Raw genomic sequence first — 57,671 nt, 5'->3', positions numbered from 1 at the left:
TCGGATCTAGTTATCGCTTGGAATTTTGATGTAGCCTAAATAGGCTTTGGGCATTATTATGCCCTTTGTTCTGTGCCATTGAACGTTGATAGGTAAGAAACGAAGGATTTGAGTGAAAAATACTGAAAACGCGCTTAACTTGGAGAAGTTTTGTGCTTTCGCGCTTTATATTTTCCATATATAAACAATATCATACATCTAGCCAATTTACTTGTGCTCGCTAATTTATTTGCAAAGGGTATTTGTGGTTACAATTCATCAGAAGCTAAAGGGTTCGGGAGCTAATAATTGGATTTTTTCTGATGTTTAGCAGTATCACTTTTAATTGGTAGATGACGGGGTCAAAAGAATTGGACATTGAGTCATCTGACTGCACAACGAATCACCATTACCACCGAAAAAGTCGCTCTTTTGAAGATAACATCTTGGCTCATTTCTTTTTACTCTCCTTATACTTTCTTACTGCTTCCAACTCATCATCAAAATGTTGTTTGAGGACATATAGCGGTTTTCAGTTGGGTGCAATATAGTAGTAACAGTGTGTGAACCACCAAAGAATGTCTTTATTTATAGATGCGTCGAAAGCATTTACGAGCTTCTACCTCTGCAATGAAGTATTGACAGAGGTAGAAGCACTTTCAATTACCGATTCCACTTCAATTAAGGTTATATTCCTTATTGTTATTGGTTCTAATTGGTAGCGATCGCCTGTGTAATGGCAAAGCTTTAATCCAAACCTGACGCTGTAAATTGCTACACACTATACTTCATAAGCTTTTGAGACCCTTTTGTCGCCCCGTCAGGGGGCATAAGAAAATTCAGCATACGGTTCGGTACACGGAAGTTGTCGCCGGACTGTTTCAGCGACTTTTGGGAGCATCGAATTCCTTAACGACCAAAATTTTCCGTTGCTAAAACTAAGCCAAGTGGCGTAAATCTAACGGGGTTAGAACGAGCCTCATAGAAGAGTAAATGTTGCACCGCGGACTTCACGCACCCGCAATGAGTGCGGGTGATCTTGAAGCAACTAGGACAGATGAAGCATCAACGAAGAAGAAGTCAGATAAGACTTACATATCTGCTTTTATCTTGTACTTAACAAAGCTTCATATATAGAGCGTGTCATTTTAACATTTATTATCATAAATTCAGTTTTGTTGCCTGTTACACTACTGTAGAATACAAGCAAATTATGGGTAACGTGTAAAAATTTTTACATCAGGAAATTAAGGCAAATAATCAAGATTTTAACGTTATTTTGACTATCTATTAAGTAAATTTAGAGAGTGTTAAGAAACCGCATTAACTTAGTGTGTAACCCTTGATAAGGTGTTAAACAATATGAATATTTCATTTTGAAGAATCCTGGAAAAACAGGAGAGTTATGATGGTTAGAGATTTACAATTGCAAGGTATAAATTTGACTAACTTGAAAGAACCACAAATTCATATTTCTAGTCAAATTCAGCCTCACGGAGTCCTTTTCGTTCTGAAAGAACCTGAGTTAACAATATTACAAGTTAGCAGCAATGTATCTTCTGCTGTCGGCTTATCTGCTGAGAATCTGCTCCAAAAAAAACTGGAAGATTTACTCGACTCTTTTCAAATAGAGAGAATCAAAGCAGGACTTTTAGAGGATAGTCTCGACTTTATCAATCCCACTAAAATTTGGATCAGAAAAAAAGGTGATGATTACGTAATATTTGATGGAGTGTTCCATCGCAATCCAGAAGGATTTCTGATTCTGGAATTAGAGCCTGCGATTTCTCAAGAAAATATCCCATTTTTAAGCTTTTATCATCTCGCTAGAGCTTCTATCAACAAACTAGAAGAAACAGCAAATCTTCGGGATTATTGTCAAATCATTGTCCAAGAAGTCCGGAAGGTCACAGGATTTGACAGGGTGATGCTTTATAAGTTTGATGACGATGGGCACGGTTCAGTTATTGCTGAAGAAAAACTAGAAAGCCAAGAACCTTATTTAGGTTTGCACTATCCAGAGTCAGATATTCCCAAACCAGCAAGAAAATTATTTACTTCCAATTGGATCAGATTAATACCGGATACCCATTCCAGTCCTGTGGAAATTGTCCCAATCAATAATCCAGTCACTCAACGTCCGCTTGATTTGACCAACTCCATTCTCAGAAGTGTCTTTCCTTGTCATATAGAGTACCTGCACAATATGGATGTGGGTGCTTCTTTGACCATTTCTTTGATTAAAGAAGGAAAACTTTGGGGACTTATTGCTTGTCATCATCAAACACCCAAGTATGTTTCTTATGAATTGCGAAAAGCCTGCGAATTCTTAGGTCGAGTGATATTTTCAGAAATTTCCGCAAGAGAAGAAACTGAAGATTACGACTATCGTATGCAACTGACATATATCCAATCAGCATTGATTGAATATATGTCCCAAGAAGAAAACTTTATCGATGGGTTAGTCAAACACCAGCCAAATCTCCTCAATTTAACAAACGCTCAAGGCGCAGCTATCTGTTTTGGCGGTAATTATACATTAATTGGTGAGACACCTAAAGAAGAGGATTTAAATTTTTTAGTTCAATGGTTAAAGAATAACGTCAAAGACGAAGTTTTCTATACAGATTCTCTGCCGCGCATTTATCCAGATGCTGAAAGGTTCAAAAACGTTGCTAGTGGAATGCTCGCAATTCCCATTTCCAAGCGAAATTATGTTTTGTGGTTTCGCCCAGAAGTGATTCAAACTGTCAATTGGGGAGGTGATCCCAATAAGGCGTTTGAGTTAAATCAGTCAGAGGGAAATTTACGTCTGCGTCCACGTAAATCATTTGAACTGTGGAAAGAAACAGTTCGTCTCACCTCTTTACCCTGGCAATTTGTAGAAATCAAAGCAGCACTGGAACTACGTAAAGCAATTGTCAATATTGTGCTGCGTCAGGCAGATGAACTGGCACAGCTTGCACACGACCTAGAACGTTCCAACGCGGAACTCAAAAAGTTTGCATACGTCGCCTCCCACGACTTGCAAGAACCACTCAATCAAGTGGCTAACTACGTGCAGTTGTTGGAGATGCGCTATCAAAACCAACTCGATGAAGATGCTAATGAGTTTATTACCTACGCCGTCGAGGGAGTTAGCCTCATGCAGACGTTGATTGACGATGTGCTGGCGTACTCCAAGGTAGATATGCAGGCAATTGAATTTCAACTGACTGGGGTAGAGACAGCTTTAGAACGCGCCCTGACCAATTTGCGTAAACGCATTTCTGAAACTAAAGCTGTCATCACCTACGATGAATTACCAACTGTGATGGCTGATAGTACTCAACTGATGCAGTTGTTCCAGAACCTCATTGGTAATGCTATCAAGTTCCGCAGTGACAAACCACCAGAAATTCATGTGGGAGCGATTCGGACTGAGGATGAGTGGCTATTTTCAGTACGGGATAACGGTATTGGCATTGAACCGCAGTTTAGCGATCGCATTTTTGTGATCTTTCAGCGTCTGCACACGCGGGACGAGTACCCCGGTACAGGTATGGGTTTAGCTATCTGCAAGAAAATTGTAGAGTGCCACCGTGGGCGAATTTGGGTAGAGTCACAAATAGGTGAGGGAGCAACTTTCTACTTTACGATTCCAGTCGGAGGACGCGATCGTGAGCGCAGAAACGGACGAAAAGCACAAAACAATCTTTTTGGTAGAAGACAATAAAGCCGATATTCGTCTCATCCAAGAAGCATTGAAAAATAGTTCAGTGCCACATCAAGTTGTGACGGTGCGAGATGGCATGGATGCTATGGCGTATTTACGCCAGGAAGGGGAGTATGCTGATGCACCACGCCCTGATCTCATCCTGCTAGATTTAAACTTGCCCAAGAAGGATGGTAGAGAAGTTCTGGCGGAAATAAAAGCTGACCCCAACCTAAAACGCATCCCTGTAGTCGTGTTGACAACATCACATAACGAAGATGACATTTTCCACAGCTACGACTTGCATGTGAACTGCTACATTACCAAATCTCGTAACCTTAGCCAGCTATTCAAAATAGTCAAAGGGATTGAAGAGTTTTGGTTGGAAACTGCCACTTTGCCATCGGAGTAATGAGGACATGGGGACGCGGAGATGTCTTTGGCTAACTTCTTCGCCTCTTCCCAAATCAGGACTCAGCACTTTCATGCATAGAGGAATGGGGGTGAAACGACAAGACTATGGCTGCAAGCGATTCAGTAAAAATCTTGTTAATTGAGGACAGTCTGGCAGAAGCTAGGTTGTTACAAGAGTTTCTGAAGCAAGCCAAGTCCCATGAATTTAGTTTGCTTCATGTGAAGCGATTGGGGGAAGCCCTCCAAGAACTCCGTAGGGGCACCTACGATGTCATCTTGTTGGATCTGACGCTACCAGATAGCCAAGGATTGGCATCCCTCGCGCCTTTAATGAGTCATGCCCCTAGCGTGCCAATTGTCGTACTCACGAATACTAACGATGATGAACTTGCCTTAGAAGCAGTGCGGCGGGGAGCGCAAGATTATCTTGTCAAGCGACAGGTAAATTCAAACTTACTCATTCGCTCCCTAAGCTATGCAATTGAGCGTAAACAAGTTTTAGAAACATTACGCGCGGTCAATGAGACGTTAGAAATTCGGGTTCAAGAACGAACAGCTGAACTGGTCAAAGTTCAAGAAATCAGCCAGTTTAAATCGGAATTTGTCTCAATGCTATCTCATGACATTCGCAGTCCTCTCAATACAATCCAACTGATTGCTGGATTGCTACAAAATAGCGGCGACAAATTGCCAAAGGAGAAAAAAGTTTCCCATTTCCAACTCATTCGTTCAGCCATCAAAAACATGGCTCAACTATTAGATGAAGTCTCATTCATAGGGAGAGCCGATTCAGGTAAACTTTATTGTGAATTTCATCCACTGGATTTGGAAAATTTTTGTCGCCAACTTGTTGAAGAAGCTCAACTGAGTACGCAGCAGAAGCACCTAACTCTAATTTTTACCAGTGTTGGCGAATTGGGTAACGCGTTGTGGGATGAAAGCCTGTTGCGTCATATTTTGAGTAACTTGCTCAACAATGCTATGAAATATTCACCATCAGGCGGTACAGTACGGTTTCAACTTATTGGTCAGGAAAAAACTGTCGTTTTCCAGATCCAAGACGAGGGAATTGGTATTCCCAAAGAAGACCAACAACGGTTATTTAAGCCTTTCTATCGTGCTTCCAATGTGAGTAAAATTCCCGGCACTGGCTTAGGACTAGCAATTGTCAAAAAGTGTGTAGAGACTCTTGGGGGTGAGGTTTCAGTTCATAGTGAAATTGGCGTGGGTACGACGTTTGCTGTTACGTTGCCTTTAATCAAAGCTTAATCTTTAGAGAGGCATCATCTGCTTGATCTCTCAACAAAAATTCTTAAGTAGAAAATTCCCCGAAATATTACGTGATACCTTATTAGAAAAGGTAGAAAGGCGATGAATTTGCTCATCGCCCTTGATCCTTTCCGCAGCAGAGTCACGCTGTTTTTGTGGAACTAGTCGCAATACGGTTCAGATAAGATCAAAACCCGGATCAAAACCACAATTGTAGAGACGCGCCATGGCGCGTCTCTACAATAAACGGGAATGCAACTAAAATCCTTAACTGAACCGTATTGGAACTGGTCGAACAAATCTTGAAGCGGGTGCATAACATAAAAGCCATTCCCAACAACTGGCAAAACAAATTCTTTGTTTTTGCAAACCTGCAAACTACAAGATACGACTTTGAGAAAATTGATGAATACTAACGAATCTAACACTAAGGGAAGCATTATCTGTGGCAGGTGTACCTATGATGCAAATCCTCGCGGGGCTACACATTGTCACAAGTGCGGCAAGCCCCTTGTAGTTACTTCTGTACCTACCAGCGACATGATTGCTAGGTCTGATTCTGTACTAGTCGTGGGTGGAGTTAGTCTACTAGCTATGGTGTTGCTGCTTTTTGGTGTGGGAGGCTATTTTTTCTGGCGGCAAATCCAATCCCCAACGATTTCCAGTACTCAAAACATTTCCTCCGAAAACAGTCCCCCTGATATCGCATTTTACGATTCTATGAAAAAAGTGCCTAATGTCCCAGAAGGTAGGTTCCCTTACGGTGGTGCTACAACCTTCGCATCTTTAACAGCTCATGGCACACATAAGGCTATCAACCAAGCGTACCCAAATTTTCATCTGCGCTACACCGAACCTAACAACAACAAACCTGGTAGCACTGAAGGTATCGCCATGTTGCTCGATGGTGAACTGAGCTTCGCTCAGTCCACTCAACCTCTTAAGGATGCTGAGTACAGCAAGGCACGTGAACGCGGTTTTACTCTAGAGCAGGTGCCAATTGGCATCGATGCGGTTGGCTGCTATGTCCATCCAGATATTTCCATCCCTGGACTTTCTGTAAACCAACTCCAGGATATTTACAAGGGCAAAATTACCAACTGGAAAAATGTGGGAGGACCGGATCTACCAATCCTACCTTTCAAGAGAAACGCCCAATCTAGTGGCTTAATCAAAACGCTTCTTGGTTCAGAAGCTGGAAGCGTCAGCCCCAATGTGCAATCCAGCCGCGATTACACTGAACTTTTCCGTAAAGTTGCCTCTACCCCAGGCGCAATCGGCATCGGCACGGCGACACTCATTGGCACTCAGCAAAGGATCCGTCCCGTTGCCCTTGCTCCCGACAACAGCAAGAATTATGTACCACTCGTAATTGAAGGCAATCGGCTCAACAGAGCAGCCTTCTTGGATGGCACCTACCCCTTGACCAGGCGTATATTTGTGATCATTCGCCGAAACAACACACCCGATGAACAAGCTGGAGTTGCCTATAGCAACCTATTGCTGTCTAAAGAAGGGCAGGAGTTCGTTGAGAAGGCAGGCTTCATTCCGATACGATGAGAAAAATTTAGTCTCTCGATAAAGAACTCACTCTTTCAAATAAAGCACGATAAACAGGTTCGCCCTTCTTGATTGTCCCTATCTCCCGTTCTGTGGGGACTGGGAGCGGGTTTTGCGCTAGCCATTCTCCTGTACCAACTCTTTGAAAAGCAGGATGTTCAGCAAAGCGATCGCACATTTGGACTGCTACAAATTCAATATCTGATTGTAAAAATACAATACCCCCAGGCACAAGAAATTCTGCCAGTTCTGCAACTAATTCTGGTTGCACAATTCGCCGTTTCGCGTGGCGGTTTTTAAACCAAGGGTCGGGAAATTGAATTGTAACACGCTTTAAACTTCCCTTGGGTAGGAAAGATAGGAGCGATCGCAATGAGTTATTGACATTGCAAAACAAATAATGGAGATTTGTCAGTCCCAACTCATCGCGCCACTTATTCGCATCTATTACCAACGGTTCCCGAATTTCCAAACCCAGAAAATTCCAGCTGGGTTCTATTTTTGCCATGCTCAACAAAAACCGTCCCCGTGCGGCTCCAATATCTAGGTGTAGAGGTTGGTTTGTCTTGGCATAAACTTTTTCCCAGTTAATAGGATTTGCAGGTGTTTGATACTTTTGTGAAAGTGGGTTAACGTGTTGACGGACTCGAACGACTGCCAAAATAGTCTCTCCAATCATTAAATATGACATTTGTCAACCGAGGATTTCATCAAATTTTGCTTGTTAAGTATCCCCTGAGACAGACTGATCAAGCAAAGGCTATACTAAGCGCGAAAATGGTTTCCCTTCTGCGATGACAAACAGATTATCACCAATATATTTTTATATATTTTTACTTGCAATGTGCTGTAAGTAGATATAGCGGCTTGCAATTGGGTAAGGTACATAAAGAAATAATGAATCACAGATAAATCTGTACTTTATTCAGATAAGTTGTCCTATGAGTAGAAATAAACAGAACTACGTTAAGAAATGTAAAAACACCTGAAACTCTTACCAATGACTCATGATTAATGGCTAATCTTAGCCTGAACGAGTTAACTTTATTTGTGGCAACCTATTTCATTCACTCACAAATTTTGTGTACAAATATTAAGCGATATTGCAGCTACGCAGCATGAAGAGGTAAGGGTTATACTCTTTCTAAAAAGAGTTTTTTACACCCTACTTTTAAGATTGTTATTACATCAATGACTTCAAATTTTCGCTTTGCTGTCATCAGCGACTTGCACATAGCGCTTCCCCATACAATCTGGAATCATCCCAGTCGTTTTCATTTGGTGGAAGTCAGCATCCCTGCCTTTGAAAGGGTACTGGAACATTTAACACAACTTAATCTAGATTTTCTGTTGCTACCAGGAGACTTAACTCAGCACGGTGAACCAGATAACCATGCGTGGTTGCAAGAACGCTTGGCAAAACTCCCTTTTCCTGCCTACGTTGTTCCTGGCAATCATGATGTTCCCGTTGTCATGGCAGATGAGCAATCAATTGCCGTCTCCGACTTTCCCTACTATTACCATAAGTTTGGCTATAGCAATACCGACCATCTGTACTACACTTGTCAGTTATTGCCGGGTGTTAGGCTCATCGGTCTGAATTCTAACTCTTTTGACGACCAAGGGCAGCAGATAGGATGTTTGGATACCCAACAGCTACGGTGGTTAGAAGAGGTGCTGGCAGCAGTTAGTGATGAATTTGTGTTAGTCATGGTGCATCACAATGTAGTCGAACATCTGCCCAATCAGTCACGCCACCCAATAGCAAATCGCTATATGTTAGAAAATGCACCAGAACTCTTGCAGGTGCTACGGCAACACAGCGTTAGGCTAGTGTTCACGGGACACTTACACGTTCAAGATGTTGCTTATTCAGAAGGAGTCTACGATATAACAACAGGTTCTCTAGTGAGCTATCCTCACCCTTACCGGGTGTTAGAGTTTCATCAAGATAACCTTGGTAGGGACTGGTTACAAATTTTGTCCTATCGCGTGGAATCAGTACCTGATTTTCCTAACTTGCAACAAACTTCACGGCAATGGATGGGCGATCGCAGTTTTCCTTTCCTAGTCAAGTTGCTGACTTTACCTCCCTTAAACCTACCATTATCACAGGCAAAAGAACTAGCACCTAGTCTGCGCGAGTTCTGGGCAAATATTGCCGATGGAGATGCTTTTTTTGATTATCCCCACTTTCCACCAGAAGTGCGTCGCTACTTTGAGAACTATGGCGCGATCGCCCTTTGGGCGGCTCCCTTTGGGAGCATCGCTCCTAGCGGTACTCCATCGCTTGTTGATAATAATACTACGTTGTTGCTTTAAGGAAGATGGGGGATGAGAGGCAGATAAAGAGATTGATGTGTCTTCCCGTACTCCCCCTACTTCCCCTACTCCCTATTTCCCAGTGTGCGGCAAATTCCAAATACGGAGGTGTAATTGTGTAGCAAAGTACTGCCACCTACAGGACCGATTTCGCCGCCACAGAAGAAGCCTGCTAAGGGGATATCTTGGAGGTAGCGCCTAAATAGCTGAGAATCAAAGTCGGCTTTTCCGTAGAGTCCTTCACCTCGCCCCAAACAGGAAAACATCAGCGCACCGACAGCAGAGGGTTCTGAGGCTCGTTGTTTTTGATAACTCTCCAGAAGGAATTCCAAGTCTTCAGCAGAGGCTTGAGCATCGCGCAGGTGGAATTGCAGACGTTGTCCAGGTCGAACATAGTCTGCAATGGCAATTGCCCCGGCTGTCGGGTCTACTCCAAGGATGCTACGAACTAAAAAGTCTCCCTGGAGCAAATCTTGCTTGAATTCATCCATTGCCAACCCAACAAACAGGGAGTGCTGTGCCAGCATCCGGTCTTCATCACTAAGATTGGCAATCAAATCTCGCAAGACAATCAGCGGTATTTGCTCATCCAGTTCTAAAATGATGTTGCGATCGCCTTTTGTCACTTGGTAGGTCTTACCAATCGGCCGGCATCCTTGTGCCACAATGGTTTCTAAGACAATATTGCCACTCAAAGCTACGCCAACGGTTCCTTCCCTATACAGTTGGTCATTATGAAATATGGTGATACGCCCTCCCATACCGTCGCCGCTTGCCTGTCCTCCCACTGTTACCGACCCTGGATAAGCAAAATCTATTCCTTGTAATAAATCGTTGATTCCAGAGGAAAATGAACTGGACAGCAAGATGAATTGGGGAGTAGGTGACGGTGGCACACCTATCAAATCAATCCAAGCATCGGGCGAACTATCCAAGTCGGGTAATTCTTCCGGAACAATATGAAAGGCTTTAACATTCACTTGTGGTAGGTGCGTCAAAGTCAGACTTAGGGCGGGTTGTGCTTCCAACTCTTGGGTGTTTCCCCACTGAGTTGTGCCAATGACACCGCCACCGCTACAGCCAATGAGCACAGGCACTGAAAGTTGCTCAGCAAGCAGGGGCAAGAGTCGAGAATACTCACTTGTAAAAGCAGACGAAATGAATACCAGCCCTAAATCAACAGGTGCTGTTAACGACGAGAGGGTTCGTTGTACTACATCTGCAACAGCTGCTTCCAAAGAAGGACGGGTTGATAGGGCATTTGCCCACTGCATTTGGTCTGCCATGAGTTTTACACTCTTTCTCTTTTTGGACTAATCGTTTTCTAATTTCTACCGTATGGAATACCATTTGCATCCTATACGAGTTGATGTAAGCCCTTTGTCTCTCCATTTAGTGACCTGTCCATCCCAGGAAGATACGGCTCTCATACCCTACTACTTGCGCCTAAAAAATATTGTATGATTTATATTCGCCTGATACAGTGTGAAATCTTAAAAGATAAAGATCAATAGAGTACTGATGGTACGGTTTACTGTATTAGTTATGGAGTACATCCCCAACTACTGAAGAGACTAATTCTAGGGAAACAAAAGTAAAATGGGGAGTGATGGTGGAAAAAAACTGTCATTTTTGAAATTTTTCTATACTTGTATTGAAAACACACAACAAGATGATGGAAATGAACAAAGTTAACATTCAAGACCAAATCGAACAAGAAGTTGAACAAGCTCGTGCTGTCTGCGATACTTCAGGTGGCACCTCCGCTGAGTGTGCTGCAGCCTGGGATGCAGTCGAAGAACTGCAAGCTGAAGCCTCCCATCAGAAGCAATCTAAGCGCAAGACCTCTCTTGAGCAATACTGTGATGCCAACCCAGAAGCAGATGAGTGTAGGGTTTACGAAGATTAGAAATTAACTCAACCACTTGTGTTTCCGGCTGTGCAAGTTATCAGAATCTGTATGACTGAACATCTTGCACCTTAAAGATGCTATTGTCTAAAATCTCACTCCAACCTTTTTCCATCCTGTGTAAAAAACGGGAAAGACAGGTAGCGAGTGAGATTTTCTTGTTATCCTGCCAAATGAAGGGCTATTTCTTTCTCTAGACATTATTAAATACAGAGGAGAGAAGATAGTCTTAGAATGAATAGTCAATAACACACACCTATTGACTATTCACTATAGTTCTTGATTTATCATCTTAAAAAAAACTATGAATAATGAAATCTGGTTTCGTCCCTTTGTCTGGATGGACTACCGATTAGCAGTGTTATTCACGGTGATTATTCCCATAATTCTACTAGTTTGGGCATTTGTACAAAAAGCCGAAGCGATACAACGCTTGCTCATGATTTACTGGCGAGTATCGAGTTTGCTAGCAATTACCCTATACTTGATAATTGGGGGCTTTGGAGTTAGTTTTATCTCAGGGCTGATGGCTCGGATCTTGATCCCGATTTCACTGTGGTTCTGGGTGGATCTCAACGATGAAATTGAGTATCAGCCAAATGGACCTCTAAAGTTGCTTTTCACCTCCTGGCGCTGGGCTACAAGCGTGTATTGTATTTTGGGAGCAATTGGCTTTATACCTTTTTTGGTTTGTGCTTTTTCTGAAACAGCGATCGCCACTCCCTATTGTCGCGTTTGGTTCGAGGCACCGTTACTTTTTAAAGAGTATTTCCATGCCAACAGCAAAGCAGGATTTCTCGGCTTTCTTGGCATTGTTGGCTTAATCATTTATGTACTTTACTTAAGCTACTTCGTCGTCGTCAAACTAGGAAAGCAGGGACGTTCAGCTTCACCGCAATAGCCAAAAGCTGATAGCTTTTAGCAAAATAGTCCTGAGTACTGAGTAATGAGTGCTGAGTGGAGTTTTAGGCAAACTTACAAATCTATCATTACTTAGTATGGGCGCAAGGCATTACGCCCGTATCCAATCAGCACTTTGTTTGTGCTGAGTGTTATTTAACTGAAGTTGTCAAGTTTGATTTAATGAACAATAATCTTAGCAAGCGCTTGGAGCAATACACCGCCAAGCGCCCTCAAGAAGTTCTGCTTGTAACAGTGGAAATTGGGGATGAGCAAGACCAAATTGCTATCTTTAGAGGCTTTTCCAGTTCTTTGATGCGCTCAACTGCATTCGATCCCGATGTACCTGTGCTACCAGATGAGGCAAAAATTCTCACAATTGACCTCGTAGCAAGTCCTTATAATCCTGAAGCACCCCGTTACATCCAACAAGGGCTTTCGTGGGACGATATGCAAGTCTTATTGTCAGAAGTGGGAGTCTAAAAAATATCATTCTCGCTTATGCGAGTCTATTAAAAATCCTATTACAGTAAAAAGCAAAACCGCTTGTACGTTAATGGCAAAATTATGTTAACTTATTATGAATAATCTTAAGAACCGAGAATCAAGTTATAATTTTTTACCACTTTAAGGTAAGTTTTCCTTCTTAATACCATTGACAGATATTATGGGCTAGGCAGACGCGTTTAAGGTCGCGTTTGGGGAGGGTTTGTATTACCATCCCAGCCTGACAACGCAGAGAAATGGTATTGTTCCAGACCTGATGAGCAACAATTTTTCATTACACTCACACCTTCCCTGTCATGAATACTGCGGTGACTCTACTAACAGAACAAGCGCCTCAAGAAGTTGAATCTTTGGGGCTAATTAATCGTCAAATTATTGTGATTCTCGATTTCGGTTCTCAGTATTCTGAACTGATTGCCCGCCGAATTCGTGAGACTCAAGTATATTCTGAAGTCCTTTCCTATCGCACCACAGCTCAACAATTACGTCAACTTAATCCCAAAGGGATTATCTTTTCTGGAGGTCCCAATTCAGTTTATGACAGTAGCGCTCCCTACTGTGACCCTGAAATCTGGAATATGGGAATTCCGATTCTAGGTGTGTGCTACGGTATGCAACTGATGGTGCAACAGCTGGGCGGGGAAGTCGCAAAGGCTGACCGAGGTGAGTATGGCAAAGCGTCACTCTATATAGATGATCCCACAGACTTGCTCACCAACGTTGAAGATGGCACGACAATGTGGATGAGTCACGGAGACTCAGTCACTCTGCTGCCTGAAGGGTTTGAATTGCTAGCACATACAGAAAATACTCCCTGTGCAGCTATTGCTGAGCACAACAAGAAACTCTACGGTGTCCAGTTCCATCCAGAGGTGGTGCATTCTCTTGGTGGTCTAGCTTTAATACGTAACTTTGTATACCATATCTGCGAGTGCGAACCTACCTGGACCACAGCTGCTTTTGTTGAACAATCAATTCGAGAAATTCGCGCTAGAGTCGGCGATAAACGGGTGCTGTTGGCGCTTTCTGGAGGAGTGGATTCTTCTACCTTGGCATTCTTGCTGCATAAAGCAATTGGCGACCAGTTGACTTGTGTATTTATCGACCAAGGCTTTATGCGAAAGTATGAGCCAGAGCGATTGCTCAAACTGTTCCAAGAACAGTTTCACATTCCGGTAGAGTATGTCAACGCTAGGGAACGATTCATTTCTGCGCTCTCTGGCATCACTGACCCTGAAGAAAAGCGCCGTATCATTGGACACGAATTTATCAGTACTTTTGAGGAAACTTCTAAACGCCTTGGGCCTTTTGATTATCTAGCTCAAGGTACACTTTATCCAGACGTTATTGAATCCGCTGATACCAACGTTGACCCGCAGACTGGGGAACGGGTCGCAGTGAAAATTAAAAGCCATCACAATGTTGGTGGATTGCCCAAAGACTTACGATTCAAACTGGTGGAACCGTTGCGGAAACTGTTCAAAGATGAAGTCCGCAAAGTAGGGCGTTCTATTGGCTTGCCAGAAGAAATTGTGCAACGCCATCCTTTCCCCGGACCTGGTTTAGCAATTCGCATTATAGGTGAAATCACTGCCGAACGGTTAGAAATTTTACGCGATGCCGATTTGATTGTGCGTCAAGAAATTAACCAACGCGGTTTATACCACGACTACTGGCAAGCATTTGCCGTGTTGTTGCCAATTCGCAGTGTCGGTGTCATGGGTGACCAACGGACTTATGCTTACCCCATCGTCTTACGGATTGTGACTAGTGAAGATGGGATGACCGCTGATTGGGCGCGTGTGCCTTACGATGTCCTAGAAGTCATTTCCAATCGAATTGTGAATGAGGTCAAAGGCGTTAACCGAGTGGTATTCGATATCACCTCTAAGCCGCCTGGAACCATTGAATGGGAGTAATTAGATTTTGAACCGCCGATGTAGAAACCTGAAAGACATCTACATCAGCGGTTTAAAAGCCTCAGGCCCTGCTAATGGCAGATATGGGTGCTCCATAATTCCATTGCCCTCTGTGTCTTCATAGCACTTTACCACCCAAGGTTCATTAAGCTTCCAGAAGTCCTTTAGACCACACACGAAATCGTGCTAGCAGAGTGCTTCAGCCATAGCTGCTACCCATCCAGGGGCAACCTCGTCGTCAGCATCGCAAAATGCCAATATCTCACCCTTTGCAACAGTTGGTGAAAGTATACTGAATTTGGTTGAATTTATGACCAGCCTTTCAAAAGGAAATTTGGTTGGACTGGTAAGCGGGTGGTTCAACGTGAATCAAAATTCGGACTGGGTTGAAGCGTTCTTCTAGTCGTCTTTCGACTTCCTCAGTGATGCGGTGAGCACTTTCTACGTCAGGTGCATCTACTATTAAATGCATTTCGATGAAGACTTGGCGACCGAGAACACCGCGAGAGGCAATATCGTGACAGTTGACGACACCAGGAACAGAAAGGACAATATCATAAATTGCTTCTGGTGCGATCGCCATTTGGTCAACCAGCCAAGGTAAATTTTCTTTCAAAACTGTCCAGCCACTCCAAAATACCAACAAAGCCACTGGAAAAGCCAAAACCAAATCCAGCCACTGAAAACCCAGCCACACACCAATCAAACCAGCAATAACAGAGATTGTCACCCAAATATCGCTCATTGTATGTTTGGCGTCAGCAATCAAAATAGGGCTTCTAACCCGTTGTCCTACACCGCGTTCGTAAAACGCCACGAAAATATTAACGCCCAACACAATCAGTAACAACCATAACTCTGGTGGTGATATTTTGACTTCTTTACCACCACTGATGATTCGTTCAATGGCTCCTTGGAGAATTTCAAAGCAGGCTATACCCAAAAAAGCAGAAATTCCCAACGCTCCCACTGCTTCAAATTTTAGGTGTCCGTAGGGATGCTCGCGATCAGGTCTTGGGGAAGAAAACCAACTGGCAATCAATCCTAATATGTTGTTGGCGCTATCAGTGACACTGTGCAAAGCATCAGCTAGCAAGCTGAGAGAACCTGTCAACGTCCCTAAGACTGCTTTTAATACCATGACAAATATGTTCAGCAGTAGGGTGATAATTAAAACCTTGCGGACTGCGGCGCGGTTATCTAGAGCCATAGAGTATTTTTTTATATCAAGTTATATAAATTTAAGTGTAAAACTTAAAGTGTAAAAAATCTTTCTAATCCTTAGGTAGGAAGGATTCTATCTCTCTGTTAGATGAACAAATAACAGAGGTTTGTTGAGAATATTTTTAACTTATATCGAATAGATGCCTCGGGAAATTAGCTATAGATTTCCCTCTGGAAATATATCTTTTCGCATTAAAAGTAGAGATATTTTCATCACTTTCAGCCCCCAGATTTATCAAGGGAAAAATGATTTTGAATTTAGATTACTTCGAGAAGCGAAGGACGCTTCTCGATTTTGAATCTTGAATTTCCCAAAGGGTGTGACCACCCATTCCGGTAACATGAGTTAACTAGAAGTTTTGATAAATAGCTCATGCCCGGAAATCATCTAACACTGAACCTAGTAGAAGGTTCTGTCTCTTTTAGTTTTTCACCCGAAGCAGCACGGGAATTCAAAGCAGCGCTGGATGAATTGATGCAAAGCCTTAAAGCTGTCGCCACTAAAACCTCTGGTGGCGGTAAACCTAGTCCCCAACGTCCGATGGAATATCGTTACACAGGAGAGGTGTTTTTAGAAATTTTTTGTAATCCCAATATCTGGCCCACTCCCTTTGCTGCGAAACTCCTGTTGACCGTCCGCGATGCTACCATTCGCCTGACAACAGAAGTTGAACTGACCCGCGTCATTGAAGATATCAACCAGTACCTGGAGCAAGTAGGGTAACTTAATCCATACATTGTAAAACATAAAAAATTACCGGAGCAGTTTCTTACATTAAACTGCTCCGGAATTAACACGCCTAAATATGGTATCTACACCCTAAAGTCATTACACCCGACGTGCAACCACACTTCCAACACTGACTTCACGAATGGCTGCAAAGCAGATGTATCCTAGAAATTTCAAGAAAACACTTTTGTATTGATCGCTAGATGGGATATTTGACATTTTGGACTGGGAAAGGTTTATAAAAAGCAGAGATGATCCTTCAAATAGAGCGTTAAATCTCTTGTTGTCTAATACTCCAAAATAGATTCCCATTCCAAAATCAAAAACTGACTAGTCGTTTTCCCATTCTTCCCGACCAATCAGATCGGCAATGCGATCGCGCAGCAAGAAATCACACTTTTCCAGTTCGCATTCAATGCATACCCACTCTCTAGCCGGGATATATTGGCACAAGGTATAAATTGGTTGCTGTCTGCTCACCAATCCCTTTTGCACCAGTCGGCGTGCTTCATCTTGTATCACGTCTAAAGAGTAGTAACTGATAGAAGGCACCGTATTCACACTCATGGTTTTTGCTCACAATTTAACACGTAAGTAGTATTCCCAAAATTGATTAGGATCAAACATTGCTAGAAATAGAAACTAGCTGTTTGGATTTTGTAGTTTTATATACGGAACTATTTTCATTTTGACGCTACATATCCTCAAATTATATGAAGAAATATTAAGAAAATCAACAAACTCTGACATTGGCTAACATTGTATTGCATATAAATAAATTAGGGTAGTTGATTTATCCTGCTTATGTTGTTGAGAGATTTGTTTGGTTAGTCTCTGATTAGCACTCACCATATTTAGCCACTGCTTTGCAAGACGAGAAGTCTTCACTTGACAGATTAGTTACATACCAAACAAAGTACGTAAAGCGCTGTCTTGTGCTGCAGGCATTTGTCCATAGGAAAAGATGCCTGGAATCTCCGCCCCAAGCAAGGGTATAAACTGCTGCATTACATAAGGGCTACCGTACAATACAAAAGCTTGTAAGTCCTTACTTGTTAATAATTTCTTAAATAAGTCTTCTGCTGCCTTAGTAAGTCCTGCACTTGAGCGAAAGGGATTTCCTCGGATAAACATCTGTAGCAAGGTAGGATGATGTGCCTCTAAGTTGCTAATAGCTAGAGTCTGGCAATCAATGATTTGAGTCTTATATCCCATCTGATTTGGCAGTGTTATTGCTGGTGCGAGTTTGTTCAAAAAATCACATAAAAAGATGTCGTCCACCACAATTAGGTTGCGAAAATCCGCTGGAGAATCATGATTGAGTTTTCTTGCGGTTATAACTTTCTCTAATACTAAAGGTAGAGAGCCATGAATAATTTGGCTTTGTTGCAAAATCTCAGCAGTGGTGTTGAGAGCGTCATTTTGTGCTGTACGTTCCACAAAGTTTGTGGGACTCACTGGTTCGAGGGAAACTTTGCTCTTTGCTTGCCAAATACGCTCCACAGACTCACGAATGCGCGCTCGCGAAATCCGACCACTTTCAACCGCCGCACACACAGCATTGATTGCCCCTTCGGGATCAACAGGCATTAGCAAAATATCAGCACCTGCTTCCACAGCCATCACAGGAGCTTCGTTAGCCCCATAGCCGTTGGCAATAGCACCCATAACCAAGGCATCTGTGGTGATCAAGCCTTCAAACCCCAGTTTTTGGCGTAACTGCCCTGTTAATATCTTCTGTGACAAGGTTGCTGGGAGTTCTTCATCCCAACTCGGTATCAGTAGGTGAGCGCTCATAACTGTATCCACACCCGAGGCGATTGCAGCAGCAAAAGGTGGCAATTCCACTTCTACGAGTCGGTTTGTGGAGTGTGGGATGACAGGCAAATGTAGATGAGAATCAACAGCAGTGTCGCCGTGTCCAGGAAAATGCTTTGCCGTTGTGAGGACAGGATGAGTTTTTGCACCACGAATAAAAGCGCAAGCCAACTGACTCACCTCATCAGGAGTTTCGCCAAAGGCGCGAACGTTAATCACAGGGTTATCAGGATTATTGTTCACATCCACCACGGGAGCTAATACCCAGTTAATGCCGATGGCTAAGGCTTCTTTTGCAGTGATGGCTCCCATTTTTTCGGCATAATGTAAACCTAACTTTTGGTCTTTGCGGAAAATAGCGGCCAGTGCCATTGGTGGTGGAAACCAAGTTGCCCCTTCAAAGCGCTGTCCGACACCTTCTTCGATATCAGCGGATATGAGTAAAGGAATTTTCGCCCAATTCTGCAATTGTTGTATTCTGATAGCTAATTCCCCAGCACTAGCCCCCAGTAAAATCACTCCACCAACGCCCAAATCTTGCACCCAGTGTTGGAGTGTTGCTGCTTGTGGTTCCCAGACAGGATACTGAATTTGGTGGTCAAATAAAAAACCAGAGGCACGAACAAGCACCATCTGGGCGACTTGTTCGGCTAGGGAGAGTTTATCTATATCGGGCAGCATAGGCAGTTTAAAATTCACTCATTCAAAAAGGCAAAACCCAACACAACCAGTATGAGTAGGGACAGCATCTAGAGTTAGCTACGCAAAAATTGACGCTTAAGGGCAGGGTGTAGAGGCGAAAGGTATTTTGCCTATATTAGGTGTAGGGAAAGGAATTTGTACTATACCCCACACCCCACACCCTACACCCTGTCAACTCTTAAGAAGAACCCAGAACACAGAACACAGAACGCAGAATACAGAATACATCCCCATAAATAAATTCAGGGGATTTGATAAGGACGCTCCGAACGCGAGTGCGTGCGCTTTGCGCTCAGTTTGCCCGGAGGGTTTCCCTCGTTGCAACTTCTCTGTTGTTTCGTCGCACTACGTGTCTCGAAACAAATCTTTTTTCTTCTTTCCATAACGGAGTTGGGGGCTTGTACCATGCTTGTTATTCTGACTACTGAGTTCTGCGTTCTGAGTACTTTCTTTGGTCAAAATTGAGTTTTGTAAACCCCAAGCATTTTGGAGTAGACACAAAAGGACAAGTAAATTAAAGAGTATATTTTAACTGCCCTATCCCTGCGCTATGTATTAGGCATATTTAAACAGACGCGAAACAATCGCGTCTGTAAAAGGTTTGGCTGACGCACGTTAACTAATTGTTGTTTATGTTACTTAATCTTTCGCCGAATATTCCTCATCTTCATTGAAGTTGTCCTGATTTTCCTCAGCGATAAAATCTGGCTGACGTTCTTGCTGGAGTTGGTTTAAGAGCGACAGTACCCGATTACCGCGTTCTATAGAACGGTCTTCGATAAATACCACCTCTGGTGTCCGACGCAGACGCACCCGCGCACCGAGTTCGCTGCGGACGTAAGGAGTCGCCGACTTTAAACCTGCCATTGTTTCTGCCTTGGCTTCCTCTGTGCCATAAATACTGACGTAGATTTTTGCGTGTTGCAAATCTCCAGACACATCAACATCAGTAACGCTTACCATTCCTGTCCCCACACGGTCATCCTTGATGCCGTTGAGTAACAATTGGCTAACTTCCCGTTTTATTAATTCAGCAACGCGGGAAACGCGGCGATTTGTAGCCATAAAAATTCGTCTCCTCACAGAGGATCTACTACACACTACAATAAATACGACTTTGTTAGGGGAGTACACCTCCCACTACAGTCATAGTCTAAATTGTACTCAAGCCAAGCATTGCACGCAGCGTGAGACTGATGAAGACCAAAGTACCTGCAAAAAAGCCTAAGATAGCTATCAAGGTGACTGGGCGTTGAAAAAGCGGTATCAAGGGCGCAAAAGCATTTAAGAACACGCCTAAGAGCGTCGTAATGAAATAGCGGAAGTAGCGAAGAACGTTATTCCAAAATCCGTCAAACATCTAGATTTAGACTACCTTGTTATAAACTATACGTTTGTTTTGATAACTTTGTTTATTTTAAATTGTAATCTATACATTAGCAAATTACTGATTTAATATAATATATAATTCGTTAATTATATATGGCTATAACTAGTCAATTAAGTTTCAGTTAGATGTTAAGTGAAATCTCCAAGCAAAACTTACCACGTCCATTTTTAAAATGGGCTGGAGGTAAAAGCAGATTAATTCAGCAATACATCCCCTATTTCCCTAGTTATTTCAAAAATTACTATGAGCCATTTCTAGGTGGAGGCGCTGTTTTTTTCTATCTGCATGAGCGCCAACAAACCAAAGCTATTTTGACTGATATTAATGCAGAATTAATTAACACTTATTTGTGTGTAAAGAACAATGTTGATGAATTAATCAGCCTTCTCAAAGAGCATGAATATCAACATAGTAAAGATTATTACTACAGGATGAGAACGACAACTGAGAGGAGTGAACTTAAAAAAGCTGCTCGCTTAATATATTTAAATAAAACTTGTTTTAATGGTCTTTACAGAGAAAATTCTAAAGGTGAATTTAATGTGCCGATGGGCAGATATAAAAAACCTCATATTTGTGATGTCTCTAGCTTATCTTTAGCATCAGTTGCTTTGCAATCAGCAGAGATAGAAGTAAGAAGCTTTGAAGAAGTGCTAAATTATGCTACCGCTCAAGATTTTGTCTACTTTGATCCACCTTATTATCCAGTAAGTACTACCAGCAATTTTACATCATATAGTCGTTATAACTTTAATCAAAATGAGCAAATTCGACTAAGAGATGTGTTCGTAGAACTCGCAGAGCGTGGTGTAAAAGTGATGCTATCTAATTCAGATACTTCGTTTATTCGCAACATTTATAAAGAGTTTAATATACACACTATATCAGCAGTAAGGGCAATTAATTCCAATGCTAAAAAACGGGGAAAAATTACCGAAGTATTAGTAACTTCGTATTCTCTTAAAGATGATTGTTAGTCCAAGCAATAAAAGTACTTAAGTTATGAACTGCTAATAAATTTTGATTGTGAGCTACTTGAGTTCTTAACCAAGTAATTGCTTTCGGTTTCATTCCTCCGCCGTCAATTAAAACAATAGCTGGTGCTGGATAGCAGTTCTGAATATTCAAGTTAACATAAGGGAGTTTTTCATCAACAGAGCCACCACTTTGTTGCCATTTACATTCAATGATTAAACCAGAAGGAATTGCTGCTGAACCAATGATATAAAAGTCTACATAAATATCAGTCCCATAAATTCCAGGTCCTATGTAAACCTGTCGTGCATATCGTTTTGAAAGGCTGGTGCAGTTTATAAGATATCCCAAACGCTGCTTTTTTGGTAAATTATCGCTGACTAGGTTATATCCATGCCCTGACAAGGTTCCTTCTACAGTTCTTTCCAGAACGTTGCCAGACTGATTTGCTCTGCCACCTGGAGTCATGATCTCTAAATATTTCAAATTAAAAGTTAACTAAAAATTATAGCCTCTCTCCTAAAAATCATTCACTTTTTGCTGCAACATTTGATAACTCTTCAACCCTGGTATTCCCCGTTTGTCCCCTCTCTATTCCCCAGAGGTGGGGTGAAGAGAAGGGAAAAAATCTGTTGGTGAGTAGATAAGTAGATTTTTTAGTTGTAGGGAGGAAGAAATAATTTATATTTAACATTTAAACAAACAGGATAAAGTCTGGAAAATTGGATAACATTGCGTTGGTGTTGATGCAATGCATCCCGACTTTAGCTTACCTGTATTTCAGTGTTACCGTTGCGGATAGCCCATGCAAGTTCTAACATTTGAGTCCAGCGCTTTTGAAGCTGTTTAGGGGTGCATTTGATTGTTTTGGCTATTGCTTGGTCACTGTGTTTTGCTGTTTTTAGCTGCAAGATTTGCTGCTGCTGTTCAGAAAGTTGGCTCAAAAATCTTTCCCACTGTTGAGAGGATAAACCCAACTTGTGTTCTAGACCTGCGCCTAACCATTGATGTACCAATTGCCACTGGTGTTGCTTGGCAAACTTTTCTACATGATATTTAAAACGCTGTTGCAGATAATCGCGCTGGCGGCTAGTCAAACCCAAAATTTGGTCGATTTCTGGTGCTGAAAGGTCTTGAAGTTTTAATGATAGATAATCTATGCAGTCAGATTGACCTTGGGCTTCTAAATATTTCACTAATTCTGAAACGATGCGATCGCGTTCGCAATCTTCAGCAAGATCGAATTTAGGTTGTGCAATCATTTGAGAGCGAACTTGTTGAACTGCTGAGTTGCGCTGATAAGATTCTGCTTCTTCGCTCTTGGCGGACTCAACAGCCCTTTCGATATCGACAGTTGTTTCTTGGGGTAGACGACGGGCAAAACCTTGGGCACGTAATATAATTAATTGCTGATTAGCACCGGCAGGTAAGTTGATGCGGCGCTTAGCATATTGCTCTGTAAACGCCATGTATTCTGCTAGTTCCAACTGAATGCGCGGAGTGTAATCCTCAGGTAGTTCGTTTTCCCGCCGGAAAGCCTTAATCGCTTCTAAATAGAATGCCTGTAGGAAATCTTCTATTAGGTTGTAACGAGCCTCAAACCCTAACTCGGAGCCTGATGTAGCAATGTGACGGTAAACAATTGCACCCAATTGGCTATGTAATTCTACGCGACCTTTTTTTGAACCCAATTGATAGTAACGTAGGCATTTTTGTAACCGATGCTTTGCCAAAGTAAGCAGCCAAGAGTTGATTTGTCCTGATGTTTGGATACGGGAGCTTTTATTGCAGATGCGTTCCACTTCTTTGGCTATGCGCTTTGCTACAGTTTGCACACACCTAGGCGCTGCTTGCACCTGAGCTTGCATTTCCTTACACAGCAGTTGTACTAGAGCATCAGCATTAGAATCTGGCAATTGTTCAGCCGAAACGTGGCGGTTACAGGAGGGCGTAGACGCGGGTAGATTGGCAAGGTTTGCTTCCATGACTTTTTTAGAAGTGGTATTGCACCGTAACGACAATGCACAAGACAGCACTGCCGAGGCAAGCCTCAGTAGGCGAATCTCTTCTATGGTTTTCATCCATTCAGAGTCGCCGTCAGCACTGCTCACACATATGACTGTAAAAGATCCGAAAAAGTTACAGTGTTGGCAGTGTGTCGGTTTTTTCACAAGTCCCTAAAAAGGGACTGGCACATGGATATCCGTCATGAGCCAAAAGTCTCCCTAACCCTTGCTACTCCAAGGTTTATCCCGATTTAAGTGATACCCGCTCCCTACGTTATGAATATGACAATCTGAAAACTGGAGGGATTTACTCTCTTTTTGCGAAATTGAGGGCTGAACGTGTGATGTATAATCCTTATACCCATGCCGCTGCTTTTTCCCAGCCTAAACCCTGCCGCACAATCATTGGTCTTTCTCCTGTTAAGTCCAAAATGGTAGAAACTTCATACTTGGGTTCCTCGCCAGTGTCCACAATCACATCTACCAATTTGTCTAAACGGTCAAATAGCTCTACCCGCGATAAATCAGGTTCATGTTTCATCCCATTGGACTGATCATCTATCTCATCATCCGGTGGTAAATGTGCCGAAGTCGAGATAATCGGATTTGCCAGCGCTGACAATAAAGCCGTACATACGGTATGATTTGGCACTCTAATTCCAGTGGTTTTCCGCTTAGGATTTTGCACCAGCCGTGGCACCAACTTGGTAGCAGGTAGCAAAAACGTATACGAGCCTGGTATTAAGCTTTTCATAATCCGATAAGCTGTGTCGCTTACATAAGCATAAGTCGTTACATTAGAAAGTGAGGGACACAAAAATGTCAGTGGTTTATCATTTGCCAGCTGTTTAATTTGTCGCACTCGTTCTACCGCCGACTTGGCATTTAAATCACAACCAATAGCATAAACTGTATCCGTAGGGTAAAGCATCACTGCGCCACGTTGCAGCGCTGCTTGTATTTCCTCTATACGCCGGACTTGAGGATTATCAGGATGAACTTGGAAAATTTTTGCCATAAACGTGGGAGAGGAGGTTAGTAGTTATTCGGATTTTTTGACAACTAACTAATGTAAAGACGCGACGTCAGTCGCTGTGAGAGCGGGCTAACCCTCCTGCATAGCGCTGGCTCGCCATAGCGCGTCTCTACAATTAACAACTAACAAACAATTAACAACTGATTAATGACTAAATTATGACTAAACTTGCTTATCTTCAATGTCCGACGGGTATTTCCGGTGATATGTGTCTGGGAGCCTTGGTCAGTTTAGGTGTTCCCCTAGAGTATTTAACTGAAAAACTCAACGAGTTAGGGATTAAGCATGAGTATCAATTGAGAGCAGAACTTGTCCAGCGTAATGGTCAACAGGCTACTAAAGTTTATGTGGATTTAGTAAACGACCATCATCACCATGACCACGAACACACGCACCATCGCGCACGCCACTTGCCCGAAATCGAGGGGATGATTCTGAAAGCTAGGTTGCCATCACGAGCACAAGCTTGGAGTTTGGCAGTATTTCGGCAGCTAGCAGTCGCAGAAGGGGCAGTACACGGTGTTGCACCAGAAAAAGTTCACTTTCATGAAGTAGGTGCTGTTGATGCAATTGTCGATATTGTCGGCACTTGTTTGGGTTTAGATTGGTTAGGTATCGAGAGCAATCATAACGGATTACCTTTACTATACTGCTCGCCACTACCAACGGGTGGGGGAACAGTGCGGGCGGCGCATGGTCAGATGGCAGTACCAGTACCAGCAGTATTGAAGTTATGGGAAATGCGGGGGTGTCCAGTATACAGTAACGGCATTGAACGGGAAATGGTAACACCAACTGGAGCTGCCATTGCAACAACCCTTGCTATAGACTTTGGTTCTCCACTCTCAATGACCGTTAAACAAGTAGGACTCGGAGCTGGTTCAATTCATCTACCTCTTCCCAATATTTTGCGCCTATGGTTAGGTGAAGCAACGAATTTAGTCACGGATGTAACAGATAAACTAACTTCCGTTGCCAGCGATACTAGCCCAACTTTGGAAAGTATCTCAGTTTTAGAAACCCAAATTGATGACTTGAGTCCGCAGGTAATAGGCTATGTGTTTGAGGCATTGTTTGCTGCTGGTGCTTTGGATGCCTTCACTCAGCCTGTGGGGATGAAAAAATCCCGCCCAGGAATTTTGCTGACTGTTATCTGCCATCCAGAAAATCTATACAGCTGTGAAGCAGTTTTATTTCGCGAAACAACAACTCTAGGAATTCGTCGTTCGACTCAGGAACGTGCTATTCTCCAACGGGAAATTCAACACGTAGAAACTGAATATGGTGTTGTACGCATCAAAGTAGCATGGACAGGATCAGCAAAAGAGAAAGTGATAGCTAACGTGCAGCCAGAATACGAAGACTGTGCAACACTAGCGCGAAAACATAATATTCCCTGGCGAGAAATTCAGCGGCTAGGACTGCACAATTGGTACACACAAAAAATTAAATCCCAACCTCTAACCCCTCTAGGCAACGCGGACTAATAACGAAAAAGCCCACCGAGGTGGGCTTTGTTTATGTAGCCCCATTCCAGTTCGGGGACGTATAAGGGTAGATTGATTATGAACTAATCAATAGCATCCTTGATGGCGTTACCTGCCTTTTCCAAGTTTTCTTGGGCACTGGTTACAAGTTGATTTGCATTTTTTTGCACAAAGTCCCCAGCGTTTTCAATTGCCCCTTGACCTGTCTGTGCTAGATTTGTGGCTGTATCTCCAGCACTAACCTTATCTCTTTCTTTACCTTTCTCGTTAGTAGCCTCTTTAACAGTTCTGTTCACTGCATTGCCTGCGTTCTCAGCAGTGCTCTGAGCATTGTCCTTTGCATCCTCAGCTGCACCCTGAGCATTTTTTACCAAGCCTTTAGCAGCATTGCTGGTGTTTTCTTGGATATTTTCAATTCCTTTCTTAGCTCCCCGTGCAAAATCAGTAGCGCTGCTCCCAGCTTTGTCTGCGGTCTCTTGAGCATTTTGCTGTAGATTCTTGCCTAAATCTTCAACGTTCTCCCCTTTTTTATCGAGAATACGGCGGGTATTTTCTCCTATGTTGCTTGTTTCGTCAATGACGTTTTGTTCAGCATTTTGCTTAAGAGCCTCAGCTTTAGCTTTTACATTGGCTCCTTGATCTCTGGGGTCTACATCACTAAAGTTGTTCATCCCACCTTCAACGGGAGAAAGCACGTTAGTTCCTTTTGGAACATACACTTCGGAATTAGGAGGTGCAGATTGCTCCTCTCCTATAATTTGACGAGGTACAGTTTGACGAGGTGCAGTTTGACTAGGGGTTGTTGCAGTTACAGAATTGCAAGCTTGTGTAAAAAATAGGATCATTCCCGCCAAAAAAGTTGTTAACAGTTTGAACGGACGAATGTTTTTTAAAAAAGTAACCACTTTTTTCATAGTACGACTCCTTGTGTTTGTATGGCACAGTCAAACATTATACTTCTTGATACTGCTTGCAAAAGTCAAAAATTTCTGGATGTCATTCTGTAAGCGTTGCTCCACTATGACAAGAAGGCACGCTCCGTGCCTCTACGCGGAGCACAGCACGGAACGCAGTTTAGCAAAGAATCTCAACACACAGACGGACTTACTTCAAATCCAAAATCCAAAAAATGTTTTCTATTTACCCACTGCTGGATTCTTTTGCAATTCTGGTCTTGCAGATGCTTCATCTGCCTTTTCTTTCAAAAAGCCTGAAGCATCCTGAAATGCTTTCCCAACAGTATCAAGTCTGTCTTTAGCTCGCTCGCCTATATTTGATTCGCGCTGAATTAAACCACCTGGTTCTGGCTTCTCTATGTTTTTCTCAGTTTTGATGGGCAATTCTGCTTCTTTGTAGGCTCTACCCTCTGGTGTTTCAGCACCTGGGTAAAGCTTCCCTTCTTTATTAACAGCAGTGGCGATTAGCAATTGTGAATTAAGCTCTAAGCTAGCTTGGTCGCGTCCAGACTTAGACATCTTTAGGTCTGTGTATTTGTCCCCACCACCTTTATAGGGATTATTTGCACCGCCAGCTTGCACAGCAGGATTATTTGGATTTGCACCCTGACTATTTGCCCCATTACCACAAGCCGTACTTACTATCAACAATAGCCCAGCTAAAAATACGGTCACAATTTGACGGAGCCGCAGTTTCTTTATAAAAGCAGTTAAACTGTTCACCAATTCCTCCTTTCTACTACAAACAAGCAAAATATTTCCAACAAGCAAAATTTTCTGCTCAACAGTTATGTAAAGTTCTGTTAAAGAGTAAATTTTTTGCTTGCTTGAATTTTCTAATATTTGACCAACAATTCTTAAGACTACAAAGGCAAGAGCAAAGGATGCCTCTAGCGAAGGTCACATATTTATTAGTATTTTCTTGCTCTTACTATCTAACTTTAGAAAGATATAAGTTCCTATAATTAGTTTTTAATTTGCTTGCGTTGATTTATATAGTGTATGAATATTTAGTTATCAATTTATGAGAGGTAATATCAAGATGTAAAAGAATCATAATTGTATCATTTTAAGGGTTTTCAGTATATTTATTTAAGCTAATATCTTAGGATAAAAAATAAATGCTGAATTATATGCTCCTATACTTTTTTGTAAACAGAGGAAATACTAAAAGGAAGAAAAACTTAATAAATTCACATATTTTTTTTATTAATTTATAAAACTCCTTGGTCAAAAAGCATACATAAATTAGACCAACACCTTAACAATTGTTGCTGAAAGCTTGGGATACGTAGCTGATTCACCATATGATTTGATGTATTCAGTCATGAGGCAAAATTATAAGTTAAATTACCAAAATGATGAAGCAAATTTTACGCTGGCTGATTTTAGGTGGAACGTTGTTTTTTTTGGCAAAAGCTCTTAAGGATAACTGGCAAGAAGTCGCTACCATTCACATTGATGCAGTAGGATGGGCAATTCTTTTGATCGCAACAGGTATCACTTTACTTGCACATACTTGGGCTGGTTGGGTATGGGTTTGGGTTCTTCAAGAATTAAATCAACCTGTCTGCTCGTCAGAGTTCATTCAAGTTTACCTAAAAACAAATATTGCCAAATATTTACCAGGTAATATCTGGCATTACTACGGAAGAATTATGGCGGCGAAAAATGCAAACGTTTCTCCTGGCGCAGCTACCCTGAGTGTGTTGCTAGAACCACTACTGATGGCAGCAGCTGCTTTAATTATTGTCCTACTCGGCAGCCAATTTATAACCGCAAAAACCGCTCTTACTCTATTCATAGCACAACTAGTGGGTTTATTAGGAGTACTTTGTGTTTTACATCCTAGGTTTTTGAATAAAGCAACTCGCCTGTTGCAGCGCATGAAGGCAAAAAAGTCTGCTTCCAACACCCTGCAACCAGTTCCCTTGAGTCTTGAAAAATATCCCCTGCGACCTTTGCTAGGAGAATTAGGCTTTTTGGCACTGCGCGGTACAGGCTTTATATTAACTTTGTTTGCCTTAAGTCCTTTAAACTTAAGTCAAATTCCTTTATTGCTTGGTGGTTTTAGTTTCGCGTGGTTGCTAGGGTTGGTGGTTCCAATAGCACCTGGTGGCTTAGGCGTCTTTGAAGCAACTGCGATCGCACTCTTACAGCAGCACTTTCCTCCTGCGGTCATCATTAGCGCGACGGGTCTGTATCGTCTGGTCAGCATTCTAGCTGAAACTGGTGGTGCTGGCTTAGCTTGGCTCGACGAACGCCTCTTTTAGTCCTGAATTTTGAGCAGCATGCACCGTCTTTTTTCAATCTTGCATTCTTTGTTGAATTCTGATTGAATGCGTGAATTTTCCAAGTGGGGGTGGAGGGACTTGAACCCTCACGACCTTTTACGGTCAACGGATTTTCATTCTCCCACAGCTTTCACTGTTGCCTATCAGGTCAAACCACCTAGCAAGGCTTTGAGAATTGGACCCTCCCTTTACCCTCGACTTTACGTTAGGGTAGCTCCCGTCGGGCCTCTGCACCTTCCGATGTGAGTTGTGAGTTTTGAATTGACTTCACACTCATGACTCAGTACTTAGCACTTTCATCGGCTTGGCTCAGGATTGCCATGTCTGTTACCAGATTTAGGTTTCCCTGAATTTGAGAGCGGTCACTTGGTGGATTTCTCCATCAAGGCTCAGTTTCCTAAGTCCGTAGCGTCTACCATTCCGCCACACCCCCCTGATATTTTTGGGAGTTACTTGTTTTGTGGAGGCAGCAAATATCCTCCTCATCTATTCCAGCATCAAATGTGTTTTTTGTCCAATTTGACGCTATTTACGCCATAAAACTTGAGATTCTTGAGTTAAGACTGCGCTTTTATGCTTCCTTGACTTGCGTCTTACATTTTCATGTCGCACTCCCTGCAGATGCTGACTCAACTACTTATCTCGTATGCTTTACGGCACTGATTGATGATTATAGCATTCTATTTGGAAAATGGATCACAAAACAAAAGGTGTGTCAGCAATTTTTTCAATCTTCATTCTTGAATAAGGACGGCAATGCTTCCAAGTATCCAGGCATTCAGCCTATCATGAGAAACAAATGCACCAACAGGTCTTTTTGACTGAGAACTAAGAACCTATGATTGTAGCCCTACTGTATCTGATTTTGGCTGGAGCTTATCTTCTTGTAGTACCAGCAGCTGTCCTGCTTTACTTAAACCTACGCTGGTATGTGGCTAGCTCTGTGGAACGTGGCTTTATGTACTTTTTAGTATTCTTCTTCTTCCCTGGTTTGTTGCTCCTATCGCCGTTTGTCAACTTGCGACCCCGACGGCGCCAAATTGAAGTTTAACAAAATTGGTAGGTCATAACTCTCATGCGACGCATAGACGCTATCGGAATTGGCTTGGGCATTTTTGTTGCAGGTGGCTTGGCATATGTCTTACTACGACTAGTAGGCATAGATAGCTTGGAAGCTGGTACTTGGAGCCAAGTCTTATTATTTGTTGGGTTGATTGGCTGGTTGCTGACCTATGCTTTCCGTGCGGTGGGAAAAAAAATGACCTACCACAAACAACGGGAACAATATGAAGAAGCCTATTTCCAAAAGCGTTTGGAAGAACTCACACCCGAAGAACTCGCGAAGATTCAAGGCGAGATAGAACAACAAGAACAATCTCAGGTGTAAATTTGTCATTTGTCCTTTGTCTTTAGTTATAGTGACTATTGACAAAGGACTAGTGACTAATGACAGCTATTTCTCATCCGAACGGATAGAAGCAATTGCTCGCTCTTCCCAAGGACTTATTTATTTGGTCAGCGTCACGGGTGTCACAGGAATGCGATGAACGCAAATGGAACCGCGAGTGTCAGATTTACCTAAACAGATACGTGGTATTACTGTTAAGCCAATAGGTGTAGGCTTTGGTATTTCCCAACCAGAACAAGCTCGTCAGGTACGAGCTTGGGGAGATAATGCAGTTATAGTAAGCAGTGCTTTTGTAAAACGTTTGGCAGAAGGCACACCACAACAGGGACTCAATGCCATCTCCGAATTTTGTCAAAGTCTTAAAGCAGCGATGACTACATCTTGAAATAGGCTTAATTACTTATCTTCATAAGTCAAGGAAGGGAGATTAAAAAAGGTAACAGGAGATTTTTCTCACCTTTACTTAGTAGACAATTTAACCAATATCGTCTTGAATATATAAAGCAGAAATCTGGCGGTAAAAAACTACTTTATACCGCGACTAAAGCTTTAGGTATTATGTGAAATCAAGTAGGGCATAAATTTTATGAGTGTGAGAGAGTGTCAGGTATCAATGATTGTAGTTTCGTTGCAGTTTAGGGGAAAGGGCTATGAGTGAGAGCATGGCATTTATCGGCGGAGTTGCCGTAGCTGGACTGGCGGCTCTCCTGTTGCTAAAGGGGGCAGGAGGGACTCCCCTACCTAACTACAATGTTTCCTCACAAATACCAAGTCCTGTAGTTGCGCCTCCAGCAGTGATGCCGCCAAGTGTGACTTATTCTGGGCAGCCTTATCCTAATCCAGCGCCAGTTAGTCCAAATACTGAAGAGCGCGTGCAAATGGAACGGCTCAAAATGGAAAATGAGGGACTCAAGAACGAAAACAATGGTCTCAAAACTCAAGTCCAACAACTGCAGTCTCAACTCCAACAAGTTTACAACTACCAAGTCCAATTAAATCAGCAGCAGAACCAAAATGCGGCTCAGTTGCAGCAGCAGTCGCAAAATCGCTGGTTGTCTTCTCCCATAGTCTGGGCAGTGGGAGGCATGAGTCTGACAGTAGGCGGTGGCATTGTGGTAGCTGGGGTCTTGGCTTTGTTCTCACCAAAAGACCGTCCTAGTCGTACTGTACAAGTTATTCATCCCTATAACGGTCCCACTCCACCGCTGGCTCCTGTACGTCGCCCTGAGTTTCTGCCTCCTCGTACTGAAAGACGAGTTGAAGCACAAGAATACGACGATACGTATTAGAAGTCGTCAGCACTCAACAGCGATGAATAATACCTATTGACTAGCCTATTGATTTATGCCGCTTATATTCAGCGTAACGATGCAACTTGCTTGAAGCGCTCCTGTTTTGTCGTTGTCAAGGTGGTATCTGCCACTGCAAATTGTTTTCAAAGAAAGTGTAGCACTTGATAGTAAAGAGAAATACAATGTTTTCTCTTTATTATCAAGTGCTACAACGTGTGATGTTCCTACAAAAAGTTCAACAGACTGGTACAAAGTGTGTTACATAATTGCTAAGGTTTCGGGTGGTACGGTGATTGTTGATTACGTTCGCGATCGCTGTGTTGAAATCATCTTCTTCACAGATGTCATTGGATAACGAGTTTTCTAAATGCTCAGTATACAAAAAAATTGAAAGTCGATTAGGTATTATTATTTTGGTTTTCGCCTGTTGCCTGAAAACTACTTTTTGAATCGCAATGCAAAAAACACAGTTAATCAGTTCAGTGCTCACGAGTGCCTTACTATTGTCCTCCTTATTTTCTCTGGGAGGGAACAATGCTCAGGCACAAAAGGCTCAACGTCCTGTCTCCCTGTTAAATGCTAAATGTGTTAACAGTGGTCATGGTAGTGTTCGTCAGCAAAATCTTGATGTTTCTATAGGCAAAGCAGTTTACAGTAGTAAGTTTTACCTGGGACCCGGAAACCGCTTTGCGTCCATAACTTGTAACATCAAGCCAGAAAATAGTTCTAGACCCGCCTTTCAAACCCTTAATCTAGGTTTTGGTATGCGGGACAATGACACAACCAGTCCAGGTGTTGAGGTTAAGGTTTACATAGATGGTCAGCAGACTGAAACACGGACTATTGCCCCTGCACAGCAAGCTTCGTTAACACTTGATGTCAGCAATGCCAGCAATGTTGCTATAGAAGCCGTTTGTGCCGGTAAAAACCAATATTGTGACCGAGTTTACTTCTTCAACGCTGCTCTAGAGCGGCAAAGCGGCTCCTCTCAAACGAAAAAATAGCTCAATAACCTTGCATGGGTTCATAGATTGACTGCTCTCCGATTTGATTTGTGAGATGTTATGTCAGGGCTGTTGTTGGTCATTAGTCATTTGTCCTTTGTCATGACAAATAACTCAGAACAAATGACTAAAATAATGACCAGAAGAAGTATTCTGACAACTCAAATAGCATTGCTCTATAACTACTAATCCGAAAATATTAGCAGCAAATAAAGGTTGATAGAGGACTTTTATTACAGATCACTATCCAGAATTTCCTCTAGTTCTGGATCTGGGTTCGTATCGTAATCATTTGTAGTACCAGGTTGCTCATCCCTACTAGAATTCGGAGCTTCCAATTTGGGTTGATTTTGGTTGCTAGGGTTGCCTAGTTGAGGAAGCTGTTGTTTTGCTAAATTGTCGGCAGCTTGTTTAAATATCGGCTCTAATTTGTTTCGCCAGTACTCAATATTGGGCAATTTTTCTGGATGGTCTTTATAAGCCAAAACCTTATCCCATTGTCCCTCAGCAAACGCTGTGTCGAGGTCTTTGAATACAGCTTCCGCTTTAACCCAATCTTGCTGCCATTGGGATATCATCTCTGTTGTCTGTTGCACAGCAGTATGATTGGAAGTGATTGTCCTTAACAGCGCGATCGCACCCTGTAAATCCCCTGATTCGTACTTTTCCTTTGCTTGTTCCACAACCTCGGAACCTCCCTCTTCAAGAGTTGTGGGCTTTGATTTTCCTGCTGATATTTTTGATGTTCCTGATTTTTCCAACTCCTGTAACGATGAAGATGGCATATCAATAATCGGTTTTGATTTTGGCTTGGGAGCGGGGCGAGCTGCAATTAGGTTATTATCATCTACTGTTTTCATTGCAACGCCTTTGTCTCGCAGGCAAGAAACCCATTGTTCGTTATTTTTGATGACTTCTGAGTTTGCCCAAGCCTTTTGTGTGGGATCTAGTTTAATCTGCACCCAACCGCGTTTTGTTCGCTTGCCCGTCACCTCGAATTTAGTATCTTTAGTAACAGTTTTTACAATAGAGTCATCGTTGATAGAAGTTGGCTCAGAGCGGATATTGGAATTCTCCTCTACCACAGCTAAACAATTTTGTGCCAACATAGTGTCATCAATAGCAAAATTAGAAGCGAAACCTTGAACGTTCTTGATCACACTTGGGGTAACAGCAGCAGCGCCACCTACCAAAATTCCGAGAATTAATAGCTGTAATACATCAGGTCCACTAGAACCTCTAGGGGTAGATTTGGGAGTTGCTGCGGCTACTGGTTGAACGACAGGATTTGCCGGAGCAAGTGCGATCGTTTTTTGTCGCGACTGTGGAGAGAAAGCAGATGAGGGCTTGATTGGTTGGTAGCTGGGAGTGTTTATGTATTCCCTTGGTATGTAGCTTGAGGAAAGCGGCTGCAATGCTTGCAGTGCTTCCGATGCACTTTGGAATCGGTCTTTGAAATGATACCGTACCATCTTACTGAGCACGGCTTCCAAGACGTTGCTTACGGGGACTAGATGCTGCCAAAGGATTTCCCCAGTGTAAGGGTCTTCTTGCAAATCCATTGGCGTCACTCCTGTCAGCGCTTGAATGGCGATAATGCCGAGAGCATATATATCACTGTTAGGGCGTGGTTTGCCTTGACCTTGTTCCGTAGGCATATAGCCAGGAGTACCAATTGCTACAGTTGCAGAGTGATGACTCGCCGCTGTAAACATTTGTGTTTGCGAAGAGTATCCCCCAGACACTCGCAATTGTTTCACAGCCCCAAAATCTACCAGAACGAGTTTATTATCTGAGGCGCGACGGATGATATTATCCGGTTTGATGTCGCGGTGAATGACACCTTGACCGTGGACAAATTTCAGAATATCCAGAACTTCCAGCAGCAAACCAGTCACTTGGCTTTCATTCCAGCGCTGGCTGGGAAGCAGTTCGTCATTCAGGGGATGCCCTTCAATAAATTCTTGTACTAAGTAAAATTCTTGGTTTTCGTCAAAGTAAGCTAGAAGCCGAGGGATCTGGTCATGGTTGCCCAATTTTTCTAGAGTTTCGGCTTCGCTGTGGAACAAGCGTTTAGCAGTGTCAAACACTTTGGCTTCGGGATTGGCTGGCTTGAGGTGCTTGACAACGCAAATTGGATTGCCTGGTCGTTTGGTATCTTTGGCTATGTAGGTTTCACCAAATCCTCCTGTAGCGAGGACTCTAATAACTTGGTAACGATGATCCAGTAGCTTGCCTATCATATTCACTCCCCAGTGATAACACCCAATTTTAGAGAGGGTAATAAATATCTCCAAATATTCCTCAAGGAAATCCGCTATCTTGAGAAAAGATTTGGATGTAAAACACAGTTTTTTAATAAATACACATTCTTAATTTTTCTTTCAATAGCCTTTGTTAATTCTAATGCCACCTAAAATTAGCAATTCAGTAGCATGGCAGCAAGCAGAACTCCTCATGCAACCTGCTTTCATTCGCGTTGTCGATAATATTCGCAAGCTGCTTGATGTATCTTCTTGGACGGGAACTTATCAAGATGTTCTGATTTGGCCTACTGGCACTACTGATGAGACGAAAGCAATAGTGACCAAGCTCCTGCAAGACCTGGAAGCCGCAACACCGGAGCAAGCTTTGGAAATCAGAGAAACACTCTCGGGTTTGCCAATGCCCCATCCAGGATATCATTTGTGTCTACAGCGTCAAGAGCAAACTGTCAGTATTGATTTATGGGAATTATGTTATCAAGTGTGTTTTCGTGACTACATAGCGGGGCATGAGACGGTTGACATTGATACGAGTTTAATTGATGAGGACGGCGAGGTAGACTGGCAGCGCTTGGATACTAAAGCCAAGGAGTTAGTTGAACGGGTGTTTGCAAATTTACCGTAGTAACCTCACTCAAACAGTGCTGAGTGGAAATTATTTAGGACTCAGCACTTAGGACTTTCTTTGCCAGTGAACAGAGAAGACGGTAAAAATTGCCCTGAGGTTTCCGACTTGATACTGTAAAAAAGAAGCCCGCAGAATGGCATTCTGGGGTTAGATGAACAAAGATTTAAATAAGATTAGATAAGAATCATTACTCCAAAGAATAAAGGCAGTCATCGAAGAAGTAAAGAACGCTGAAAATTTATAATACAGAGGTTTGCATTTAGGTGAGGTACACAAAGAAATAATGAACCACAGATGGACGAGCCAGCGCCTTGCACAGAGAAGTTGCAAGGAGGGTTTCCCTCCGGGCAAACTGAGCGCAAAGCGCACGCTACGCGAACGGAGGGTTCCCCCCGTTGTGGCGACTGGCGTACAGATGCACACAGATAAATTAGTACTTCATTCAGATGAGAAGCGCTGTATGTCAGCAATCTTAAAAAACTTAAAGGTGATGGAGATTACTATCGGGTTAGCGTAGGAGATTACAGAATCGGTATGATTGTCTGTGAAGGAGTAGTGATTTTTGTTAGAGTGTTGCAGAGGAAAGATATTTACAACTTCTTTCCGTAATTTCAACATTTCAGTTGCAAAACCCTCCTGCCCGAAATCCCCGTTGAACCCCAAAACCTTTATTTGCTAAGATTTTCAATGCCCATAACCTAGCGGCACGTAAAGATTTCAGTATGTCTACATCTGCTATTGACACCAACGATGCAGCGGCTATCCAAGCAGCGCAAGAGGGAGTTGCAGTATGCGATCGCTCTTTTTGGGGACGCATCAAAGTTTCTGATAGCGATCGCCTCCGCTTCTTGCACAACCAAAGCACGAACGATATCCAAAGCCTCAAGCCAGGACAAGGCTGTGATACGGTTTTTGTGAATTCTACTGCCCGCACCATTGACTTGGTTACAGCATATATTCTGGAAGATGCGGTGTTATTGCTGGTTTCGCCGAACCGTCGGGAGTTTCTGATACAATGGTTAGACCGCTACATCTTCTTTGCTGATAAGGTGCAATTGACAGATGTCACAAATGAAACTGCTACTTTCAGCCTCATTGGACCAAAAAGTGATGCTGTCTTAGAAAAGCTGGGGGCTGAGGCAATTATCGGTCAACCTTATGGAACTCACATTTCCATCCCTACAGTTGATGGGGGTCTTGTGGCTGTTGGTAGTGGTTTGGCTTCCCCTGGGTATACTTTCATTTTGCCAGCTTCTGACAAGGAAGAAGTTTGGAGTAAAATTCTGGAAGCTGGAGCAGTACTGATAGGCGAGCAGAATTGGGAAATGTTGCGAATATTACAAGGACGCCCAGAGCCAGACCATGAACTCACCGAGGATTACAATCCCCTGGAAGTGGGTTTATGGCAGACTATTTCCTTTAATAAAGGTTGCTACATTGGACAAGAAACCATCGCCCGTTTAAATACTTATAAAGGTGTAAAGCAATACCTGTGGGGAATCCACTTAAGTGGTGCTGCGGAACCAGAAAGTACCATTACCGTTGGGGATGAAAAAGTTGGCAAACTGACCAGTTATACGAAAACCTTTGATGGTCACTTTGGGCTTGGGTACATCCGCACCAAGGCTGGTGGTGTAGGTTTGAAAGTCCATGTAGGAGGAGTTGAAGGCGAAGTTGTAGAACTCCCCTTTGTTTCTCACGACTACCCAGAGTAATACAAGGCGTCCACAGTCGTGCGTCCCACGTTCTTACCAAAACTAGGGGGGTAAGGGTATAAGGGTGTGAGGGAAAGAACAAGGGTGTAAGGGGGTAAGGGTGTAAGGGTATAGGGGAAAAGAATTATTGGGCATTAATTTTTCTTCCCCCTACACCCCTACACCCCTACACCCCTACACCCCTTTGAATCAGGCTACAGTGTTAAAGATTCAGGATTCGTCTCAATCAACTTCGCCAAATCTTGCAAGAACGCCGCAGCATGGGCACCGTAAATAATGCGATGATCACAGGTAATATTCACCTGCATTTGCTGCTTGATGCCAAATAAACCCTCGGCTGTAGCTACGACTTGCGGACGAGATGCGCCAATCGCCAAAATAGAACCTTGTCCGGGAGGCAAAATCGCATCAAATCTATCTACGCCGAACATCCCTAAGTTCGATACTGTAAAGGTACCGCTGTTATACTCTTCTGGTTGCAGCTGTTTAGCTCTAGCACGGTCTACCAAAGACTTCCAATTGCGCGATAGAGAATATATATCCACTATGTCTGCGTTCTGCAACACTGGTGTAATCAATCCTCCATCATCCATTGCCACCGCTACGGCAACATTGATACTGGAGTGGTATACAATTCCTTGTTCTGAGTAGCTGGCGTTGAGTAGTGGGTGTTTTTGCAATGTCACCGCTACGGCTTTTGCCAGTAGGGCTGTCATTGTCACACCTTTAGACTTAATCTGCTTGTATAGCTTGTCGAGAGCATCTGTGGTAATTGTGTAACCTACATGGAATACGGGCACGGAGAGGCTGACTACCATGTTCCGTACCACGGCATTTTGTAGGGTAGTCAAAGGCACTACTTGACCCGGAACTGCTGCAACTGCTGGTGTAGGTGCGGGTGGAGGAGCTACTTTGGTGGGTGCAGGTGCAACTGGGGTAACGGTTGGCGCTGGTTGTGAAGGTGCGATATGGGTCACTGTGGCAGCTTGTTTGCTAGTTCCAGCAGATGCTTCGACATCCTCGGCGACGATGCGACCGTGAGGACCACTACCAGAAATGCCACTCAAATCAACTTTCAGTTCCTTGGCTAACTTGCGGGCGCGAGGTGAAGCTACGATCCGCCCATTGCTATGGCTGGGGGTTCCGTTTTGAGAAGCCGCAGGCGTTGCGACTGTGGTTGTCTGTGCCATTTGTCCACCAGAGGTGGCAGCAGTTGCTTCTTGTTTAGCAGCAGTACTCCCAGAACTGGCTTGTTGGATCGCAGTTTCGATTTCAGCTTCGGTTTCTGCTAACAAGGCGATCGCAGCCCCAACGGAGGCGGTGTCACCAGCTTGCACTAAGATGTGGGCAAGATATCCTTCATAAAAGGATTCCACATCCATATCTGCCTTATCTGACTCGACAACCACCACTGTTTCGCCTTTTTCCACTTTTTCTCCTGGAGATTTGACCCAGGAGACGATTTTACCTTCGGTCATGGTGGAACTTAGCGCCGGCATAAATACTTCGTAAATGCTCATATGGGTGGTTTAGTCAATCGATAATTAATGGACTTTTACAGCTTTTATTAGATCGAATTGTATCTTGAGCTAGCTCCCTTCGGGACGGGGTGTAGGGGAATAGAGGTGTCGGGTGTAGCGGAATAATTTTTAAATTTTGAAAAGGCAATACTAAATGACATTCTTATTTTTCCTGATACGCTTACACCCCTCATTGACCAAGGGACGTGAGGAACTATATTAAGACCACAAAGTCTATGAATTTGTATTTCTCATTACGGCTAGTCAAAATCTAAATTCCACTCAAAAGCAAGAAGAGGGAGGACAAAACCTCAATCTAAAATTCAAAATTGACATTTAACCTGTTTGAATTTCCTGTTAAACCTGTTAAATTTTATGTCGGCAAAGTTGAAATTGTTTTTAATTGTAGTGTTTAGTATCTTTGCCACCGCTGCCACTGGTGTTTACATCACCCAGCGTCAGCCGTCTACTGAGGTTTCTGATATGAGCAATGGGCAACCGCCGCAGTTTTCGGAGGTGAGCAAAGCAGAGGAGATAGTTGTCAGTCCGGAGAGAGCCAGATATAAACCTATACCTTTAGAAAGTATCAACTCTCCTCTCCAAGGCAGCGATCCTGCTGACCTTGCCGTCAATGCCTTTGATGAGGTGGACTCAACCCAAGAAACTCGCAAGGTCGAGGTCTTTTATCCGCAGTCAAATCAAGCGTTAGTGACGATTACGCAAATAGAGCCAGCAAACAATTCTCTTAAAGTGATTAAATATCAAGTTGAACTGACGACCTTTGGGCGATCGCTTTTGGTTAGCTCCCCTCGTGTGTGGCAAATTGTTTGGGCTGGCTCCCAGGTACAATGCATACCTGGAAGCAGTCCTCGAACAAAACAGTCAATCCAAACCTGTCAGTAGTCATTTGTCATTTTGTAAGAACAAAGGACTCTTCTCCTGACGGAGACGCTACGCGTTGGCGTAGCCTGCGCTTTGCGCTTACGGGTGATGCCTGCGGCACGCTTTGCGCTTACGCCAGTCGCTGTGACAGTTGGAAACCAACTTGGCTGCGAGCAGTTCTCAGGAGGGTTTCCCTGCGTACGCCTGCGGCGCCGCCCTTGAGAAAGAAACTGCGGTGCTGGCTGACAATTGGACTTTGGACAAATTTAAATATCGCCACGAATTTCTTCTACAACACCATCACGTAGCACAACTTCTACCTGTAATTTGCTAATCAAGTTATCACCTGGTTCCACGCGGAAAAAGCCTTCCATTTGGAATTGGTTCACTTCCTGATCCAACTCTAGAAACTGCACTTGCTGTAGATTTTGCAGACTTTGGTTTTTCTGCTCCAAGAGTTCGCTTTTCTTTTGATTGACTTGAACTTGGATATTCTCAATTTGTTGCAGGGTTTGGGGACCAGGTGGTTGCAGACTCTGCTTTTGAATTGCTGAAATCGCTCGCTGTCCTTCGCTGTCGATCTGTTGCAGCTGCTGGTCAATTTGATTGATTTGCGTTTGCAGTTGCTGCTGCACTTCCTCTTTCCAAAGGTGAGTGACGACTGCTTTGACATTAACAACCCGTTTTAGCAGCAGTTGAGGTTTGGAGACATCCATAAATGTTTCACGTTCACTCTATAATTTGCAGGTGGAATAAATTAGGCAAACATTCCGTTAATAGTATCGCGATAGCGCTCCATCACGACGTGCCGCCTAATTTTCAGTGTTTGTGTCATCATGCCATTTTCAACTGAAAACGGCTCCAGAATGAGCTTGAACGGACCAATGCGGTCATCCGGTCGATAGCCTGGACGGTTTTGCACTTCCCGATTCAATTCTTGCCGAAATAAATCCTGAATTATTTTACTCTCCAGGCTGACTTCCGTCTGATGTGCTGAGTCCTCTTTATTTTGTTCTTTGGCGGCTTCATCTGGTAGACGCATCTGTAGATTGAGAGCTTCTACCCATTTTTGCAGGGCTTCCAAATTGGGGACAATCAATGCACCGAGACTACGTTGGTCTTGCCCAACGAGCATTATCTGATCTATGTAGGGCGATCGCAAACACGCATCTTCAATCGGCTGAGGCTCAATATTTTCTCCATTTGTTAATACAATGGTATCTTTGGCTCGTCCGGTCAGTACCAAGTCATTTTGCGGTGTGACCCAACCTAAATCACCGCTATCAAACCAGCCTTCAGTGTCAATTGCCTTGGCAGTGGCTTCAGGGTTTTGGTAATAGCCTTGCATAATTTGCGCTCCTCTGAGCAGCACCAAACCTCGCTCCCCCGTAGGTAAGGGTTTACGAGTCTCAGGATCAACTATTTTAGTTTCTGTACCCGGTATTGGTTGCCCAACTGAACCACGTAAATTGCGCCAATAACGACGTCCATGAGTCACAGGAGCGGTTTCCGTTAAGCCATAGCCCTGCAAAATTTCTATATTAATAATTTCAAAAAAGTCATCTATGTGCTTGGGAAGCGCACCACCACCGCTAAACATTTGCTTGATTTTTCCCCCTGTCGCCTCTCTTACCTTGGCATAAACGAGTCGTTCTCCCAAAGCATGGAGCGGGAACAAAGCAGATGCTTGTATACTAGCGGCTAATCGCTCGACTATTGAAGGGTTAAGATTTTCTAAACTCAATCCTTGGGCAATTCGCTGCGTTTTGATATACTGTTCGCTAACGCCCAGAAAGTAGTTAATCAAGCGTTGCTTATTTGCTGGTTGTTCGCGGAACTGCTTTTGCACTCCTTCATAAATTGATTCTAATAAGCGCGGCACACATACCAGGTAACTGGGTTTAAATTCTTTCAAATCCCGTTTTATAGAGCGCAAGTTAGTATAAATTTGCGTACAACCTTGAGAAAGTAAGAAATACTCACAACTGCGTTCGTAGACGTGCCAGGTGGGGAGAATGCTCAAAGCCGTGTCTCCCACTTGCGGTTGCACAACTGCTCCCAGCGTTAAAACTTGATGCATCAAGTTCCTATGAGAAAGCATTGCGCCTTTAGGTTTGCCTGTTGTGCCAGAAGTATACATTAGGGTTGCCAGAGTATCAGGGGTGTGCTGAACTGGTGTCAAACTCTGCTGTGCCCCCATTTCCATCAACTGGTTAAAGTTAAAGATTTTCAAAGTTTCGTCTGTTGGTGGTGCTTCATTTGAAAGTAAAATCACCAGTTGAATGGGCAAATCGTGAAGGCGCTCCTTCAGCTTGCTGAAAGTTTTCAAATCTTCTACAACAAGCGCCGTACTACCACTATTTGTCAATATAAATACAAGTTCTTCCCGTTCTGCCTGGGAACTCCGCACTGCATCAACAGCCCCAGCAGTCATAATGCCTTGATCTGCAATTAACCACCGGGGAGAGTTGTCAGCAATCAGGGAAACACGGTCTCCTACTTTCACCCCTAATGCTTGCAACCCAGCAGCAAATTGTTGAATTTTTTGAAATAGTTGCGTGTATGTAATAACAACTTCTGGTTGAGCATGAGGATCGCGCAAGGCGACAGTATCACCACATCGCTTTGCTACCAAAGACCAAATTTCTGGCAGTGACTTCAGGTTGGAGTAATCTGCTAAACGCTGCAATTCCTGGCGCTCTCGCTCAGTAATGTTAGAGAATATAGAAGAGCTATCGTATGTTTTAGACATAACACATTACCTAAATAGAAAATCTATTATATCTCCAGCATATTCCGATATGTGGAGCAAATAGCTGCTCTCAAATGACACATTTCCTTCTGTCTACAGCAAGGTTCAGGGCTTTATGAACCAAACTATTAACAAAACTTTATGTTATAGTTAATTTATCTAAAATAGATAGAAGCAATGCAAAGTTTTGCTTTCAATTTGTTACACGAAGATTGCTTTTGACTAAAAGCAGTAAGAGCCTCATTTGTACAAGAAAGTGATGACCTATGCGTTTGACGGATATTTTACTCTTAACGCTGATCAATATTGCTGGCTGTCTTGCCTTTCCTAAGCTTCTATCTGTCATTCTGGTTCCTAAATCCAGACAGAATCAATTATCGCAGACTGTTTCAAGGATACAAAAAAACAAAACTGTACTCACCAGTTTTCCTTATTGTACAAGTTACGCCTTGACAAGAAGTCCATTTTGTAAATTTAGTCCTGAGTTTTGCGACAGGTGTTCTCCTAGTTAAGACGGTTCAGTTATCAGTTATCAGTTAATTTATCCACGAACCAATACCTTGTCTCTGGAGCCATTTTTGAAGATATTTTGATAACTGTTAACTGATAACTTCTTTAGTCATTCCTCAATCATTGATTTAGCCTATGGTTATCTTCAGAAAATTATATGTTAAAAGCAACTTATAGACGTAACAAGGAATTTATATTTTGCTTTTAAGCCGTTTAGATGAATTGTGTTGCAAAATAAAAAATGTAAATACATTTCTCAACACGGAGGTTATCTATGAGTTTGATAGATGGTCTATTACTGACAGTGGTCAATACTCTAGCCTGCCTTGCATTTCCCTGGTTATTGTCTGTCATTTTGGCTTCTAAGAACAAACGCACCGTATCAGCACAGGCTACTTTGTCCTCAAACTAATGTAAACAAGTGCCAAGTTTTCCTTACTAAACAAGAAATAAAGAACTGCAAATGCACACAAACAATTTTGTGTGCATTTGTGTTTATCTGTAATTATTTTTTCATCTGATTGAGATAAACCCAGTTTTTGTGAGAAACTGGGTTTTTAATTGCAAAAAAATAGTCTACAGTCCAACTGAGACTTGTGCATCTTTGACTTTGGGGCGGCGATGGAAAAACTAAAATCGTTTAAACCGCTGAACTTATTTGAATACGAACAGCTAGCTAGTGAGTGCCTGTCTCAAATGGCTTTGGACTACTATGCTAGCGGTGCTTGGGATGAAGTGACATTGCGGGATAACCGAGTTGCTTTTGAAAGATTTAAACTTCGTCCGCAAGTGTTAGTAGATGTCAGCGATCGCAACGTAACAACTAAAGTTTTGGGTCAACCGCTGCAAATGCCTCTGTTGATTGCTCCAATGGCATTTCAATGTCTTGCTCATGCACAAGGAGAAGTTGCAACCGCAACAGCAGCAGCATCAGCTGGTGTTGGCATGGTGTTGAGTACCCTTTCTACCAAAAGTATAGAAGAAGTCGCGGCAGTGTGTCACAACACAAATTCTCATGCTCCCCAATGGTTCCAGCTTTACATCCACAAAGACCGGGGGCTAACTCGTGCCTTGATAGAAAGGGCTTACGCCGCAGGCTATAAAGCACTTTGTATAACTGTAGACGCTCCTGTTTTGGGACGGCGCGAACGAGACAAACGCAATGAGTTTGCTTTGCCAGCAGGTATGCAGCTGGCTAATCTGACAACTCTCTCAGTAGTTTGAATCAAAAAAATTCAGCAAGGTTAGATTAACGAGAGTTTGGCGATCGCCTCCAAAGTGCTACGAACGGTTGCCAAGGAATACAGTGCCACTAAAAAACTCCTTGCCCAAAAAATAAGCCCCTTCTATAAAATAGAGAGGCAACGAACGGTGTTGTACATATTTAGCTTGCCAGACGATAATTATTAATTGCAAGCAGAATCAACTTATGCAGTTGAGAATGACGGCGTGTTCAGTCGCCAACCTTTTGCAAATACTGAGAATGAATCCAGCCAGGACGATCAGCAAGCTTTACCCACTCGCGAGAAGATTTACTTACCCTGACGTTGACATCGTGTTGATAAGGGATGGCACCGATTTTTTCGTAATTAGAACCAGGACCAGAGCGGATGGCAACTCCAATTGGAGCAGTTACCAACACTGTGCAAACAGGTTTAATACCTTGTCGCAGTTGACATAGCTGTTCTGCTGGGGTTTGATTTTGAGTAGCACCGGCTGGCACAGTTCCGCCAGTTACGATTAGTGTTAAAAATGCTAAGGCAGTCAGTTGTTGGTTGAATTTAAACATAGTTTTACTTTTTAAATTTTCAGGTTGTAAGCTTCGTTTCTAATCTTTTATAAGTGTTGGTGAAATTAACTTATGCGGCTGGATAGTAAGTTGTTACCTTAAGGGCGATTGTCTAAGAAATAGTACCAGAATGGGATTGCCCTCGTGCTTCCCAGTGCGCTCCGTGCGATTGGCTCCGCCACTGCCCCTTGGGCAATCGCTCTTTGGGCGGACACTCCGTGCGATTGGCTCCGCCATTGCCCCTTGGGCAATCGCTACTTCCCAACTCTAGTTATCAAGCTCTGGTCGTAAATCACGTTAGATTAATATTTTTAGCTAAGACCCCATAGACCTCTGCCTAGCCGTGACATTATAGGGTGAGCAGGATGCCCACCCTATTGACTATCAATAGACTTCTTGCAAAAAAAGTCCAAAAAAATGAATAGTTAACCGCAGATGAACGCAGATGAAGTCTACTTATGCAAGAAATCTATTTCTTACTTTCCCGTCGCCACTTTCCCCGTACCAGGCGAATTTCCTCAAAGGAGTAGCTTTCGCCAAGGTATTCTTTAATTGGTGTTAGGGAAATGTCACCGAGAGTTTCTAAGACTTGCAAAATTTTTTGCTGCTTTTCTACAGAAACTAATTGATTTAAATCTACTGGCTGGTTTTTCTCTATTAAATCGCAAAGGTGACGGAAGATTGTTGTAGAGCGTAGATTGCGTTTTGCAGCAATTTCTGCAATGCTAAGACCTTGTTGGTGTAACTGTAAAGTTAATAATTCAGTATCGGAAGGTAAGCTCAACAAAGGTGTGGAATCGTCCTGTTGATTGGATAAACCTTGTTCTTGGCGATAGGCACGAATTTCTGCAAGAAATTTGTCACCATACTGAGAAAGCTTGTGACTACCTACGCCAGAAAGTCTACTAAATTCGGTTAAGGTTTGGGGTTGCACCTGCGCCATCAATTTCAAGGTAGAATCGGCAAAGATGACGTATGGTGGGACAGATTGAGCATCAGCAAGTTGCTTACGAAGCGATCGCAACCTCTGCAATAGCATTTCTACCTCTGTTGCTTTTTCATTCCCATCTTCCCAAGTCATCTTTTGTGCTACGGGAACGGCGATGGAAACTGTCCGCTGTCGCCGCATCACTTCCCAACTCAGGGCGTTGAGTTTCAGGACAGCGTAACCATCGCTGGTTTGTTCTAACAATCCTTGGTGCAACAGAGAACGCCCCAGCATTCGCCACTCATCAGGTGTTTTATCTTTGCCAATGCCGTGGGTTGAAAGTTTATCGTGTTCGTATTGGGTAATTTTTTGGGTTTTCGCTCCCCGCAATACTTCTATAATATGACCCATTCCAAATCTTTCTTTACATCGAGCCACGCAAGATAAAAACTTCATGGCTTCAATTGTCCAGTCTTCTACTGGTTTGGGATAACGACAATTATCACAGTTGCCACAATGACCTGCAAAACGTTCCCCAAAGTAACCTAATTGAATTGTACGTCGGCAGTCAGTTCCTTCAGCATAGTCTATCATCTGCCGCAGTTGATGTTTGGCAATCAACTGTTCTTGGGGGTCTGGTTTTTGGTTGATCAGAAATTCAATTGTTTTGACATCACTGTAACTGTAGAAGAGTGTACAGCGGGACAGTTCTCCATCTCTTCCTGCTCTACCTGCTTCCTGATAGTAACTTTCTAAATTACGCGATATATCAAAGTGAATGACAACTCGCACATCTGGTTTGTTAATTCCCATACCAAAGGCAATTGTTGCCACCATAACACGCACATCATCCCGAATAAACCGAGTTTGATTTTTGCTGCGTTCTTCATCCGTTAATCCAGCATGATATGGCAAGACTGAAATTTTATCGTGTTGCAGTTTCAGTGTGAGTTCATCAACTTTTTTACGTGTCAAGCAATAGACAATTGCTGAACCTTCCGTTTCCCGGATGAGTTCCAGCAATTCGGCGTAAGCATACTTCGTTTTGGAACGGACTTCGTAGTAAAGATTTGTGCGGTTGAAGCTGGCAAGATGGATGCTTGGTTGTTTCAGCCCCAGTTGTTGGATAATATCACTACGGACGCGATCGGTTGCTGTGGCGGTTAAGGCAAGGACAGGAATATCTGGGTAGCGTTTCCGCAGTGACTTGAGTTGGCGATACTCTGGGCGAAAGTCGTGTCCCCATTCAGAGACACAGTGTGCTTCGTCAATCGCAAAGGCAGAGATACCGATTTGATGGTGTACTAAATCGAGAAAGGGGAGAAATCTTTCACTGAGTAGGCGTTCTGGGGCGACGTATAGTAATTTTACTTTACCACTGAGGATGTATTCTTCGCGCGATCGCACTTTATATGCGTTCAGGCTACTATTCAGAAATGTTGCCGCAACACCATTATCTCGCAATGCTTCCACTTGGTCTTGCATCAAGGCTATCAGCGGCGACACCACCACAGTTAAACCTTTTTTCAGCAATGCTGGTAGTTGAAAGCACAGCGACTTTCCGCCACCTGTAGGCATAACAATCAGTAAATCCCGATTTTGGAGCGCTTGTTCTATGATTTGCCGTTGTCCTGGGCGGAAGTTGTCATAGCCAAAGTAATATTTCAGCGCTTGTTCTAAATTGGGATTTTGAGACATAGGTAAGTGTGTTGCATGGGTCGGCATTGTGCCTGCTTTACATGATAGTCAATCGTAGGCAAGAGGGTGAATAGCACTTTGCCTAGTCTGACGGAAAATTACTGAAGAAATATGAAAATTTTATTCTTTATTCTGTGTAAGGTTTAATACAAAAATACACAGAGAAATCCATCTGTGTGTATCTGTGTCCATCTGTGGTTATTGCTTATTCTTCTGGGACTGTAGACTTGTTCAAGACTACCCCTATTTGCAGTAAGCTATCGTTTAATGCGTGGGCAAGATGTCTGCTCTAGGAATCATAATGTTATGTGTAGCGTTATGAGCATTTACTACCTATGCCGAAAGCAATCTGGAATGGTGCTGTGTTAGCCGAAAGCGATACCACTGTAGTTGTGGAAAGCAACCATTACTTTCCCCCAGACTCAGTTAACAAGCAGTACTTCACCGAAAGCGACACCCACACGACTTGTCCTTGGAAAGGTCTTGCCAGTTACTATACTATTGAAGTCGATGGACAAGTCAACAAGGATGCTGCTTGGTACTATCCTGAAGCAAAGGAGAAGGCTAAGAATATTGAGGGCTATGTCGCTTTCTGGAGAGGTGTCAAAGTCGAGGCTTAGTCAAAGCTTGATGATTGTCAAATAACCTCACTCCAAATAACAATATCCCTCTCCCAAGTTGGGAGAGGGGTTGAAGGTGAAGGCTTTTGTCCAAACACCAAAAAGCAACTATTCCCTAGCAATAACAATATCGTTGGACTTGATCACTGCGTAAGCTTCTTTCCCCTCAGAAAGATCCAACTCATCTGCTGATACTCGAGTAATAATTGAGGTTAGCTCAACTTTGTGAACAATCTCCAGCGTGATTTCTGTGTTAACTGCTCCTGTGACAACTCGTTTAACGATTCCCTTAAGAATATTACGGGAGCTAACTTTGAGTCGTTTCTTCGGACTAAAAATTTCTATTTCTGGAGTCCAAGCCTCCTCTGTTTCATACTGTGGGGTTGGTAGCGATGGCGGTGGTGGAGATGGCTTATTGAGACTACGCACGAGTTCCCGCAAAATTTCTGTTTTGGTGCGCTGAGACTGCTTTGAGAACTCTTCGAGAATTTTTCGCTCCTCCTCTGAGGTTTGAAAAGTAATCCATCCTTGTTCTTTTCTTGGCATATTTTTACCAATTTAGTTGGTAATTGCTAGCTTGTTCTGGTACGATCCTACCAAGCGGAAATCCTTTGAAAATAAATCTTTTTCCAGCTGTTTTCTTCTGAAAAGAAGACGACTTTTTGCTTTGCTTGGCGCAGCATTTGCCAGTTTGCTTCTGGTAACTTGCTTGGGATTGTTTCACCTGTTCCCAGTTGTAGCATAATCCAACCCTCACTTACTCAGATCTGCTAGCACTAGCTTACAAGATGTGATGTATCCTCTATAGTAGAGAAGGCGTTTCTCAAAGAAACGCCTCAGCAATATGATGAGCACTTAATGTATTGGTAATTGCAACAATATGTTAAAGCACATTTCCCTCATCCGATATTTCATCTAAGCGAATTTCCCACGGTATACCTCCGTTATTTGGAAGACAGAAACGGATTTTGGCACTGTTGGAAAATAGGTTTAACTTGTCAACCATTTGGGGAAGAGCATTCGCTATATGCTGATAACTTTCTATGTCATAGCTATTAATAACTAGTGTCAAAGTGCCAGCGTTTATCTGGAAATACCAGTGACAACTAGACAACAAAGCCCGAGTCATAAGACTGCAAGCCTTGAAAAAGCGTTTGCCTGTGGCTTCTTCTAGTTGCCTTAATAATAACCCATCAAGTTGCGTCACCCGAGTTGGAGGCAAATCATCTGGAGAAAGAGGAGGAAGAAAACGTTTACTCATGACACAAACCCTTTCTAGCAACGGGATAGCTTATACATAAATTCGCACTTCCTCATAAGAAGACCTCAAATTCTCTAGATTTTTTTCCAAATTCAAATAAAAAATGTAATAAACTATCGAAGACTTTATTAACAGTCGTGGTAGTTTTTATAAGTTTAAGAAAAAGTAAAAAATTGCCTTTGGCAGCTAAGATGTTAACCATATAAGCTAATAGTTGCTAGCATTAGTGAGGTGAAACAATACAGAGACATCAAAATATACAAGTTATATCAAGTCCGGCAAATTACCCATAATAAAACTTATATGTAGTAAGGTTCTTTAATCGGACATGATATTTAGTACTCGTAATGCTCGGGAAGGAACTATGAAAAAAATTAAAGTTTCGACGACATACTCACTTGAGTTCATAGCGTTACTTTCATAGTAAGGACTGTGAAATAATGACAAATTATTAATACTTCCCCCAAGCTGTTTTGTTGAGGGAAGGACGGGGTATCAATGAGCTTGCAATAAAAAGTAAGTAAGAATTTTAGCAGTGTAGCAAATTACTACCTTACTTTAATTCAATGATCATTCCCAAATATTATCCAATAATTAACAAAAAGCGAATTGGTAATCACTATTGATGTCAAACGCAAGAGTCCATAGCTTTTTGATTATTTCCTATTGACAATTGGCTAGTGTGAGGCTCCTGCTAAAGGAAAAATGATTTCATCTAATGTTCTCAGTAATTCTTGCTCATTGTAAGGTTTGGAGAAGTAGGCTCTAGCACCTAATTGCATTGCCAGTTGACGATGTTTATCGCTACTACGAGAGGTCAACATAGCAACTGGTATATCTTTAAAGTCGTTGTTCGATTTTATACGACCTAAAAACCCATAGCCATCAACACGAGGCATTTCAATATCACAAATGACAGCCTGAACTCTCAAACCATTCTGAAGTTTGTCTAGCGCATCTTGACCATCTTTAGCTTGTTCTACTTGATATCCTCCTTTTTCTAGAGTTAAGGCTAAGAAGCGCCGGACATTAATTGAGTCATCGACAATCAAAATCATGCCCTTGTGATTAATTGACAATACTGATTTGTCGTCAGATGCCTTGAGGAAAACGCTTTTTAACCTTGCTGATGGCAGTTGGTTAGTTCTGGGCGTGCGTTCATTGGTCGCAATCCAATAGAGTAACTCGTTGACATTCACCAATGGTACTACCCGACCATCACCCAGAATCGTACAGTTGCTGAAGCCATTAGGCAGAGCTATGTTTCCTTCAACTCGACGGATGGCAACTTCTTGCTCACCCCAACAACGGTCTACTTGCAACGCTACTGGTTGATTGCCCTGGTTAAGTATGAGTATGCTAGCAGCATTGATTGCAGGAGGAGTTTCCAAATTTGGGTTATCATAGCGAGGGCAATTAAACTCTAAATGCCGACCTAGGCGAACCAACGGTAGCATAGTTCCTTGCCAACTCAGGACTTCGCTGGTAGCCATGGGGAACACCTGCTCGTTATTAAGCAAGAATATTTCCGAAACCACATCTGTGGGAAATGCTACAAGCATTCGATTGCTTTCTACTAGCAGAACTCTTGCCACTGAGAGTGTAAACGGCACTGATAGCGTATAGGTCGTGCCCTGTCCCGGTACGGTATCAACTTTGACATCTCCCCGCACTTGTTTGAGGTTGCTGCGAACCACATCCATGCCGACACCGCGACCTGATAAGGATGTCACTTGGTCAGAGGTGGTAAATCCCGGCTCAAAAATCAGTGATAGCAGTTCTTCATCGGTAGCTTGCGCTATGAGAGTAGCCTCCAACCCCATAGCTATGGCACGGGCGCGTATTTTGTCTAGTGGAATCCCACGACCATCATCTCTGAGAGTAATTATTGTGCGGTTCCCTTGGTGAGAGGCTTTGATTTCAATCAATCCTTGTTCTGGCTTGCCACAGCTGCGGCGTGTTGCTGGGTCTTCGATACCGTGGTCAAATGCGTTTCGCACCATATGCATCAAAGGCTCATTTAAAGCCTCCAAGATGCTACGTTCAATTAAGGTACCAGCACCCTCGATTTTCAGCTGCACATTTTTGCCGTACTCTACACACAGGTCGCGCAAAGCTCTGGGGAAGCGATCGACAACATCGGAAAGCGGACGCATCCGTACTTGAGTCAGCTTTCTTTGCAACTGCTTGGATGTTTTGGTAAGTTTGCGGGCAAATTGATCTGTATCGTCAATACTGAGTTGAATATCAGTGGTGACTTCTTGCACCTGAACGATAGTTTCCATCACTTCCTGAGAAAGCAGGTTTAATTCGTTATAGCTGTCCATTTCTAGGGAATCAAACCCGCTTTGTGTCTGGTCGCTATCGTTAAGTGCTGGAATAGGATACACTTTTTCACTCGGTGGTAACGCCAGCAATGGAAGATTAGAAGGCACTACGCTTTGAGTTGCTATTTTGTCGTAAGCTGTACGTAATTGCTGATTTTCTCGCTCCAGGATTTGCACTCGCTGGTTTAGATTACGAATAAGTTTGCGTAATCTTTCAAGTTGCAAATTCAACCCGTTGCGCTGAATGATCACTTCCCCAAACAAATCATTAATTTGCTCAAGTTGCTTGCTAGGAACTCGGACTGTATTTTCCTGAGCTTCACTCTTATTGCTACCAGCAGTTTGCTCAACTTTACGTTCAACAAATTTGTAATTTGTTGTCGGAATTTCTTGAGAAAAGACTGGGACAGGCTCTGGTATTTCAACTTGAGCGTTCCTTTCATCAGCAAAAGCTGCCTCTAAGGCTTCAAAATCAGCTGCAATGATTTCATCATCCAGCCAAGTTTCTGCAGTTTCTTCTGGTTGCAGAATATTTGGTTGTGCGACTTGTATTTCTTGCTCTGGTGTGGTTAGTGCTTCTGCTTTAAACAGTTCTGTTTGAGGATAAGCTGCGGCTTCGACAGCCAAATTCCCAAGCCGAATTTCTGTCGGTAACCTATCGAGTTGATTTGTGATCACCAAAGCTTGCGATCGCCGCCATCCTTCCAATGCTGCACGGGCAATTGTTTCTACCTGCGAGGGAGCAGCAGCTTCTAGGTGGTTTGCCACGGATTCGCACAGTTGAGTAAAAGCTGGTAGTTGGAGCATCTCACCCAAACCACCCAACTCAGCTGCCATAATCGCAACTTCTTCTTTTAAACAGGGCTGTGCGCTATCTGCTACCACAGATTCTAGGCGTTGCAAACACCCTTCTACCTCTGTTTCAAATAGCAAAGGGATGATGTCTTGCCCATCTTCTGGAGACAGCATACTTGCAGCGTCCTCAGGATTTGGGTCTCCCAAACGCGTATGCAGTTCTTCAAAAACTGGATAACAGAATGTGGATAACCACTGCTCATCTACGGTATTGCCTTCTGATAGCAATTCCACTATCTGACGTAGCCAATCTACTCCAGACAGCAATAAACTTTGTAATTCTGTATCAATTTCTAAAGAGTTTTTTCTTGTTTTCAAAACTTTAAAGGAATCTTCCAGACGATGAGCCAAATTACTCAAAGCCCGAAATCCCATCATGCCTGCGCCACCTTTAATTGAGTGGGCGGCTCGGAGTGCGGCATTGATTTTTTCTGGAGAGATACGATTGTTGGTGTTGATGCCCAGCAATACCCCTTCTAGGGTATTGAGGTAATCAGTCGCTTCCTCCAGAAACTGCATCTGGATTTCTAATTCTTTGTCTTGTGACATAGTCTTTATCAGTCATTAGTCATTAGTTATTAGTCATTAGTCATTAGTCATTAGTCATTAGTCACAAGTCAGCTATAAATGACAAAGAACAAAAGACCAATAACTAATTCACCTTGAACGTACCAACAGTTGCTTGCAATTGCTGCGAAATCTCCACAGTTTGTCGCAAAGACTCAGAAACTTTCATTGAAGAATCGCTCGTGCGTTCGGAAGAAGCCGCAATCTCTTGCATTAAATGGCTGACTGTTTGCGATGTTTCTGCCTGTGATGCTGTAGCCTGAGAAATTGACTGCACCAACAAGTCAATGTGCCGCGAAATATCCAAAATCTGGCTGAGATTTTGCTTGGCATCTTCGACAATTCGCGTTCCTTCCACAACCTGAGTGGTTCCTAGTTCCATCGCCTGCACGACCTCAGTGGTCTCGCGTTGGATGTTCTCCACAATTTGTTCGATTTCTTTTGTCGCCCCCGCACTTCGGGCTGCGAGTTCGCCCACCTCCTCAGCGACTACAGCAAAACCTTGACCCTCCTCACCTGCACGCGCTGCTTCAATACCAGCGTTGATAGCTAGCAAGTTGGTTTGCATGGAAATCTGGTTAATCAATGCCACCACACGGGAGATTTGTTGAGTTGATTCTCCTAAACGCTTGACTTTTTTGGCTGTTTCGCCTACTGTTTCGCGCAAATGCAAGATATTTTGCACCGTCATATCCATTGCTATGCCACTCTTTTTGGCAGTTTGGGCTGCGGTATTGGCAACTGCGGCTGCTTGCTGGGCGCTGGCGGCTACTTGTTGAATTGATTGGGTCATGTAGTCAACAGCATCAAGAGTGCGGTTGATTTCTGCGGCTTGAGTGAGTGCTTCCTCTGCGAGTTCACGGATAGCCCCTTCGTTGCTGCCAATTGCCTTATTCACCTGGGTAGCGGTTTCTTTAACTTGAGTCACAATATCCCGCAAACTTTCAACAATAGAGTTGAAAAAGTCGGCGACTGTGCCAATTTCTCCTGCTGTGACTTCTGCACGTACCGTGAGGTCTCCACTAGCTGCACCTTCAACCTCAGAAAGGAGTTCTAGGAGTTGCATTTGCAGCGCTTCTTTCTGTTGGCGTTCGTCTTCTGATACACTTTCTGCTATACCTCTTGCTTTTTCTACCTCCTCAAGCAGCTGTGCTTGCTCTAGGGCATAGCCGACTTGGATGGAGAGCTGTTTAAACAAATCTATTTCAGCTTGTTGCCAGTTCCGGGGACTGTCACAATGATGAGCAATCATCAAGCCCACCAAATCCCCGTCGATAATAATTGGTGCCACCAAATTTGCCTTAACGGCAAATTTCTCTAACATTTTGATATAGCAAGCTGCATTGCTGAGATTGGAGTCTTGATAAATGTTGGATATTGCCCGCACTCGACCATCCTTATAAGTTTCTGCATGGCGTTCTCTAAAGCAGGGATCATCGATTTGCACTCCCAACATTCTCGGCAAGCCACTAGTGACTGATTCAGCCACAACATCTCCATCCAAGGTCTCAAGATTGAATTTATAGATGATAACCCTGTCTGTTTTCATCGCCTGACGAACTTCTCTGACGGCTGTTTTGTAAATATCTTCGACCTTCAGGCTTCTACGAGTACGTAGGGTAATATCTGCCAGTATCTTTGCCCTTTCAGTATCCAGTTCTTGTTTTTTCACTAGGGTTTGGAGTTGCGCCGCCATTTGGTTGATGTTGGCACTTAAAATGCCAAATTCATCTTCTGATTTCACCTCCAAACGGGTATCGAGTTGTCCTTTGCCCAGTTTTGCCACTGCTGCGGTCGCTTGTGCAATTGGTTGTGTCGTACGTTTAGCTAACCATACTGCAATCAGAGCCACAATTAATGCTGTCAGTCCCATCCCTACTGCTACTGTGAGCAACAATTGTCTTCGAGGCTCAAATGCGCTTGCTGTCTCTGTGGACAGAGTGGCTTGCCAGTTCAAATTTGGCAAACCTTCTGGCGTTATGGATGTGTAACTGACAAGTTCCTCTTTGTTGTCGATTTGATCAACAGTCACAAAGGTATCGTCTTTTCTTGCTGCTTGCCGTTCAGCCAAACCAGGATAATCTGCTTTGGCATCTCTACCGATGTGATTCCTGTTTGCTGACAAGAAAATTTTTCCTGAGGCATCGGATAAATGGAATCCTCGTCCTGTTTGGGTATAATTTCTGAGCAAATTTTCTAGAGATTTGACAGGCATCCTCGCTCTGACTATGGCGATAGTTTCTCCTGTGATACTTTTGACAGGCGCTGCAATGTAAACGTTCAGATTTCCTGTATTTTTTGTGACTTCAGGTTGACTAATGTAAGGACGGTTGTTCTGCCGTACTGTTTGAAAGTAATTACTACTGCTTTGATTGGGAATTGCATCTCCTTGAGATTGGGCAAGGACATCGCCGTTTAAGTTAAGTACTGCAATGCTGTCATATACTTTATAAGTATCTACAAACTTATCCAGCAATGCTTGCTTTTCCTTTTGAGAGAGCACGTCTCCAATTTTGGAATTTGTTAGTATTGGTAGACTAGATATGAGTTGAATATCGTTGTTCCGTTCTATGATGAAACGGTTGACTTTGTCTGCTAGACCCTTGACTTCAACTTGTTGAATTTGGGAAACCTTATTGGTTAAGGAGTTACTAGCAACTAAGTAGGCAAGCGTTCCGATTGCCACTACCGGAAGCGTCCCAATAGCAATTGCCAACAATGTCGCTTTGGTACTTAAGCTAAGCCGCTTGAAAGTCGTAGAGACACGATTCGGGCTAGAATCGTGAAAAGTTTCAGTATGAGTTTCTTGAGGTAGTTTTACTACATTATCTGTGAGATGATCAGATGCAGAAACAGATGCTCCATTTTGATCATCAATCCTCTTAGCTGGATCAGTTTTATTAAACATAAAAAATATTCTCCTGGAGTGGTGAATAAAAACACGAAAAAGCAGTTTTTTCTTTTGAGTACACCCTAATCACTGCGGAGAATAGAAGACTGCACAATAGCTTGTGCATCCAATACAAGCAGTATTTCTTTTTGTTGAATCACGCAACCGCGTAGATAAGGGATTAAACTTGATGCCACTTGTCCTACAGGAGAGCGAATATCATCAGGCATAAACTTAGTTGTACCTTGTATCTCTTGTACAACCAAGCCTAGAAGTACTGAATCAACCCGAATAATAATTACGTTATACGAACGTAGCCTATTATCTAGATATTCAAGATTGAACATCCTTGGCAAGTTGATTGCCCAAACTATGCGACTCCGCCAGTTCATCAATCCTAGAATGCAGGCGGGCATATTTGGCATCGATGTGATAGTCTCAACAGGCACAACAACCGCTTCTTGCGTGTGCCTCATTGATAAGGTGGCAAATGTGTGTCTATTTAGCTGAAACCTGAGATAGCCATCCCCCAAGTTATTTTGATCTTGTTTTAAAGACGTAAGTTTTGAACTATTCATTCGATTCAAATCACCACTGATTTAATAGCCCGTAGGAGCTGCTCTCGCGTGTAAGGCTTGGTGACATAGGCATCAGCGCCTTGTCTCATTGCCCACAATCGGTCAATTTCCTGATTTTTAGAACTGCAAATCACAATCGGCACTTTTTGAGTCGCCGGATTTTTCTTGAGAGAACGACATAACTCAAAACCGCTCATTCCTGGCATAACCAGATCAGTCACAATGACGTCTGGGTTTTGTGATTGTGCTTTTTCTAAAGCTTCCTTTGCACCAGTAGCTTGAATAACGTTATAACCACTCTCTTTGAGATAATGGCTCATCAGTTCCAATTCACTGGGAGAATCTTCAACAATCAAAATTGTGCCAAGCAAAGTAATACTCACCCTAAATCTCCTAGACAACTAATTTTTTTTATTAAACTTATGTTACTGTTCCTTTCTTCTTTTCCTTAATTACCAATGTGTTTAAACACCATTTTTAATAAGTCCGACTGGGAAAAAGGTTTGGTCAAGTAGCCTGATGCTCTGACCATTTTTGCCTTTGCTCTGTCTATAAATCCTGTTCTGCCAGTCACCATAATAATGGGGATATTCTTAAAAGCTGAATGCCTGCGTAACAAAGAACATAGCTCGTAGCCATCTAAATTTGGCATCTCTACGTCTAGTAAAATTAAATCGGGCTTGCTACGGAGAATTAGCATCAAAGCTTTCACCGGGTCGTTTATCATCACAACTGAAAATGTACTTTCATCCAAAAAGTGTTTAATAGAATTCAACACCGTTGGACTGTCATCAATGCAGGCTACTGTATATGTGCTTTTACCAGGAGGTTGGTGGAAACTTTTATTGCTGTTAAGATTAGAATTATCAAAATTATTCTGTCTTGGCAATTGTTCCCCTAGTTTGACTTGGGAGTTTGGCCCCATTGGGGGAATCTTGGTTGTAGTCCCCAATTGGGAGACTTGGGTCATAAGCGGTGACTGGGTATGTTGCCGATTTCGTAACTGCTTTTGACAGTGTTCTACAAGTAATCGCAAGTCCAAACGACAGAACTTAGGTAGTTGATCTAAGGGAGTTTCACTCTTAAATTCAT

53 protein-coding genes and 2 pseudogenes (1 of these 55 cut by a window edge) are annotated in these 57,671 nt (G+C 42.9%); 27 read left to right on the top strand and 28 right to left on the bottom strand.

The genetic code is table 11. From position 1 onward, the window contains the following. The first annotated feature begins 1,387 nt into the window (after positions 1-1,387). From MAS10914_RS0127840 to MAS10914_RS0127820, 4 genes are all read left to right on the top strand, one after another. A complete protein-coding gene (locus MAS10914_RS0127840; RefSeq protein ID WP_017319232.1) occupies positions 1,388-3,694 on the top strand; it encodes a sensor histidine kinase in 2,307 nt (768 codons plus the stop codon). Next, a complete protein-coding gene (locus tag MAS10914_RS0127835; protein WP_026082870.1) occupies positions 3,639-4,085 on the top strand; it encodes a response regulator in 447 nt (148 codons plus the stop codon). The genes MAS10914_RS0127840 and MAS10914_RS0127835 overlap by 56 nt, the downstream gene beginning before the upstream one ends. 107 nt (positions 4,086-4,192) lie before the next feature. Beyond that, complete coding sequence (locus MAS10914_RS0127830) at positions 4,193-5,356, top strand: hybrid sensor histidine kinase/response regulator (protein ID WP_017319230.1); 1,164 nt, start codon at positions 4,193-4,195, stop codon at positions 5,354-5,356. Between the two features lie 405 nt (positions 5,357-5,761). Further along, complete coding sequence (locus MAS10914_RS0127820; protein ID WP_026082869.1) at positions 5,762-6,916, top strand: PstS family phosphate ABC transporter substrate-binding protein; 1,155 nt, start codon at positions 5,762-5,764, stop codon at positions 6,914-6,916. 7 nt (positions 6,917-6,923) lie between these two features. On the opposite strand, the gene trmB is transcribed toward MAS10914_RS0127820, so the two are convergent. Next, positions 6,924-7,607 carry a tRNA (guanosine(46)-N7)-methyltransferase TrmB gene (gene trmB / locus MAS10914_RS0127815; RefSeq protein ID WP_408605890.1) on the bottom strand — a complete coding sequence of 228 codons (684 nt, stop codon included), beginning with the start codon at positions 7,605-7,607 and terminating at the stop codon, positions 6,924-6,926. A 500-nt stretch (positions 7,608-8,107) separates the two neighbouring features. On the opposite strand from trmB, the gene MAS10914_RS0127810 reads away from it, so the two are divergent. Next, positions 8,108-9,238 carry a metallophosphoesterase family protein gene (locus tag MAS10914_RS0127810; protein ID WP_017319226.1) on the top strand — a complete coding sequence of 377 codons (1,131 nt, stop codon included), beginning with the start codon at positions 8,108-8,110 and terminating at the stop codon, positions 9,236-9,238. Positions 9,239-9,303: 65 nt separating this feature from the next. Here MAS10914_RS0127810 and MAS10914_RS0127805 read toward each other — a convergent pair whose 3' ends face one another. Beyond that, positions 9,304-10,524 (bottom strand): FIST signal transduction protein, encoded by a 1,221-nt coding sequence (locus tag MAS10914_RS0127805; protein WP_017319225.1) that lies wholly within the window; start codon positions 10,522-10,524, stop codon positions 9,304-9,306. A 395-nt stretch (positions 10,525-10,919) separates the two neighbouring features. Between MAS10914_RS0127805 and MAS10914_RS0127800 the strand changes: the two genes are divergently transcribed. The 4 genes from MAS10914_RS0127800 to guaA all read left to right on the top strand — a co-directional run bounded on the left by MAS10914_RS0127800 (position 10,920) and on the right by guaA (position 14,473). Further along, positions 10,920-11,147: a Calvin cycle protein CP12 gene (locus MAS10914_RS0127800; RefSeq protein WP_017319223.1), complete on the top strand. Its 228-nt coding sequence runs from the start codon at positions 10,920-10,922 to the stop codon at positions 11,145-11,147. 304 nt (positions 11,148-11,451) lie between these two features. Continuing rightward, positions 11,452-12,048 carry a DUF3177 family protein gene (locus MAS10914_RS0127795; RefSeq protein ID WP_026082866.1) on the top strand — a complete coding sequence of 199 codons (597 nt, stop codon included), beginning with the start codon at positions 11,452-11,454 and terminating at the stop codon, positions 12,046-12,048. A 182-nt stretch (positions 12,049-12,230) separates the two neighbouring features. Beyond that, positions 12,231-12,530, top strand: a complete 300-nt coding sequence (locus MAS10914_RS0127790; protein WP_017319221.1) for a DUF7734 family protein — start codon at positions 12,231-12,233, stop codon at positions 12,528-12,530. A gap of 320 nt (positions 12,531-12,850) precedes the next feature. Then, positions 12,851-14,473, top strand: coding sequence for a glutamine-hydrolyzing GMP synthase (guaA, locus tag MAS10914_RS0127785; protein WP_017319220.1), 1,623 nt, complete (start codon positions 12,851-12,853; stop codon positions 14,471-14,473). A gap of 186 nt (positions 14,474-14,659) precedes the next feature. Here the strand turns inward: guaA and MAS10914_RS36740 are convergent, their stop codons facing one another. After that, a complete protein-coding gene (locus MAS10914_RS36740; RefSeq protein ID WP_408605901.1) occupies positions 14,660-14,731 on the bottom strand; it encodes a hypothetical protein in 72 nt (23 codons plus the stop codon). Between the two features lie 64 nt (positions 14,732-14,795). After that, the gene (locus MAS10914_RS0127780; RefSeq protein WP_017319219.1) at positions 14,796-15,683 is read right to left on the bottom strand and encodes a cation diffusion facilitator family transporter; all 888 of its coding nucleotides are present in this window, start codon (positions 15,681-15,683) and stop codon (positions 14,796-14,798) included. Positions 15,684-16,070: 387 nt separating this feature from the next. Between MAS10914_RS0127780 and MAS10914_RS0127775 the strand changes: the two genes are divergently transcribed. Then, positions 16,071-16,421, top strand: coding sequence for a hypothetical protein (locus tag MAS10914_RS0127775; protein ID WP_017319218.1), 351 nt, complete (start codon positions 16,071-16,073; stop codon positions 16,419-16,421). Between the two features lie 336 nt (positions 16,422-16,757). On the opposite strand, the gene MAS10914_RS0127770 is transcribed toward MAS10914_RS0127775, so the two are convergent. The 4 genes from MAS10914_RS0127770 to MAS10914_RS0127755 form a co-directional block, all read right to left on the bottom strand. After that, complete coding sequence (locus MAS10914_RS0127770; RefSeq protein WP_017319217.1) at positions 16,758-16,994, bottom strand: DUF4327 family protein; 237 nt, start codon at positions 16,992-16,994, stop codon at positions 16,758-16,760. A 333-nt stretch (positions 16,995-17,327) separates the two neighbouring features. Next, a complete protein-coding gene (locus MAS10914_RS0127765; protein WP_017319216.1) occupies positions 17,328-18,926 on the bottom strand; it encodes a glycoside hydrolase family 3 protein in 1,599 nt (532 codons plus the stop codon). A 660-nt stretch (positions 18,927-19,586) separates the two neighbouring features. Then, positions 19,587-20,012, bottom strand: coding sequence for a 30S ribosome-binding factor RbfA (gene rbfA / locus MAS10914_RS0127760; protein ID WP_017319215.1), 426 nt, complete (start codon positions 20,010-20,012; stop codon positions 19,587-19,589). 88 nt (positions 20,013-20,100) lie between these two features. Then, entirely contained in the window at positions 20,101-20,307 is a 207-nt protein-coding gene (locus MAS10914_RS0127755) for a DUF751 family protein (RefSeq protein ID WP_017319214.1), read from the bottom strand. 155 nt (positions 20,308-20,462) lie between these two features. Here MAS10914_RS0127755 and MAS10914_RS0127750 point away from each other — a divergent pair, with 155 nt between their 5' ends. After that, positions 20,463-21,314: a DNA adenine methylase gene (locus MAS10914_RS0127750; protein WP_017319213.1), complete on the top strand. Its 852-nt coding sequence runs from the start codon at positions 20,463-20,465 to the stop codon at positions 21,312-21,314. Here the strand turns inward: MAS10914_RS0127750 and MAS10914_RS0127745 are convergent. The 3 genes from MAS10914_RS0127745 to MAS10914_RS0127735 form a co-directional block, all read right to left on the bottom strand. Then, positions 21,298-21,780, bottom strand: coding sequence for a PD-(D/E)XK nuclease superfamily protein (locus MAS10914_RS0127745; RefSeq protein WP_017319212.1), 483 nt, complete (start codon positions 21,778-21,780; stop codon positions 21,298-21,300). The genes MAS10914_RS0127750 and MAS10914_RS0127745 overlap by 17 nt on opposite strands. A 296-nt stretch (positions 21,781-22,076) precedes the next feature. Further along, positions 22,077-23,297, bottom strand: coding sequence for a HetZ-related protein (locus MAS10914_RS0127740; protein WP_026082865.1), 1,221 nt, complete (start codon positions 23,295-23,297; stop codon positions 22,077-22,079). Positions 23,298-23,673: 376 nt separating this feature from the next. After that, a complete protein-coding gene (locus MAS10914_RS0127735) occupies positions 23,674-24,336 on the bottom strand; it encodes an L-threonylcarbamoyladenylate synthase (RefSeq protein ID WP_017319210.1) in 663 nt (220 codons plus the stop codon). A 176-nt stretch (positions 24,337-24,512) separates the two neighbouring features. Between MAS10914_RS0127735 and larC the strand changes: the two genes are divergently transcribed. Further along, positions 24,513-25,841 (top strand): nickel pincer cofactor biosynthesis protein LarC, encoded by a 1,329-nt coding sequence (gene larC / locus MAS10914_RS0127730; protein ID WP_026082864.1) that lies wholly within the window; start codon positions 24,513-24,515, stop codon positions 25,839-25,841. An 83-nt stretch (positions 25,842-25,924) separates the two neighbouring features. Here larC and MAS10914_RS35115 read toward each other — a convergent pair whose 3' ends face one another. After that, on the bottom strand, positions 25,925-26,755 hold the full coding sequence (locus MAS10914_RS35115) for a hypothetical protein (RefSeq protein WP_017319208.1): 831 nt from the start codon (positions 26,753-26,755) through the stop codon (positions 25,925-25,927). Positions 26,756-26,977: 222 nt separating this feature from the next. After that, positions 26,978-27,520: a DUF6658 family protein gene (locus MAS10914_RS0127720; protein WP_026082863.1), complete on the bottom strand. Its 543-nt coding sequence runs from the start codon at positions 27,518-27,520 to the stop codon at positions 26,978-26,980. A 635-nt stretch (positions 27,521-28,155) separates the two neighbouring features. Here MAS10914_RS0127720 and MAS10914_RS0127715 point away from each other — a divergent pair. The 7 genes and pseudogenes from MAS10914_RS0127715 to MAS10914_RS0127685 all read left to right on the top strand — a co-directional run bounded on the left by MAS10914_RS0127715 (position 28,156) and on the right by MAS10914_RS0127685 (position 32,795). Next, positions 28,156-29,070: a lysylphosphatidylglycerol synthase domain-containing protein gene (locus MAS10914_RS0127715; protein WP_026082862.1), complete on the top strand. Its 915-nt coding sequence runs from the start codon at positions 28,156-28,158 to the stop codon at positions 29,068-29,070. An 859-nt stretch (positions 29,071-29,929) separates the two neighbouring features. Continuing rightward, the gene (ndhL, locus tag MAS10914_RS0127705) at positions 29,930-30,142 is read left to right on the top strand and encodes an NAD(P)H-quinone oxidoreductase subunit L (RefSeq protein WP_017319204.1); all 213 of its coding nucleotides are present in this window, start codon (positions 29,930-29,932) and stop codon (positions 30,140-30,142) included. A 24-nt stretch (positions 30,143-30,166) separates the two neighbouring features. Then, positions 30,167-30,478: a DUF3007 family protein gene (locus tag MAS10914_RS0127700; protein WP_017319203.1), complete on the top strand. Its 312-nt coding sequence runs from the start codon at positions 30,167-30,169 to the stop codon at positions 30,476-30,478. A gap of 73 nt (positions 30,479-30,551) precedes the next feature. Then, positions 30,552-30,884: pseudogene (locus tag MAS10914_RS31855) on the top strand (tryptophan synthase subunit alpha); the annotation flags it as partial. 265 nt (positions 30,885-31,149) lie between these two features. Then, positions 31,150-31,788, top strand: coding sequence for a hypothetical protein (locus MAS10914_RS0127690; protein WP_017319201.1), 639 nt, complete (start codon positions 31,150-31,152; stop codon positions 31,786-31,788). Between the two features lie 106 nt (positions 31,789-31,894). Next, positions 31,895-32,146: a hypothetical protein gene (locus tag MAS10914_RS34740; protein WP_156818254.1), complete on the top strand. Its 252-nt coding sequence runs from the start codon at positions 31,895-31,897 to the stop codon at positions 32,144-32,146. Positions 32,147-32,246: 100 nt separating this feature from the next. Further along, positions 32,247-32,795 carry a hypothetical protein gene (locus MAS10914_RS0127685; RefSeq protein WP_017319200.1) on the top strand — a complete coding sequence of 183 codons (549 nt, stop codon included), beginning with the start codon at positions 32,247-32,249 and terminating at the stop codon, positions 32,793-32,795. A 233-nt stretch (positions 32,796-33,028) separates the two neighbouring features. Here MAS10914_RS0127685 and MAS10914_RS0127680 read toward each other — a convergent pair whose 3' ends face one another. Continuing rightward, positions 33,029-35,038 carry a serine/threonine protein kinase gene (locus MAS10914_RS0127680; RefSeq protein WP_017319199.1) on the bottom strand — a complete coding sequence of 670 codons (2,010 nt, stop codon included), beginning with the start codon at positions 35,036-35,038 and terminating at the stop codon, positions 33,029-33,031. Positions 35,039-35,201: 163 nt separating this feature from the next. Here MAS10914_RS0127680 and MAS10914_RS0127675 point away from each other — a divergent pair, with 163 nt between their 5' ends. The 3 genes from MAS10914_RS0127675 (at position 35,202) to ygfZ (ending at position 37,402) form a co-directional block, all read left to right on the top strand. Then, on the top strand, positions 35,202-35,684 hold the full coding sequence (locus tag MAS10914_RS0127675; RefSeq protein WP_017319198.1) for a hypothetical protein: 483 nt from the start codon (positions 35,202-35,204) through the stop codon (positions 35,682-35,684). A 286-nt stretch (positions 35,685-35,970) separates the two neighbouring features. After that, positions 35,971-36,204, top strand: coding sequence for a hypothetical protein (locus MAS10914_RS36020; protein ID WP_017319197.1), 234 nt, complete (start codon positions 35,971-35,973; stop codon positions 36,202-36,204). A 205-nt stretch (positions 36,205-36,409) separates the two neighbouring features. Then, the gene (gene ygfZ, locus MAS10914_RS0127665; RefSeq protein ID WP_017319196.1) at positions 36,410-37,402 is read left to right on the top strand and encodes a CAF17-like 4Fe-4S cluster assembly/insertion protein YgfZ; all 993 of its coding nucleotides are present in this window, start codon (positions 36,410-36,412) and stop codon (positions 37,400-37,402) included. 194 nt (positions 37,403-37,596) lie between these two features. Here ygfZ and MAS10914_RS0127660 read toward each other — a convergent pair whose 3' ends face one another. After that, a complete protein-coding gene (locus MAS10914_RS0127660) occupies positions 37,597-38,922 on the bottom strand; it encodes a dihydrolipoamide acetyltransferase family protein (RefSeq protein WP_071599866.1) in 1,326 nt (441 codons plus the stop codon). A 375-nt stretch (positions 38,923-39,297) separates the two neighbouring features. Between MAS10914_RS0127660 and MAS10914_RS0127655 the strand changes: the two genes are divergently transcribed. After that, entirely contained in the window at positions 39,298-39,825 is a 528-nt protein-coding gene (locus MAS10914_RS0127655) for a hypothetical protein (RefSeq protein ID WP_017319194.1), read from the top strand. A gap of 109 nt (positions 39,826-39,934) precedes the next feature. On the opposite strand, the gene MAS10914_RS34735 is transcribed toward MAS10914_RS0127655, so the two are convergent. From MAS10914_RS34735 to MAS10914_RS0127645, 3 genes are read right to left on the bottom strand one after another with little or no spacing between them, the layout of a single operon-like run. Next, complete coding sequence (locus tag MAS10914_RS34735; protein ID WP_156818253.1) at positions 39,935-40,084, bottom strand: hypothetical protein; 150 nt, start codon at positions 40,082-40,084, stop codon at positions 39,935-39,937. Next, positions 40,071-40,520: a YlqD family protein gene (locus MAS10914_RS0127650; RefSeq protein WP_017319193.1), complete on the bottom strand. Its 450-nt coding sequence runs from the start codon at positions 40,518-40,520 to the stop codon at positions 40,071-40,073. Before MAS10914_RS0127650 ends, MAS10914_RS34735 begins: the two co-directional genes overlap by 14 nt. A 41-nt stretch (positions 40,521-40,561) precedes the next feature. Continuing rightward, positions 40,562-42,556 (bottom strand): AMP-dependent synthetase/ligase, encoded by a 1,995-nt coding sequence (locus tag MAS10914_RS0127645; protein WP_017319192.1) that lies wholly within the window; start codon positions 42,554-42,556, stop codon positions 40,562-40,564. A gap of 784 nt (positions 42,557-43,340) precedes the next feature. Between MAS10914_RS0127645 and MAS10914_RS36015 the strand changes: the two genes are divergently transcribed. Together MAS10914_RS36015 and MAS10914_RS31260 are read left to right on the top strand one after the other, a co-directional pair. Next, positions 43,341-43,478 (top strand): hypothetical protein, encoded by a 138-nt coding sequence (locus MAS10914_RS36015; protein ID WP_232224248.1) that lies wholly within the window; start codon positions 43,341-43,343, stop codon positions 43,476-43,478. Between the two features lie 209 nt (positions 43,479-43,687). Next, positions 43,688-44,281, top strand: a pseudogene (locus MAS10914_RS31260) (alpha-hydroxy acid oxidase); the annotation flags it as partial. Positions 44,282-44,519: 238 nt separating this feature from the next. Here the strand turns inward: MAS10914_RS31260 and MAS10914_RS0127635 are convergent. Next, on the bottom strand, positions 44,520-44,855 hold the full coding sequence (locus MAS10914_RS0127635; RefSeq protein WP_017319190.1) for an SH3 domain-containing protein: 336 nt from the start codon (positions 44,853-44,855) through the stop codon (positions 44,520-44,522). Positions 44,856-44,985: 130 nt separating this feature from the next. Here MAS10914_RS0127635 and MAS10914_RS34730 point away from each other — a divergent pair, with 130 nt between their 5' ends. Next, complete coding sequence (locus MAS10914_RS34730) at positions 44,986-45,126, top strand: hypothetical protein (RefSeq protein WP_156818252.1); 141 nt, start codon at positions 44,986-44,988, stop codon at positions 45,124-45,126. Between the two features lie 198 nt (positions 45,127-45,324). Here the strand turns inward: MAS10914_RS34730 and recQ are convergent, their stop codons facing one another. Then, positions 45,325-47,481 carry a DNA helicase RecQ gene (recQ, locus tag MAS10914_RS0127630; RefSeq protein ID WP_017319189.1) on the bottom strand — a complete coding sequence of 719 codons (2,157 nt, stop codon included), beginning with the start codon at positions 47,479-47,481 and terminating at the stop codon, positions 45,325-45,327. 335 nt (positions 47,482-47,816) lie between these two features. On the opposite strand from recQ, the gene MAS10914_RS0127625 reads away from it, so the two are divergent. Continuing rightward, entirely contained in the window at positions 47,817-48,101 is a 285-nt protein-coding gene (locus MAS10914_RS0127625) for a DUF427 domain-containing protein (RefSeq protein WP_017319188.1), read from the top strand. A gap of 108 nt (positions 48,102-48,209) precedes the next feature. Here MAS10914_RS0127625 and MAS10914_RS0127620 read toward each other — a convergent pair whose 3' ends face one another. From MAS10914_RS0127620 to MAS10914_RS0127580, 8 genes are all read right to left on the bottom strand, one after another. Further along, on the bottom strand, positions 48,210-48,647 hold the full coding sequence (locus MAS10914_RS0127620; RefSeq protein ID WP_017319187.1) for a TOBE domain-containing protein: 438 nt from the start codon (positions 48,645-48,647) through the stop codon (positions 48,210-48,212). A 47-nt stretch (positions 48,648-48,694) separates the two neighbouring features. Beyond that, on the bottom strand, positions 48,695-48,844 hold the full coding sequence (locus tag MAS10914_RS34725) for a hypothetical protein (RefSeq protein WP_017319186.1): 150 nt from the start codon (positions 48,842-48,844) through the stop codon (positions 48,695-48,697). Between the two features lie 140 nt (positions 48,845-48,984). Continuing rightward, on the bottom strand, positions 48,985-49,362 hold the full coding sequence (locus MAS10914_RS0127610) for a hypothetical protein (RefSeq protein ID WP_017319185.1): 378 nt from the start codon (positions 49,360-49,362) through the stop codon (positions 48,985-48,987). 677 nt (positions 49,363-50,039) lie between these two features. Then, entirely contained in the window at positions 50,040-53,093 is a 3,054-nt protein-coding gene (locus MAS10914_RS0127600; protein WP_017319183.1) for a hybrid sensor histidine kinase/response regulator, read from the bottom strand. Positions 53,094-53,196: 103 nt separating this feature from the next. After that, a complete protein-coding gene (locus tag MAS10914_RS0127595; protein WP_017319182.1) occupies positions 53,197-56,019 on the bottom strand; it encodes a methyl-accepting chemotaxis protein in 2,823 nt (940 codons plus the stop codon). A gap of 65 nt (positions 56,020-56,084) precedes the next feature. After that, a complete protein-coding gene (locus MAS10914_RS0127590) occupies positions 56,085-56,579 on the bottom strand; it encodes a chemotaxis protein CheW (protein WP_017319181.1) in 495 nt (164 codons plus the stop codon). A gap of 5 nt (positions 56,580-56,584) precedes the next feature. Next, complete coding sequence (locus MAS10914_RS0127585; RefSeq protein WP_017319180.1) at positions 56,585-56,962, bottom strand: response regulator; 378 nt, start codon at positions 56,960-56,962, stop codon at positions 56,585-56,587. A 65-nt stretch (positions 56,963-57,027) separates the two neighbouring features. Beyond that, positions 57,028-57,671, bottom strand: the 3' portion of a protein-coding gene (locus tag MAS10914_RS0127580; protein ID WP_017319179.1) for a response regulator. 427 nt of this gene lie beyond the right edge of the window; 644 of the gene's 1,071 nt are visible here — the last part of the coding sequence; its start codon lies off the right edge, out of view; it ends in the stop codon at positions 57,028-57,030.

It is taken from the genome of Mastigocladopsis repens PCC 10914 (assembly GCF_000315565.1).
Classification (GTDB): domain Bacteria; phylum Cyanobacteriota; class Cyanobacteriia; order Cyanobacteriales; family Nostocaceae; genus Mastigocladopsis; species Mastigocladopsis repens.
The sequence above is the reverse complement of the archived record's forward strand: the minus strand, read 5'-3'. Positions and strand labels throughout refer to the sequence as shown.

Coding starts and splice junctions, on each gene's coding strand:
- MAS10914_RS0127840 (WP_017319232.1), top strand. CDS start 1,388: ATGGTTAGAGATTTACAATTGCAAGGTATAAATTTGACTAACTTGAAA.
- MAS10914_RS0127830 (WP_017319230.1), top strand. CDS start 4,193: ATGGCTGCAAGCGATTCAGTAAAAATCTTGTTAATTGAGGACAGTCTG.
- MAS10914_RS0127820 (WP_026082869.1), top strand. CDS start 5,762: ATGAATACTAACGAATCTAACACTAAGGGAAGCATTATCTGTGGCAGG.
- trmB (WP_408605890.1), bottom strand. CDS start 7,607: ATGTCATATTTAATGATTGGAGAGACTATTTTGGCAGTCGTTCGAGTC.
- MAS10914_RS0127810 (WP_017319226.1), top strand. CDS start 8,108: ATGACTTCAAATTTTCGCTTTGCTGTCATCAGCGACTTGCACATAGCG.
- MAS10914_RS0127805 (WP_017319225.1), bottom strand. CDS start 10,524: ATGGCAGACCAAATGCAGTGGGCAAATGCCCTATCAACCCGTCCTTCT.
- MAS10914_RS0127800 (WP_017319223.1), top strand. CDS start 10,920: ATGAACAAAGTTAACATTCAAGACCAAATCGAACAAGAAGTTGAACAA.
- MAS10914_RS0127795 (WP_026082866.1), top strand. CDS start 11,452: ATGAATAATGAAATCTGGTTTCGTCCCTTTGTCTGGATGGACTACCGA.
- MAS10914_RS0127790 (WP_017319221.1), top strand. CDS start 12,231: ATGAACAATAATCTTAGCAAGCGCTTGGAGCAATACACCGCCAAGCGC.
- guaA (WP_017319220.1), top strand. CDS start 12,851: ATGAATACTGCGGTGACTCTACTAACAGAACAAGCGCCTCAAGAAGTT.
- MAS10914_RS0127780 (WP_017319219.1), bottom strand. CDS start 15,683: ATGGCTCTAGATAACCGCGCCGCAGTCCGCAAGGTTTTAATTATCACC.
- MAS10914_RS0127775 (WP_017319218.1), top strand. CDS start 16,071: ATGCCCGGAAATCATCTAACACTGAACCTAGTAGAAGGTTCTGTCTCT.
- MAS10914_RS0127770 (WP_017319217.1), bottom strand. CDS start 16,994: ATGAGTGTGAATACGGTGCCTTCTATCAGTTACTACTCTTTAGACGTG.
- MAS10914_RS0127765 (WP_017319216.1), bottom strand. CDS start 18,926: ATGCTGCCCGATATAGATAAACTCTCCCTAGCCGAACAAGTCGCCCAG.
- rbfA (WP_017319215.1), bottom strand. CDS start 20,012: ATGGCTACAAATCGCCGCGTTTCCCGCGTTGCTGAATTAATAAAACGG.
- MAS10914_RS0127755 (WP_017319214.1), bottom strand. CDS start 20,307: ATGTTTGACGGATTTTGGAATAACGTTCTTCGCTACTTCCGCTATTTC.
- MAS10914_RS0127750 (WP_017319213.1), top strand. CDS start 20,463: ATGTTAAGTGAAATCTCCAAGCAAAACTTACCACGTCCATTTTTAAAA.
- MAS10914_RS0127745 (WP_017319212.1), bottom strand. CDS start 21,780: ATGACTCCAGGTGGCAGAGCAAATCAGTCTGGCAACGTTCTGGAAAGA.
- MAS10914_RS0127740 (WP_026082865.1), bottom strand. CDS start 23,297: ATGGAAGCAAACCTTGCCAATCTACCCGCGTCTACGCCCTCCTGTAAC.
- MAS10914_RS0127735 (WP_017319210.1), bottom strand. CDS start 24,336: ATGGCAAAAATTTTCCAAGTTCATCCTGATAATCCTCAAGTCCGGCGT.
- larC (WP_026082864.1), top strand. CDS start 24,513: ATGACTAAACTTGCTTATCTTCAATGTCCGACGGGTATTTCCGGTGAT.
- MAS10914_RS35115 (WP_017319208.1), bottom strand. CDS start 26,755: ATGAAAAAAGTGGTTACTTTTTTAAAAAACATTCGTCCGTTCAAACTG.
- MAS10914_RS0127715 (WP_026082862.1), top strand. CDS start 28,156: ATGATGAAGCAAATTTTACGCTGGCTGATTTTAGGTGGAACGTTGTTT.
- ndhL (WP_017319204.1), top strand. CDS start 29,930: ATGATTGTAGCCCTACTGTATCTGATTTTGGCTGGAGCTTATCTTCTT.
- MAS10914_RS0127700 (WP_017319203.1), top strand. CDS start 30,167: ATGCGACGCATAGACGCTATCGGAATTGGCTTGGGCATTTTTGTTGCA.
- MAS10914_RS0127690 (WP_017319201.1), top strand. CDS start 31,150: ATGAGTGAGAGCATGGCATTTATCGGCGGAGTTGCCGTAGCTGGACTG.
- MAS10914_RS0127685 (WP_017319200.1), top strand. CDS start 32,247: ATGCAAAAAACACAGTTAATCAGTTCAGTGCTCACGAGTGCCTTACTA.
- MAS10914_RS0127680 (WP_017319199.1), bottom strand. CDS start 35,038: ATGATAGGCAAGCTACTGGATCATCGTTACCAAGTTATTAGAGTCCTC.
- MAS10914_RS0127675 (WP_017319198.1), top strand. CDS start 35,202: ATGCCACCTAAAATTAGCAATTCAGTAGCATGGCAGCAAGCAGAACTC.
- MAS10914_RS36020 (WP_017319197.1), top strand. CDS start 35,971: ATGAACCACAGATGGACGAGCCAGCGCCTTGCACAGAGAAGTTGCAAG.
- ygfZ (WP_017319196.1), top strand. CDS start 36,410: ATGTCTACATCTGCTATTGACACCAACGATGCAGCGGCTATCCAAGCA.
- MAS10914_RS0127660 (WP_071599866.1), bottom strand. CDS start 38,922: ATGAGCATTTACGAAGTATTTATGCCGGCGCTAAGTTCCACCATGACC.
- MAS10914_RS0127655 (WP_017319194.1), top strand. CDS start 39,298: ATGTCGGCAAAGTTGAAATTGTTTTTAATTGTAGTGTTTAGTATCTTT.
- MAS10914_RS0127650 (WP_017319193.1), bottom strand. CDS start 40,520: ATGGATGTCTCCAAACCTCAACTGCTGCTAAAACGGGTTGTTAATGTC.
- MAS10914_RS0127645 (WP_017319192.1), bottom strand. CDS start 42,556: ATGTCTAAAACATACGATAGCTCTTCTATATTCTCTAACATTACTGAG.
- MAS10914_RS36015 (WP_232224248.1), top strand. CDS start 43,341: ATGAGTTTGATAGATGGTCTATTACTGACAGTGGTCAATACTCTAGCC.
- MAS10914_RS0127635 (WP_017319190.1), bottom strand. CDS start 44,855: ATGTTTAAATTCAACCAACAACTGACTGCCTTAGCATTTTTAACACTA.
- MAS10914_RS34730 (WP_156818252.1), top strand. CDS start 44,986: ATGGGATTGCCCTCGTGCTTCCCAGTGCGCTCCGTGCGATTGGCTCCG.
- recQ (WP_017319189.1), bottom strand. CDS start 47,481: ATGTCTCAAAATCCCAATTTAGAACAAGCGCTGAAATATTACTTTGGC.
- MAS10914_RS0127625 (WP_017319188.1), top strand. CDS start 47,817: ATGCCGAAAGCAATCTGGAATGGTGCTGTGTTAGCCGAAAGCGATACC.
- MAS10914_RS0127620 (WP_017319187.1), bottom strand. CDS start 48,647: ATGCCAAGAAAAGAACAAGGATGGATTACTTTTCAAACCTCAGAGGAG.
- MAS10914_RS34725 (WP_017319186.1), bottom strand. CDS start 48,844: ATGCTACAACTGGGAACAGGTGAAACAATCCCAAGCAAGTTACCAGAA.
- MAS10914_RS0127610 (WP_017319185.1), bottom strand. CDS start 49,362: ATGAGTAAACGTTTTCTTCCTCCTCTTTCTCCAGATGATTTGCCTCCA.
- MAS10914_RS0127600 (WP_017319183.1), bottom strand. CDS start 53,093: ATGTCACAAGACAAAGAATTAGAAATCCAGATGCAGTTTCTGGAGGAA.
- MAS10914_RS0127595 (WP_017319182.1), bottom strand. CDS start 56,019: ATGTTTAATAAAACTGATCCAGCTAAGAGGATTGATGATCAAAATGGA.
- MAS10914_RS0127590 (WP_017319181.1), bottom strand. CDS start 56,579: ATGAATAGTTCAAAACTTACGTCTTTAAAACAAGATCAAAATAACTTG.